Genomic DNA, 57,671 nt, shown 5'->3' with positions numbered 1-57,671 from the left:
TGAAATACACCTCAATCTACCGCGACGCGCAACAGGGGAAGGCGCAGTGGGAAGCCAAAGGCTGGCCATCCGAAATGCTGGAGGTCGTGACTCCCTATGTTCGGGGCTTACCTCCATCTCAACAGGATCGTTTGAACCCTTACAAACGTGTCTATGCGGCGTTGCAGCTCAAGAAACCCGTGCGAGGCGAGCTGTCGCGGGTTTACCTACGGGTCATGTACGAGTTGGCGAAACAACGAGGCGTCCGTTTTGCCCCCATCAACGAACAATCATCTCGTTACATCATTCCAGAAGAACTTAAAGCGCTTTGCGACCGTTTTGTGGCGGGCGACTACAGTACAACGCCCGCCGAAGAGCAACTGCTCAAGTTGAAGTACATTCACACTTCGGCCAGCTGGAACCCACCGACAATCCTGCAAGGTTCGACACCTCGAACCAGCGCAGGGTTACTCTACTTTAATGCCCCCACAGCAGACGGGATCCGCGTACAACATCCCCACGTACCCGACTAGGAGTCACGAATATGCGAACACTATGGATTTTGTTGGGGATTCTACTGGTGAACGGTTGCCAAGCCTCAGGTCAGTCCAGGGGGCGTTCAGACCACGATGCCGGGCCGTGGGCGTTGGGTTTTGTCACGCCTTATGCCATGGACGCTTGGGTTGAGGAGGCTGCGACAATTGACACCCTTGGGACTCTTTACCGCCGAATCGGCAGTGGCGTGGCGTCCGGCGGGCGGAAAAACGGCCTGCCAGGGGCCAACGGTTGGCTGGTGACCGGTGGCGGCACCGAGAGGGATGTAAGGGACGCCAAGCTTCCGGTTCGCATCTATGTTCGCTGGCAATCACTGGCCGAGCCGCAAACGTATCAGGGGTGGTTTGAAATTCCGGAAGATGCGAGGCAGGTCATGCGTAATGCGTTGACCAAGGAATGCAAAAGCGTTCCTGAAGCGGCTTTCTTAGACCCGTTAGCGTCTGTACAAATAGGAATTGCCCCGGGCGGTGTGGTGCAGGTGTGGGCATTGGATGAGTGCCGACGAGCAATCAAGGTTGCACACTACCAGGCCGAGATTGAACCTAAAGGACCTGACCTTGGGCTCTCCCATGGAAGTTATTTTCCTCTAGAAGAAGCCTCCAAACGTTATATCGAAAAGTACGGAATTCCTTACGGAAGCTGGTGAATAACCGGTTGTTCAGCCCGCTCAATGGCGGGCTTTTTTCTGTCCGCTGTCTCGTCCTGAATAAGGTTTACACCTTCTGGCTTTTTATCAGGAAGGTGCAATGGATACGGGCGCAAAACGTAGTCAGCGCGATTACACGCTGACTTTTAAATTGTCGGTTGTCGACCAAGTAGAAAAAGGCGAGTTGAGTTATAAAGAGGCTCAGCGGCGTTATGGGATTCAAGGTCGGTCGACGGTGTTGGTCTGGTTACGCAAGCATGGTCGACAAGATTGGAGCCAAGGCGCCTCCATTCGTACGCAGAGGACTCGACCGATGGACGAGCCAACTTTGCCTTTGACCCCCGAGCAGAGAATCAAAGAGCTTGAGGAGCAACTGGCACTAGCAAATCAGAAAGCCAAATTCTTTGAAGATGTGGTTGATGTCCTGAAGAATGACTACGGCGTATCCATTGTAAAAAAGCGGCCCGGCAAGTCGTTGCGCAAACCCAAACCCTGAGTGTCAGCAGGGCTTGCCAGTTTATGGGGATCAGTCGCCAAGCCTTTTACAAGCGTGATCGCGTCTATCGGGCGCGAGTCGATCAAGATCAGAAACTCATCAAGTTTGTGCAGGCAATCCGAGTGCGCCAACCCTGCATTGGCGCACGCAAGCTCCAGTCATTGATGCACGCGGAGCATGAGAAACCTGAGTTGCATGTTGGCCGGGATCGCTTGTTTGAAGTGCTGCGCGAGCACCGGCAGTTGGTTCGCAGGAAACGGGCGTATCACAAGACGACCGACAGCCATCATCACTTTCGCTGCCATCCCAATCTGCTAAAGCCAGGCCCGCAGCAAGTCGTTGCAACCGGTCCGGAACAGGTCTGGGTGGCCGATATTACTTACCTGTCCACCCAGCGTGACGATCCGGTCTACCTGAGCCTGGTCACAGATGCCTTCTCAAGAAAAATTGTCGGTTATCACGTGCATGGCAGCCTGCATGCCGACTCGGTGGCCCAAGCCTTACGCATGGCGTTAAAGACACGTCGAACACGTCAGAAACTGGTCCATCACTCGGATCGAGGAGTCCAGTACTGCTCGGCGCTGTATCAAAAGCTCCACGCCAAGCATGGCATCACGTGTTCGATGACGGATGGCTACGACTGCTACCAAAACGCCTTGGCAGAGCGGGTCAACGGCATCTTGAAAACAGAACTATTACTCCACCGGCCGACAGACTTGGCGCAAGCGGAGCAAATGGTGCGAGAAGCGATCCTGATCTACAACCAGGAACGCCCGCACCTGTCCTTAAAATACAAAACGCCCGATGCGGTGCATCGGGCGTTGGGGTGAAACAGGTGTAAACCTATTTCAGGACTAGACACGCTACATCAGGCCGTAGGCTCGATGCAGCTCAACTGAAGCGGCTTCAATATCGGAGTTATTCAGCGCTCGGTCGTACGCTCGGAGAAAGGCGTAGCCACCTACCAACCCTGCTGTGGCCAGTGCCGATCCTTGCCCCCCCAGAATATTCCGCCCGCTGAGAGACACACCGGTCGCGCCTTCGACGATGGGGCTGGTCCCAACTTTGATTTTTGAGGTTGCCCCGTCGAACACAGCGAGGATGACCGTCCATTCGGTCGATTTATCACCGCTTTCCAGTCGACTGGCCGCCGAGATACTTTCGTAGAAGCCATTCGCACCTGGTGCGAGGATCTGGGCGCCCGAAGCCAACAGCCGCGCCTGATTCGCCGCAAAGACAGAAGCCTTCACGACCATCGCGTAGGTCATCGATTGCGCAACAGCGACCGTACCCGGTCCGTTGCCGATTTGCTGTGTCCCGTCAAATAAAACGGCTGGGTTGCCACTTGGGCCACCGGTCAGCGAGAACTTCGGTTTCCCCCAGCCCGTGTACTGAAAGTTGAAGGTGCGGTTGACGATCGGCGCCGGTCCGTTTGCCAACCAGGTGTCTACGCCGGCACCGTCGGCCAGTGCGGCCAGGCTGGCGGCATCAAGCTCGTAGATGATATTGGACTGCACATCAGGGATGGTCGGCGTATCGGGCAGCGGGTTGGACAACACACCAGGTGCGCTAATCACGAGGGAAAACATTTGATGCTCCTTACTGCGTTCAGCGCAGCGCGGTGTAGAAAAACTCGGAAATCACTGGGGCACCCTTCGCCGGATCCGGATGGATTTTGTCATCACTGATCAGCGGGGTTTGGCCGGTGCTGGCGTACTTCGCCGGGTCACCCATGGCGGCGTATTGCATGTCCATAAAGGCAATGCCCTGCGTCCAGCACCAGGCGGCGGCGAGCTTGGTGTAAGCACTCATGGGGTACTGACTCGATCGTGTGGTGTCCCACCGCATGGCGACGATGAAGGACGCCCCGGGATGGACTTCCAGATGAGTCGCGACCACGCCCTGCAGGTTGGCGAGAAAGGTCGCCGGCGTAACCGACGCGCCCTGGTCATTGCCACCCAGCATCACCAGCACTGCGTCAGCAGGAATGAAGCCCGTGGCCGTCTTCTGCTGCGTTAACCAGGTCGCGTCGTTCTTGTACCAGTCACCCGACGCCGAACCGCTGGCCGCGCACTTGGAAACGACCACACCCGACGCATTGTTTTCGGTGTAGATGCCAAACAGCGTCGGTGTGCCGGTGACGACTTCCATTCGGAACTTCCAGTTACTACCGGCAGGCAGGACCGGGAAAGGCAATTGCTGGGGACCGACTCCGGCCAGTGACAGCGTGTTCCACTCCAAGGCATCCCCCCAGCGATAGCGCAGGGTTGAGTTCGTGCCATCGCCCAGGAACAGCAGCTTCGCGAGCGTCGCCGCTGTCGAGATACGGCTGCTTGCGGGCAATGTACAGCGTGCGTTCGCTACAGCCTGGGCAGACTCCCTTTTGGAAGTAGGTGCTGCCGATGTCCTTGAAATCCAGCTCGTGGTCATGCTCTAAAGCGGCGACCACTTCCAGGCGGTAGATGTCTTCGAATTGCATTTAACTGGCCCTCAGCGTTGCGAAACGCGTGCCGCTTGCTCGGCTGCTTCTATGGCTAGTGCCACCATGTTGACCAGAAGCAGTTCCTTCGAGCCTTCAGTCTTTGCCCGTACCAAAATTCGACCCCGTTCGATGTCATTCCGGATGGCTCGCTCGGATTGGCCGGAACGACGTGCCAGTTCGCGAACAGTTGTGTAAGGCGTGTCTATGGTGATCTGCATTTGCTAAGCTCCGTGTGTATATATGCCGAATAAAGTGGCATATGCACATATTGTGATGTGCGTACGCACATGTCAAGAGGAGGGTGCTCGATGGAATTAGGTCAAAAACTCAAGGAAGTGCGGCTGACTGAGCGTCTGACTCAGGCGGAAATCTGTGAGATCGCGGGGATCAAGCTCGAGACATGGAAGGGATACGAGTACGGACGGCGGGCGTCTGTGAGTTCTGTAGAGCTTCTGAAAATAACCAAACACCCTCGTTTTAAGCGCTATGCGCTGTGGTTGGTAACCGATGAAGTTGCGCCCGAAGTTGGTCAAATAAGTCCGGTTATCGCCATATGACGCTCGCTGACAAACAACGATCGAGTGACTGTTCAGATGATCACGGAGGCAGGGCCGAGCTGACCTGTGCAAGCCTGTGGCGATAAGGAAGCTAGGTGATGGGCGCTACGAAGTGGACTGTCGCCCTGATGGGCGATACGGCGTTCGTACGCGCAAGATATTTCCAACCAAAAATGAAGCTCAGAAATACCACAACCGTGTGATGGGGGAAGGTGCTACAGGCGCATTCGAGAAGGCGCCGAAGCACGATACGCGCAAGCTATTGGATCTTGCTGAGCGTTGGTATGTGGTGCATGGGCAAACGCTTAAAACCGGTGAGCAGCGTTTGGCATTGCTACGGAACATGATCGAGCGGATGGGCAATCCGAAGATTTCTACATTCAGTGCCGCTCACTTTGCCCAGTACCGCGCTGAGCGCGCAGAAGGGAAGCACTCGCGAAAAACACCAGGTAGAGGATTCACCGAGGAGGGTAAGGATACCAAACCAATCAGCGCCAATATGTTGAATCACGAGCTGGCTTATTTACGAGCTGTCTTCAACGAGTTGGGGCGTTTGGGGGAATGGGAGGGGGATAACCCATTAGCCAAGGTTCGGAAACTCAAGTTCGATGAAGCCGAAATGGTGTATTTGTTGGCCGAACAGATCAAAGAGTTGTTAGGTGATCTGTCCAGCCGTGAGTCTGATGCTGGTCTTATTGCACAGGTGTGTTTGGCAACTGGTGCCAGGTGGGGAGAGGCTGAGGGATTGCAGGCGCGCCAGGTACGCCATGGCTTGATTCACTACAGCAAGACTAAGTCGAGCAAGAATCGCTCTGTGCCAATTGCTGACGACCTTGAAAAACGACTTGAGGGGCGACTTCCATTTACGCCCGCTTACAACACATTTCGACGTTCGGTTGAAGCGATCGGGCTGGAGCTGCCCGAAGGGCAAATGACTCATGTCCTAAGACACACGTTCGCCAGTCATTACATGATGAATGGTGGGGATATCCTTACGCTCCAACGAGTATTGGGGCATGCAACATTGGCTATGACGCAGAAGTATGCGCACTTCAGTCCCGGGCATATGGTGAAAGTTTCAAGTCTGAACCCATTAGCGAAATTAGAGTTTAAATAACGAGGAGGCATTATGGCGGCGCAAGGAAGGTTGGCGGAAGCGTTGGAGCTCAGTGAGCGTCTATTAGATGAGCTTGAGATGAACTTGTCGCCGCTTACTCTGATTGCAATGAAAGCTAGTAGGCTCGCAAGGATCGTCGGGCAATTCGATGTACAGCAAATTTTACAATACGAAATTAGTGGTTATCCTAGAAATGAGGCAGGGGTTGAGGCTGAAGCTTGGAGGCTTGCAAGACTAGCGGGACGAACCTATAAAAAGGAAGTCGATGGTGTTGTAAGGGAGTTTGGTAAGCTTGAAATAATTGAAGAACTTGAAATCATAGTCCAAACAGCAAAATGTAGACCGTACAGTCCAAATCCTAATATGCAAGCGCAAAACGCTCAAGCGATTAAGCTCGCTATTGAGGCGCTGGCTAAGCGCAGGAATTATGTCTATAACTTTGTTTCTGGTGTGTACGTTGAGTTGAAGTTTTCTGCTGTCGCAAGTGATGTATTTGAGCGCACCCGAATAAAAGTGGATAGCAAGGTTGGTGATGTTATTCCAGGCGCTGTCAAAATGTTTACGGCGGTGTACGAAAATTTGTTGTCGGGAAATGATGAAGACTGGTCGAATGCTGTGCATAGTTGCCGAAGAATTTTAGAGAGCGCTGCTGATGTTTTATATCCCGCAAGAGCGGATAAAGTGATTGGTGAAGGGAAGCAGCAAAAAATTATTAAGCTTGGTGCTGGTAATTATGTAAACAGATTAATGGCCTATGTCCAGGAACATGCTACTTCGGAGCGCTTTACTGAGATAGTTGGTTCTCATCTAGGATATCTCGGTGAACGTTTGGACTCCATTTTTGAGGCGGCAAACAAAGGGACTCACAAGGTCATTTCTTCCAGGGAGGAGGCGGATCGGTATGTGATTTATACGTATCTGTTCATCGGTGACATTCTTCAACTCAAGTCCGAAGTCGACCAAGTGCAGGCCGCCACAGGAGCTTAAATTTTTAGTCTGTGGACGGTTTGTGGACGGAGCAGAAGAAATGAAAGGCTCATGCTCTAGGTGTGAATGTGCTTTGGATAAGCAAAAGCCCCGCAGTGCGGGGCTTTCAAGGTGGTGGGCCCACACGGATTTGAACCGTGGACCAAAGGATTATGAGTCCTCTGCTCTAACCAACTGAGCTATAGGCCCTCAGTAGGTCGCGGATTATAGCGATGGTTTCTCGGCTGTGCTATCCGAAAAATCCGATACGGCTATACGAAGAAACGCCTCGGCGAATTCGTCGGGGGGCAGAGGCAGGCTGACGATGTAGCCCTGGATCTGTTCGCAGCCTTCTTCGGCGAGGAATTGTTGCTGTGCCAGGGTCTCGACGCCCTCCGCAATGACGGTGAATTGCATGCTGCGACCCAGGGCGATAATGGCGCGAACAATGGCCGCATCGTGGGGATCGTCAGGCAGGCCGCGGACGAAGGACTGGTCGATCTTGAGGATGTCCAGCGGCAGACGCTTGAGGTAGCTCAGAGACGAGTAGCCGGTTCCGAAGTCGTCGATGGCCAATTGCACACCCAGGTGTTTGAGTTGGTGCAGCACCGCCAGCGCTTCTTCAGCCTGGCTCATGATGAAGTTTTCGGTAATTTCCAGTTGCAGAAAACCGGGCGCCAGGCCGTTATCCTTGAGCAGTTGTTCGATCCGCCCGAGCAGGTTCGGCTGGCGCAGTTGAGCGCCGGCGAGGTTGACCGAGAGTGGACCGAGGCACTCATAGACCTGATTCCACTCGTACATCTGCCGGCAGGCGGTCTCCAGTACCCAGTCGCCGATCTGCAGGATCATGCCGTTTTCTTCTGCCAAGGGAATGAAGTGTTCCGGCGGCACCGCACCGAAAGTCGGGTGATGCCAGCGAATGAGCGCTTCGGCGCCGACCAGTCGATGGTCGGCGAGGCTGATTTTCGGTTGGTAGTAGAGAAACAGCTCATTGCGCTCGATGGCGCGGCGCAGTTCATGTTCCAGCGCCACGCGCTCGCTGGCCTGTGCCGTGAGGTCGCGGGTGTAGCTTTCCACCCGGTTGCGGCCCTTGGCCTTGGAGCGATACATCGCCGCATCGGCGTTCTTGACCAGCGTGGCGACGTCGCAGCCGTCCTTGGGGTACAGGCTGGTGCCGATGCTGGCGCTGATGAAAAACTCGTGCTCGCCAGCCTGAAAAGGTGCGGCGAAACAATTGAGCAGCTTGGTGGCAATGTTGTCGGCGTCGCTGGATTGTTGCAGGCCGGGCAGCAGGATGATGAATTCGTCGCCACCGAGGCGCGCAACGGTATCGATGTCGCGCAGCTGCTCTTTGAGGCGCACGGCAATGCCTTTGAGCAGTAGGTCGCCCACCGGATGGCCAAGGCTGTCGTTGATGTGTTTGAAGCGATCCAGGTCGAGGAACAGCACCGCGCCCTGGCCACCGTTTTCCTGTTGGGTATTGAGTGCGGTGAGCAGTCGGCTTTCGAACAGCGTGCGGTTTGGCAAGCCGGTCAGCGGATCGTGGTGCGCCTGATAGTCGAGTTTGGCCTGCGCGTGCTTGAGGCTGGAAATGTCGGCGAACACCGCCACGAAGTGGGTGATGAACTTCTCCCGGTTACGCACGGCGCTGATGGTCAGCCAGCTCGGGTAGAGCTCGCCGTTCTTGCGTCGGTTGGAAATCTCGCCTTGCCAGTGACCTTCGTCCGTCAGTTGATGCCACATCGCCGCATAGAACGCGCTGTCGTGGAGGCCCGAGGCGAGCAGGCGAGGGGTGTGGCCCAGTGCTTCGCTCTCGCTGTAGCCGGTGATCTCGGTGAACGCTCGGTTGACCGCGCTGATGTGCTGTTGGGTGTCGGTGATCAACACGCCCTCGGCGGTGCTCTCGAACACCGTGGCGGCCTGTTGCAGTTTCTCCTGCATCAGGTGCCGTTCGGTGATGTCTCGTGCGATGGTCAACATGCAGTCTTCGTCGCCGATGGGCAGTGGACGGCTTGAAACCTCGCAGAGTCGGATCTGACCGTCACTGCGGCGGATGTGGCAACTGAAGTCGCGAACGAAGCCATCCCGGTGCAGCAAGTCGAGCATCTGTTTACGTTCGTTGAGATTGACCCATATCCCCAACTCCAGGACGGAACGATCCACGGACATCGCGCTGTTGAAGCCTGTGATGCGGCTGAAACCCTCGTTGACCTCCAGCAGCAACCCGTCGCTCTGTCGGGATAGCAGCAAGCCGTCGGGTGAGGCGTGGAAGGCCTTGGCGAATTTTTCTTCGGAGGTTTGCAGTTGTTGCTGGGTTTCCTTGAGCTGACTGATATCGCGCACGACGACGACCAGGGCAGGGGTCGTATCGAGGTCGAACGGCTCGGCGGAAATCAGGCCGGTAAACACTTGGCCATTTTTGCGGCGAAAGGGCATCTCCAGATTGCGGATGCTGCCGGCCTGCAGGCGCTGCAGCAAACCCGGACCTACGCCGGGGATGCCCCAGATGTTCAGGTCGGTGGCGGTCTGGCCAATGACTTCTTCGGCCTTGAGACCAATCTGTTCTTCGAACGCTTTGTTGACTTCCAGCAGGCAGCCGTCGGACAGCCGCGCGATCACCAGGATGTCTGGGCATTGTTGAAATACAGAGGCGAATTTTTGCTCGGAGAGACTCAACGCTTCTTCCGTGCGCTTGGCGTCGCTGATGTCAATCATCAACCCGCGCATCACCGGCTCATGCCCATGCTCGATCAGGCTGACGATATCGCGCACCCACAGGCAGCGGCCGTCGGCGGTGATAACCCGGTAATCGACGCTGTGATCGCGTCCGGCCAGCACTTCGTGGTCGCAGAATGTCTGCGCCCGGGTCAGGTCCGCAGGGTGGATGATGTTGCGCCAGAAGCCCGGAATCAGCCAATGGGACAGGGGATAGCCAAGGAGTTCTTCGGCATGCGGTGACACGTAGCTGTAGGTGAAATCACTGATCCGCGCTTCCCAGGCAATCGCGGAAAGGCTCTCCACCAGCCCGCGATAATGGTATTCGCTGCTGCGCAGCTCTTGTTCCAGGTCGACCCGACGGGCAATTTCCGAACTGAGTCGGCGGTTAATCCGGATGACGACTGCCAGCATTATCATCATAAGCAGCAGCCCGGGTAGGCCGTAAACCAGCAAATCGGACCAGAAGGTTCGATGATCCAGGACATTACCGACCCAGTGTTCCTGAATGGCGTTGATTTCACTTGAAGTCATGTCCGCCAGGACTTTGTCCAGAATCCCGACCAATATCTTGTTGTTGGGGGGCACGGCCATCGCCAATTGATAGCGATAGGGCGTTTCGCCACTGACGTACAGGCCGTCGAGCTTGAGCTGACGCAGGCTCCAGACGCTGGAGGCGAGATCGCCCACGACCGCATCCACTTCATCGGTGGCCAGCGCCTGCAAGGCCGAGCTGACATTGGGCATCGCCACCAGATTCAGGTCAGGGTGGTGCGTGCGCAACAGTTCATGGGGAGCATAGTTTTCCACAACAGCGATCTTCAGCCCGTAGAGCTCTTCGAGCTTGCGCGGCTGGGGGCCTCCGACATGGGCGAGGATGACAATCGGAAAGTCCAGGTAGGGACGAGTGAATGACAAATACGACTGGCGCTCCGGGGTCGACATGATTCCCGGCAAGACGTCCAGCTTGCCTTGCTTGGCCTGCTGCAGGACTTCGGTCCAGCTGATCGGTTCGATGGGCGTCAGTTTGACGGCCAGCCGTTGACGAATCACGTTGATGTAGTCCGCCGCGAGGCCCTGATAGCGACCCTGATCGTCACGAAATTCAAACGGCGGCCAGGACGCGTCGACACCCAGGCGCAAGTCCGGGTGAGCCGTCAGCCAGCTACGTTCTTCGTCGGTCAAAGTCAGCGCGCCAGCCGTTGCGGTCCAGGTCATCAGCGACAGCAAAAAAAGCACGGTCGGCAGTCTGGGCATAACGGTCTCGTTATGGCTCGGGGGAATGTTTCGAGTGTAGACGGGCAATTCGGCGGGGGGGAAATGCGGGGGATTTAATCTGCATAAAGCAAAACCCCCGGCCTGGGCCGGGGGTTTTGTGATCACTCGTCGAGGAAGGAGCGCAGATGCTCGCTTCTCGTCGGGTGGCGCAGCTTGCGCAGCGCCTTGGCTTCGATCTGACGAATCCGTTCACGGGTCACGTCGAACTGCTTACCAACCTCCTCAAGGGTGTGGTCGGTATTCATGTCGATACCGAAGCGCATGCGCAGAACCTTGGCTTCACGGGCAGTGAGGCCGGACAGTACTTCGCGAGTCGCTTCTTTAAGGCTCTCAACAGTGGCGACATCGATTGGCGACTGCATCGTCGAGTCTTCGATGAAGTCACCCAGGTGGGAGTCTTCGTCATCACCGATCGGGGTTTCCATGGAGATCGGCTCTTTAGCGATCTTCAATACCTTGCGGATCTTGTCCTCAGGCATTTCCATGCGTTCGCCCAGCTCTTCCGGGGTCGGTTCGCGACCCATTTCCTGCAACATCTGCCGGGAAATACGGTTGAGCTTGTTGATCGTCTCGATCATGTGCACCGGAATACGGATGGTGCGGGCCTGGTCGGCGATCGAGCGAGTGATCGCCTGACGGATCCACCAGGTGGCATAAGTCGAGAATTTGTAGCCGCGGCGATATTCGAACTTGTCTACCGCTTTCATCAACCCGATGTTGCCTTCCTGGATCAGATCGAGGAATTGCAGACCACGGTTGGTGTACTTCTTGGCGATGGAGATCACCAGACGCAAGTTTGCTTCAACCATCTCTTTCTTCGCGCGGCGGGCCTTGGCCTCACCGATCGACATGCGACGGTTGATGTCCTTGATCTCTGCGATCGTCAAACCGGTTTCGGTTTGCAGCGCGGTCAGCTTTTGCTGGCAACGAATGATGTCCGGTTGCAGGCGACCAATGGCTTCAGCGTATTTGCTTTTGCCTTTGGCCAGTGCATCGGTCCAGCTTTCGTCAACTTCGTTGCCCGGGAACTGGCGCAGGAAGTCGGCACGCGGCATGCGGGCATCACGAACGCAAAGTTGCATGATCGCGCGCTCTTGCTGACGCAGACGATCCAGGGCACTGCGAACACGCTCGACCAGGCCTTCGAATTGCTTCGGCACCAGTTTGATCGGCATGAACAGCTCAGCCAGAAGCACCAGCTCGGCGATTGCCAGCTTGTTGCCACGACCGTGCTTTTTCAGCGCCTTGCGGGTGATTTCCATCTGATCGGAGACAGCGCCAAAACGCTGTGCAGCGATGACCGGATCCGGACCGCTTTCGGCTTCTTCTTCGTCGTCGGTGCTGGCTTCAGCTTCCTCGTCGTCGGTATCGTCGTCCGCTTTCACGGCTTTCGGATCGACAGGCGGCGGCACTTCGGCTGCAGGCGGCGCAATGCCGTCGTCCGGGTCGATATAACCGCTCAGGACGTCGGACAGGCGGCCACCTTCGGTGGTGACGCGAGTGTACTCGGAGAGAATATGGTCAACCGTGCCAGGGAAGTGCGCAATTGCGCCCATCACTTCACGGATGCCCTCTTCAATACGTTTGGCGATTTCGATTTCGCCTTCACGTGTGAGGAGCTCTACCGTACCCATTTCACGCATGTACATGCGCACTGGGTCGGTGGTGCGACCAATGTCGGTCTCGACCGCTGCCAACGCTGCTGCTGCCTCTTCGGCCGCGGCTTCGTCGGTATCGGCGTCGGCCAGCATAAGGGAATCCTTATCTGGCGCAACCTCGAATACGTTGATCCCCATGTCGTTAATCATGCGGATGATGTCTTCCACCTGCTCTGGATCTGAAATATCCTCAGGCAGGTGGTCGTTGACCTCCGCGTAAGTCAGGTAGCCCTGCTCACGACCAAGTGTGATCAACTCTTTGATACGAGACTGCTGTTGCGCTTTTCCGGACATAACACCCTATCCACTGAAGGTCTTGGCGGGCAAAAAACAAGCCGAGGATTATACCTGAGCTATGACCTCACGCGCCAGTTGAGGTCGGGTCTGATACAGCCATATTGCGTTTTAATAGGTCGCGCATCTGATTTGCGATCTGATTTGCTTCCTCCGCAGTCAATCCTGGCTGCCTTGCTTTCCTTATAAGTACTTCCAGGCTATCCGTGTGTTGACTTGCCGATAACCTAGTAATGGTGTCTAAAAACTGTTGTTCAAGGTTGTCACCGTCAATCAGCCATTCCTTTTCCGCCAAAGCCTTGAGCAGACGCCCCTGTTCAGTCCCGTGCCAGCGGGCCATCAACTGAATGGAGTTTAGCTTAGGATTTTTCTGCACCGCCCCGATGAGGGCTACCAGCAGTTGCGCGTAAGTGTTGCTCTCATTCGCGAAGTGATCGGCAGTTTCTACCTTGCCCGCCAGTTCCGGGTGATGAATGAGGGTGCGCAGCGCTATCAGTGTTGGAGCTTCGACGGCGATCGGTGTGCGCGGGGCACTATGTTGATCGCGATCACCGCCCCGCTTGCCGTTTTTGTCCCAGGGTTTCTTGTCCCACTTCTTGCCGCCTGCGCCGGGTTTCTTCGGTGTCCATTCTTGCTGCGGCACATACATCTCTTGTGCTTGCGGCTGATGGTAGTCGCTGTAATCTGGCATGGCGTCGTAATCGATGCCCGGGTCGTAAGCCGGTGGCGCATCCTGAGGTGCGCTTTGCACCAGTTGGCTCACGGCTTCGCCGCTGAGCCCGGTAATCTCGGTCAGGCGCTGACGCATCAGAATGCGCAAGTTCGCGCCCGGGACCTTGTCGATCAGCGGCGCGGCAAGGGTGGCCATGTGGGCCTTGCCTTCGAGCGAGCGCGGGTCCGATTCCTCGGTCAGTTGCTGAAAGAAATAATCCGCTAATGGCTGGGCGTGCTGGTTGATTCGCGCGCGGAAGGCGTCAGTGCCTTCGGAGCGGACTAGCGTGTCCGGGTCTTCGCCTTCGGGCAGGAACAGAAAGCGCGCGCGCCGCCCGTCTTGCAGGCACGGCAGGGCAGCTTCCAGTGCGCGCCACGCAGCGTTGCGGCCGGCCTGGTCGCCGTCGAAGCAAAAAAGCACGTTGGGCACGACGCGAAACAGCCGCTTCAAGTGCTCTTCGCTGGTGGCAGTGCCCAGGGTCGCGACGGCATTGCGCAAGCCTTGTTGGGCGAGGGCAATGACGTCCATGTAGCCTTCGACGACGATGATTTCGTCGAGGTTGCGGTTGTTCTTGCGTGCTTCATAAAGGCCATAGAGTTCCTGGCCTTTATGGAATACCGGGGTTTCCGGTGAGTTCAGGTATTTCGGCTTGTCGTCGCCCAATACCCGGCCGCCGAAAGCAATGATGCGCCCGCGGCTGTCACGGATCGGGAACATCACGCGATCGCGAAAGCGGTCATAGCGTTTGCCGGTTTCGGCATTCTCGATCAGCAGGCCGGCGTCGACCATGGCTTTTTGTTGCAGGGTGTCGCTGCTCAAATGCTTGAACAGATTGTCCCAGCCGGGCGGCGCGAAGCCGAGGCCAAAGTCCCGGGCGATTTCGCCGGTCAGCCCGCGACCTTTCAAGTAATCCACCGCGGCTTTGCGCGATGGATGGCTTTTCAGGGCTTGACGGTAAAACTCGGCGGCCGCAGTCAGTAGCGGGTACAGCGGCGAATCAGTCGGTTGCCGCGGTTTGTGCGGACGACCGCTTTCTTCGCGGGGGATTTCCATGCCGGCGGCTTTGGCCAGTTCTTCGACCGCCTGGACGAAATCCAGGTTGTCGTGGTCCATCATGAAACCGAGGGCGTTACCGCCCGCGCCGCAGCCGAAGCAGTAATAGAACTGTTTGTCGGGGCTGACGCTGAAGGACGGGGTTTTCTCTTTATGAAAAGGGCAGCAGGCGGTGTAATTCTTGCCGGCCTTTTTCATTTGCAGGCGCGAGCTGACCACATCGACGATGTCGGTGCGGTTCAGAAGGTCGTCAATGAAGCTCTGGGGAATTAGCCCGGCCATGGCGTTCTCGTCATCTGCGCTGAAAGGGACCCAAAACGATGAGCGGCCGAACGCGGGTCGTTGTTTGAGGCGCGCAAAATGTGCGGCTCGACCGGTGTCGTCTGCGTAATCGCTGTCGGGAAGTGTATCTGCCGAAAATCCACTGACGTTAGTGCCAATCAGTATTCGACTATATGAAAGTATTTCGCTGAAATCCGCTGCGGCCAGTCGAGGGCCTCGGATAGCTCATAAGCGGGCACGCAAGAAGGTGCCTTGGGCTGATCGTCGTGAGAGGAATCAGTGGGTGTGCTCGTCAGTAGCCTTGGAAGGCTCGTCAGAAAAGACGTGCACCGCTGGCAAAAGAGCCAGGTCTGACGCTGTGAAGCAGGTTTGTCTCGGTCGCGTCTGCGGCTTTGACGGTGAAGCATCAAGCGTTTTCCGCAAATGCCATTAGCCCGGCTGAGGGCCGGGCTTGGCAGAAGCTTGCTACGAACGTCTGTGTATTAGTACAGACGAACGGCGCGGCGCTGTTCGCGCTGAACTTTCTTCGCGTGACGCTTAACAGCGGCTGCTGCTTTGCGCTTACGCTCAGAAGTAGGCTTCTCGTAGAATTCGCGGCTACGAACTTCAGCCAGTACACCGGCTTTTTCGCAGGAGCGCTTGAAACGACGCAGAGCTACGTCGAAGGGTTCGTTCTCTTTTACTTTGACGGCTGGCATCCAGAGCTACCTTCATTCATTACCGGGGTCAACATCCTCGTGGCAAAAGAGCACTTGAAGACGTCGGTTTTTAAGGGTTGCGGATGTTAACGCCTCATCGCTCGGAATGCAAAGCCTCTGATCGAAAACCGCTGGCCGGGGCATCACGTGGCGACTATTATGCGCGCCTTCGAATTCAGCCTAAACAAGGCGCAAACCCATGCTAGTACTGGGATTAGAAACCTCCTGCGACGAAACCGGTGTCGCATTATATGACAGTGAACGCGGCCTGCTGGCCGACGCACTGTTCAGCCAGATCGACCTGCACCGCGCCTATGGCGGTGTGGTGCCGGAGCTGGCCTCGCGCGACCACGTCAAACGCATGCTGCCCTTGATTCGTCAGGTGTTGGCCGAAGCTGACTGTGTGCCGACCGAGATCGACGCCATCGCCTATACCGCGGGTCCTGGCCTGGTCGGTGCCTTGCTGGTGGGCGCCTCTTGCGCTCAGGCGCTGGCCTTCGCCTGGGGTATTCCGGCGCTGGGTGTGCACCACATGGAAGGCCATTTGCTGGCGCCGATGCTGGAGCCGCAACCGCCGCAATTCCCGTTCGTCGCTTTGTTGGTGTCGGGTGGTCATACGCAGCTGGTTCAGGTCGACGGGATTGGCCATTACACGCTGTTGGGCGAGACACTCGACGATGCCGCCGGTGAAGCGTTCGACAAAACGGCGAAGATGATGGGCCTCAATTATCCGGGCGGTCCGGAAATCGCCAAGCTTGCAGAGCAGGGCGTTTCAGGGCGTTTCACTTTTCCGCGTCCCATGTGCGACCGCCCGGGCCTGGCATTCAGCTTCAGTGGCTTGAAAACCTTTGCCCTGAACACCTGGCAGCAGAGCGTCAGCGCCGGGGACGACAGCGAGCAAGCCCGTTGCGACATCTCGCTGGCGTTCCAGCAGGCCGTGGTGGAGACTTTGACCATCAAGTGCAAGCGCGCCCTGAAACAGGCGGGTATGAAGCGTCTGGTGATCGCTGGGGGCGTCAGCGCCAACAAGGCGCTGCGCACCTCTCTGGAAAAAATGCTCGGCGACATGAAAGGCGATGTGTTTTATGCCCGTCCGGAGTTCTGCACCGACAATGGCGCGATGATTGCGTTTGCCGGTTGCCAGCGCTTGCAGGCCGGTCAGCACGAAAGCCTGGCGATCAGCGTGCAGGCGCGCTGGCCGATGGAGCAACTGTCGGCTTTGTGATGAGCGGTGCTCATGTCCGGTATTTAAAAATGCCGTTCGCGCCCGGCAAACAGGTCGCGTAGATTTCCGCGATGACGCCAGACGATCAGTCCCGTGAGTGCGCTCATGGGCAGCAGTGCCGCCGGTTCCTGCCAGGCCAGCAGCGGCAGGGTCAGCGGTGTGGCGATCAGTGCGGCGAGTGAGCTGGTGCGGGTCAGGTAGAACGTCAGCACCCAGGTGCAGGCCGCCAGCAATGCAGCGGGCGGATACAGGCCCAGGAGCATTCCGGCTGCGGTGGCGACACCCTTGCCACCGCGAAAGCGGAAGTACAGCGGGAACAGGTGGCCGATGACGGCGCAGACGCCGATCCAGGCTTGTTCTTGGAGCGAAAGACCCGCAACACCGGCGATCAGCACTGGTAGCAAGCCTTTGCAGAGGTCGCCGATCAAGGTCAGGATGGCAAGCTTCTTGCCCGCCAGACGCAGCATGTTGGTGGCGCCAGCATTGCCCGAGCCACTCATTCGCGGATCGGGGTTACCGGTCAGGCGGCTGAGCAAAATGGCGAAGGACAGAGAGCCGAGCAGGTAGGCGAGGGTCGCCAGTAACCAAAACATGCTAACTATTCCGGGCGAGGACGCCCTGATTCTAACGGCGCATTGCGCCCTTGTCGTGCAGCGGAGAAAAGTGCTTGGACAGAGTGTTTATCGAGGGCCTGGAAGTCGACACCGTGATTGGTGCCTACGACTGGGAACGAGGCATCCGACAGTGCCTGCGACTTGATCTGAGCTTCGCCTGGGACAATCGCCCGGCAGCGGCAGGCGATGACCTGACCCTGGCGCTCGACTATGCCAGCGTTTCGTCACGTATCCAGGCCTTTGCCGAACAGGCACAGTTCCAGCTGGTCGAGACCTTCGCCGAGCGTCTGGTTGAGGTGTTGATGAGCGAATTCAAGATCACCTGGATGCGCCTCAAGCTGACCAAACCAGGCGCCGTCCCGGCGGCCATCGGTGGTGTGGGCGTGGAGATCGAGCGCGGATGTCGCTGACTCAGGTGTATCTCGGGCTCGGTAGCAATATCGAGCGCGAAACCCATTTGCAGGCCGGCCTGGAAGCCCTGGCGGGATTCCTGGTGGATATACGCTGCTCGGCGGTATTCGAAAGCCAGCCTGTGGGAATCAAGAGCGGGCCGTTCTTCAATTTTGTGGTGTCGGCTTACACCGATCTGCCGCTGATGGAGCTGGACCGTCGATTGAAGTTCATCGAGGCGGACAATGGCCGTTATGCGCCGGACCGCAAGGGTTTGCCGCTGGATATCGACGTGCTGCTGTTTGGCGATCTGGTCGGCAATTTCGACGGACTGATCCTGCCGCGGGCAGAGATTCTGAAAAATGCCTTCGTGCTGTGGCCGTTGTCGCTGATTGCGCCGGACAGAGTGCATCCGGGCGTAGGCAAAAGCTTTGCGACGTTGTGGCGTGAGGCGCAGATTGATCAGGTGTTGGCGCCGGTGGCGTTTGAGTGGCGCGGTGAGCAATTGACCCCTTCGAATTTATTGTGAGGTGGATGACGCCTTCGCGGGCAAGCCTCGCTCCTACAGTTCCGGGTTATTTTCCAATTGTGTGATCGGTCCGAACTTGTAGGAGCGAGGCTTGCCCGCGAAGCTTTTCAAGTAGACGCCGTCTCTTTGTAAATCTTCAACGCCTTGAGCCGTTCGCGCTTGATTGCCTCGCCCAATTCCGGCCCCTTGAATCCCTTCTCCAGCAATGGCTGTACCGCCACGCTCCGTGCCGCAGTCGACGCCCCGCGCAAATAATCCGCCTGTGGATAAATTCTCTGCTCCAGACCTTTGCGGCCACGGGCGTCCATCTCGCACGCCGCAATGAAATCTTCAAACCGCTGCGGTCGACGGTAAACGTCGAAACTCTGCAGCAGCTCCAGCAAAGTCGAGGCCTTCAGCTCCAGAGCGCGGTGGCCGTGGGTGTGATATTGGCCCACCAGCAATGCCAGTTCCTGACAGTCCTTCGGTGCCTTGAAGCGTTCGTTGACCGCTTTGATCAGCTTCAGGCCCGTGTGTTCATGGGCGATGTGACGCGGCCACTCTTCCTTAGGGGTCAATCCTTTGCCCAGATCATGCAGCAGGCACGCCCAACGCACGGTCAGCGGCTGTTTGTGCTGCGCCGCTTGCTCAAGCACGCTCAGGGTGTGCACCCCCGTGTCGATTTCCGGGTGGTGGGCTGCGGGTTGCGGTACGCCGAACAGAGCGTCGACTTCCGGTATCAACACCTTGAGCGCGCCGCATTCGCGCAGCACCTCGACGAAGACCTGTGGCTGATCTTCCATCAACGCACGGGAAATCTCTTTCCAACTGCGTTCGGCAGTCAGCGCCTCTAGCTCGCCTGACTCGCTGAGTTGACGCATCAGCTCAAGTGTTTCAGGCGCGACGGTGAAACCCAGTCCGGCATAACGAGCAGCGAAGCGGGCAACGCGCAGAACACGGAGCGGATCTTCGGCGAACGCGGGGGAAACGTGACGAAGCACTCGAGCTTCGAGATCGCGCTGGCCGTGGTAAGGATCGGTCAGATTCTGCTGATCGTCTTCGGCCATGGCGTTGATCGTCAGGTCGCGACGGATCAGGTCTTCTTCGAGGGTGACTTCGGGGCTGGCGTGAAAGGTGAAGCCGCCGTAACCACGTCCGCTTTTGCGTTCGGTACGGGCGAGGGCGTATTCCTCACCGCTCTTGGGGTGAAGAAATACCGGGAAGTCAGCGCCCACCGGGCGATAGCCCTTGGCGAGCATTTCTTCGGTGGTGGCCCCGACCACAACCCAGTCGATATCGGTGACAGGTTTGCCCAGCAGGCGATCGCGTACCGCGCCGCCGACTTTAAAAATCCGCATAAAAAACCTCCGTTAGCTCGACAGAATAACCTTTGCGTCGTACTTCCGGAGGCAGAAACAGGATCAAAGATGAATGACGGCCAAGTCCAGCCGGCCGTAATCCCCCTCGCTGTGCTCGCTTCTGGGCGGAACATGGTGAACTTTCATGACTTGGTCGCCTTGCAACGTTTCCAGGTGAATGTCGAAGCCCCACAACCGGTGCAGGTGCTTGAGCACTTCCTCTGTGGACTCGCCCAGCGGTTTGCGGTCGTGTTGCTGGTGACGCAAGGTCAGGGAGCGGTCGCCGCGCCGGTCGATGCTGTAGATCTGAATATTGGGCTCGCGATTACCAAGGTTGTACTGTGCGGCCAGGGTTTCGCGAATGGTGCGGTAGCCGCCTTCATCGTGAATGGCCGGGACCAGCAGATCGTCCTTTTGGTCGTCATCGAGAATACTGAACAACTTCAGGTCGCGGATCACCTGCGGTGACAGGTACTGCAGGATGAAGCTTTCATCCTTGAAGCTGCTCATGGCGAACTTGATGCTCGACAGCCAGTCGGTACCGGCAATCTCAGGGAACCAGCGGTAATCCTCTTCGGTAGGGTGTTCACACATGCGGCGGATGTCCCGGTACATGGCAAAACCCAGGGTGTAGGGGTTGATGCCGTTGTAGTAGGGGCTGTCGAAGCCGGGTTGGTAGACCACGCTGGTGTGTGACGTCAGAAACTCCATCATGAAGCCGTCGGTAACGAGGCCTTCGTCATACAGATCGTTCATCAGCGTGTAGTGCCAGAACGTGGCCCAGCCTTCGTTCATGACCTGGGTCTGGCGTTGCGGATAGAAATACTGGGCGATCTTGCGCACGATCCGCACGATTTCCCGCTGCCAGGGCTCCAGCAGCGGCGCGTGTTTTTCGATGAAGTACAGGATGTTTTCCTGGGGTTCGGCGGGGAAGCGTGCGTTGTCCTTGTCGCTGTACTTGTCGGCCCCTTTTGGAATGGTGCGCCACAGATCGTTGATCTGCTTCTGCAAATGCTCCTCCCGATCCTTCTGCCGGCGGCGTTCTTCTTCAGCCGAGATCGGATAGGGGCGTTTGTAGCGATCAACCCCGTAGTTCATCAACGCATGGCAGGAATCCAGCAGGTCCTCCACCGCATCGATGCCGTGGCGTTCTTCGCACTGCATGATGTACTGCTTGGCAAAGACCAGGTAATCGATGATCGAACTGGCGTCGGTCCAGGTGCGGAACAGGTAATTGCCCTTAAAGAAGCTGTTGTGGCCATAGCAGGCGTGAGCGACTACCAGGGCCTGCATGCAGATGGTGTTTTCTTCCATCAAATAGGCGATGCATGGGTCCGAATTGATCACAATCTCGTAGGCCAACCCCATCTGCCCACGGCTGTAGGACTTCTCGGTGCTGAGGAAGTGTTTGCCGTAGGACCAATGGTGATAACCCAGCGGCATGCCGACGGAGGCGTAGGCATCCATCATCTGCTCGGCGGTGATCACTTCGATCTGGTTGGGGTAGGTATCCAAGGCATAACGAGCCGCCAGGCGACTGATTTCTTTGTCGTAAGCCTGGATCAGCTCGAACGTCCATTCGGAGCCGGTGGAAATGGGTTGGCGCTTCTGCTCTTTGGCGGTCATGTCACTAACCTGCGCTGGAAGAGTTCACGGAAGACCGGGTAGATATCCCCGGCCGAGACCAGTTGCTGCTGGGCAAAAGTGTCAGAGAAGGCTTCGGCAATGCGTTCGTATTCGAACCACAAAGCCTGGTGTTCGCGAGGGGTAATCTCAACGTAAGTGTAGTACTGCACGAACGGCATGATCTGGTTGATCAGAATGTCGCGGCAGATCGGCGAGTCGTCGTTCCAGTTGTCGCCGTCGGACGCTTGGGCTGCGTAGATGTTCCACTCATTGCTCGGATAACGTTCGGCCATGATCTCTTGCATCAGTTTCAAGGCGCTGGAGACGATGGTGCCGCCGGTTTCCCTGGAGTAGAAGAATTCCTCCTCATCCACTTCGCGGGCGCTGGTGTGGTGGCGGATGAATACGACGTCAATCTTGTCGTAGTTACGCTTGAGAAACAGGTACAGCAGGATGAAGAAGCGCTTGGCGATGTCCTTGGTCGCCTGGGTCATGGAGCCGGACACGTCCATCAGACAGAACATCACCGCCTTGGAGCTGGGGTTCGGCTGCTTGATGAGCAGGTTGTACTTGAGGTCAAAGGTATCGAGAAAGGGAACGCGATGGATGCGCGCACTGAGTTTTTCGATTTCTGCTTCGATCTCCTGAATATCGCCGAAGTTATCCGGTTCATCCCGCTTGAGTCGCAGCAGTTCCTCTTTGGCTTCCCGTAACTTTGCCCGGCTGCTGCCAGACAGGGCGATTCGCCGGGCATGGGCCGAGCGCAGGGTTCGGATGATGTTGATTCGCGACGGGTTGCCTTCGTTGCTGATACCCGCGCGTACGGTCTTGAAAGTGTCGGTGCCGGTCAGGTTGCGTTTGACCAGGTTCGGCAACTCGAGGTCCTCGAACATGAACTCGAGAAACTCCTCCTGGGTGATCTGGAAGACAAATTCGTCCATCCCTTCACCTGAATTGCCGGCCTTGCCTGGGCCCCGTCCACCGCCACCTCCTGGTGGGCGTGCGATGTGTTCGCCGCTGGTGAATTCCTTGTTTCCGGGGTGCACGACCGTCTGCTTGCCACCGCGGCCATGGTGAAGCACCGGCTCGTCGATGTCGCGGCCGGGGATGCTGATCTGTTCGCCGTGCTCCATATCGGTAATGGAACGCCGGCTAACCGCCTCTTCGACGGCTTTCTTGATGTGGTCACGGTAACGCCGCAGAAACCGCTGGCGGTTCACCGTGCTCTTGTTCTTGCCATTGAGACGTCGGTCGATCACATAGCTCATGACTGCTCCTTAGAAGCTGTCCTGAAAGGGGCGAGCGGTTATGCAGCATCGTACCGAGTGCCAAGGGATGTTCACGCTCCCCCAAGCGCTTTGGATGCTGCCTGAACCTCGCTACCGACTTTCGAACACCTTCCAGAGGCCTGTGTAACAGAAAAAGCGCACACAGGTCTCTGGCTGACGACAACCGGTCTGACCGGCAGCGGGTTACTGTGATTTTCTGACCCGCAGATACCACTCGGACAGCAGTCGTACCTGTTTGTCGGTGTAGCCCCGCTCGACCATCCGTGTGACGAAGTCGTTGTGCTTCTGCTGGTCCTCTTTGCTGGCCTTGGCATTGAAGCTGATGACTGGCAGGAGGTCCTCGGTGTTGGAGAACATTTTCTTCTCGATGACCACCCGCAGTTTTTCGTAGCTGAGCCAGGTCGGGTTTTTGCCATTGTTGTTGGCCCGGGCGCGCAAGACGAAGTTGACGATTTCGTTGCGGAAATCCTTCGGATTGCTGATGCCGGCCGGTTTTTCGATTTTCTCAAGCTCTTCGTTCAGCGCGACGCGGTTGAGGATTTCGCCGGTTTCCGGATCTCGGTATTCCTGGTCCTGAATCCAGAAGTCGGCGTACAGCACGTAGCGATCGAAGATGTTCTGGCCGTATTCGCTGTAAGACTCGAGATAGGCAGTCTGGATCTCTTTGCCGATAAATTCGATATAACGCGGTGCCAGGTACTCCTTGAGGAAGCGCAGATAGCGTTCGCGGGTCTCGGCCTGGAATTGTTCCTGTTCGATCTGTTGTTCCAGCACATAGAGCAAATGCACCGGGTTGGCGGCGATTTCGTGCGGATCAAAGTTGAAGACCTTGGACAGGATCTTGAACGCAAACCGGGTCGATAGACCGTTCATGCCTTCGTCAACGCCGGCGTTATCGCGGTATTCCTGGATCGACTTGGCTTTTGGATCCGTGTCTTTGAGGTTCTCGCCGTCATACACGCGCATCTTGGAATAGATGTTGGAGTTTTCCGGCTCCTTGAGGCGTGAGAGCACGGTGAACTGGGCGAGCATTTTCAGAGTGTCGGGTGCGCAATGGGCCTTGGCCAGTGAGCTGTTGAACAGAAGCTTGTCGTAGATCTTCACCTCGTCGCTGACCCGCAGGCAGTACGGCACTTTGACGATATAGATCCGGTCGATGAAGGCTTCGTTGTTCTTGTTGTTGCGGAAGGTGTGCCATTCCGATTCGTTGGAGTGAGCCAGCAGGATCCCGGTAAACGGAATCGCACCGAGGCCTTCGGTACTGTTGTAGTTGCCTTCCTGAGTGGCGGTCAGCAATGGGTGCAGCACCTTGATTGGCGCCTTGAACATTTCGACGAATTCCATCAGGCCCTGGTTGGCCCGGCACAGAGCGCCTGAATAGCTGTAGGCATCGGCGTCGTTCTGTGGGTATTCCTCCAGTTTGCGGATATCGACCTTGCCCACCAGCGCCGAGATGTCCTGGTTGTTTTCATCGCCCGGTTCGGTTTTGGCCACCGCGATCTGGTTGAGAATCGACGGATAGAGTTTCACCACACGGAACTGACTGATGTCGCCGCCGAATTCGGCCAGGCGCTTGGTGGCCCATGGCGACATGATGGTGTTGAGGTAGCGCCGCGGAATGCCAAAGTCTTCTTCGAGGATCGCACCATCTTCAGTGGCGTTGAACAGACCCAGCGGCGACTCGAATACCGGCGAGCCCTTGATGGCGTAGAAAGGCACTTTCTCGATCAGCTGTTTCAGCTTCTCGGCCAGGGACGATTTACCGCCACCGACGGGGCCGAGCAGATAGAGGATTTGTTTCTTCTCTTCCAGGCCCTGAGCGGCATGGCGAAAATACGACACGATCTGGTCAATGCATTCTTCCATCCCGTGGAAGTCTTCAAAGGCCGGATAGCGGCGGATCACCTTGTTGGAGAAGATTCGCGACAGCCTCGAGTTGGCCGAGGTGTCGAGAAGCTCCGGTTCACCGATGGCCAGTAACAGACGCTCGGCGGCGGAGGCGTAGGCGCTGCGGTCGTTTTTGCACAGCTCCAGATACTCTTGCAGCGAGAGTTCTTCCTGGCGTGTTGACTCGAAGCGTTGTTGGAAGTGGCTAAAGATACTCATGACGTCACCTCGCTCGATACGTGGAGCCGACGCCGGATCATTCAGTCGATGCTGGCAGCAACCGGATATGCAGTTGCTGTTTACCCCCCAGAACTCTTTCGGAGCTGACTACCCCGAAAGCTACTCCCGATGATCCGCGCGCCGGTGTACCGGCTCTCCCCTGTTTTGGATGGCCTGGGCTTAAGGATAGTTGCTAATTCGGGAGGTAAAGGCGAGATACGTAATTAGTTGTGGCAGACCGTTCGTCTGCCACCGTGCGAGCCCGCGGGGGCCGGGGCTTGCACGTTACAAAAAAATTATTCGGAGGTGCCTTGCGCTGTTTCCGCAGGATAAGTCGTGCGCCACAGCTCAAAACCGCCATCCATGCTGTACACGTCGGAAAAGCCCTGGCTGATCAGGTAAGCGGCGGCACTCTGGCTGGAATTTCCGTGGTAGCAGACCACTACCGTAGGCGCATCAAGGTCGGCTGCACGGATGAAGTCCGAGATGGAAACGTTGTCCAGATGCTTCGAGCCGGCGATGTGCAGCGCGGCAAAGGTAGCAGGGTCACGGACATCGACCACCACTGCGCCTTGTTCGCGCAGGGCCTGTGCGTGTTCTGGTGGGATGCGTTTGAATTCGCTCATGGCGGGCTCCTGTAGCTCGGCTGAAAGCGCAGTCTAGCGCTGGGCGCTGGCTGACGTTTGTTCGGGAATGATGGGGGCAACTGGCGGTAGGGTGTGACCATGTTCGTCGCATTTGCACAGCAGGCGTTCACCGGTGTCGACGTTCATCAGGGTCATGGAGCCACCCCAGACACACCCGGTGTCGAGCGCGAAGACGTCTGCCTCGTCACACCGGCCTTCGAGCGCCGCCCAATGACCGAAGATGATCTTCACGCCCTTGGTCTTGCGCTCCTTGTGCTTGAACCACGGCGCATAGCCCGGTGGCGCGGTGTCGATGCCTTCTTTGCCCTTGAGGTCGAGTTTGCCCTCGCTGGTACAAAAACGCATGCGGGTGAAATAGTTGGTGATCACGCGCAGGCGGGTCACGCCTCTGAGGTCGCTGTCCCATTTCACCGGATCGTTGCCGTACATGCCGTCAAGGTAGGCCGGGAAGCGGTTGTCGTCGCGCAGGGCTTCTTCAACTTCTGCGGCGCATTTCAAGGCTTTGCGCAGCGACCACTGTGGCGGGATGCCGGCATGGACCAGGGCAATGTTGCGCTGTTCGTCGTAGTGCACGAGCTTTTGCTGGCGTACCCATTCCAGCAGTTCCAGACAATCGGGGGCGTCGAGAATTTCGCACAGGGTATCGGATTTCTTCAGGCGTTCGATGTTCTGCCCGGCCGCCAGCAAGTGCAGGTCATGGTTGCCGAGCACGCACACCAGCGATTCGCGAATGCTATAGAGGAAGCGCAAGGTTGCCAGCGACTGCGGGCCACGGTTGACCAGATCGCCCACCAGCCACAGACGATCCTTTGCAGGGTCGAAAGCGACTTGTTCGAGCAGGCATTGCAGCGGCTCAAGGCAGCCTTGAAGGTCGCCGACGGCATACGTTGCCATCAGTGCAGGGCTCCGGGCACCGCCAGGCGGAAGGGGGCGATGACGGCGTCGAAGTGTTTACCGTCGTCGGCCACCATCTCATAAGTACCTTGCATCGTGCCGACCCTGGTGGTCATGACGGTGCCGCTGCTGTAAGTGTGGTTTTCACCGGCCTGGATTAAAGGCTGCAAGCCCACGACACCTGCACCGCGAACCTCCTCGACATGCCCGTCGCCATCGGTGATGACCCAGTGCCGTGACAGCAGCTTGGCCGGTAACTCGCCGTTGTTCTGCACGGTGATGGTGTAGGCAAAAGCAAAGCGGTCGTGTTCGGGTTGCGATTGTTCTGCCAAATAGCGGGTGACGACGCTGACGTCGACCTGATAACGAGGATCGGACATGCAAGAGGCCTTAAAATCGAAGCGGGACGCGGGGCGTAGCTGATTGAACTCAGTCTAGGCCAAGTATCGAGTAGTAAACCAGACATGGGCGCTGGTGTCCTACCCGATAACGCTCGACGCCTGTCAGTCGACGGCGGGGGATGGCAGGGCTTGTTCGCTGAGCTTGTCGGCCAGGCGCACGAACGCGGCAAGGTCGAGCTGTTCAGGACGAAGGCTGCCGTCGACACCGGCAGCGGTAATTTCGTCGTTGCTCAGCAGCAGTTTGAGGGTATTGCGCAGGGTCTTGCGGCGCTGGTTGAAGGCTTCACGCACAACACGCTCCAGCAGCTTGTGATCCTTGGCCGGGTGCGGCAGCACCGTGTGAGGCACCAGGCGCACGATGGCCGAATCGACTTTCGGTGGCGGATTGAACGCGCCGGGGCCGACGTTGAACAGATGCTCAACCCGGCAATGATACTGAACCATGATCGACAGACGGCCCCAGTCACCGCCGCCAGGACCTGCCGCCATACGCTGGACCACTTCCTTTTGCAGCATGAAGTGCATGTCGCGAATCAGGCTGGCGTTATGCAGCAAGTGAAAAATCAGCGGCGTAGAGATGTTGTATGGCAGGTTGCCGACGACCCGAAGGCTGCCCGGAGCTGCGTTCAGGCTGTTGAAGTCGAACTTCAGCGCATCGCCCTGATGCAGGTTGAAGTTGCTCTTGCCGGCGAACTGCTGATTGAGGATCGGGATCAGGTCTTTGTCCAGCTCCACCACGTCCAGTTGTGCGCCGCTGCCCAGCAGGCCCTGGGTCAATGCACCCTGGCCTGGGCCGATTTCCAGCAGGCGGTCCTCAGGCTTGGCGTGGATGGAGCGCAGGATGCGGTCGATAACGCCGGCATCGTGCAGGAAGTTCTGGCCAAAACGCTTGCGCGCCCGGTGTTGGTAATGCTCGGTCATAAACGGGTCTCGGCCATCTGGTAGGCGGTTTCCAGGGCGACTTGCAGGCTGCCGGTGTCGATGTTGCCGCTGCCGGCCAGATCCAGGGCAGTGCCGTGGTCGACCGACGTGCGGATGATCGGCAAGCCCAGGGTCACGTTGACTGCCGCGCCGAAGCCTTTGTATTTCAGCACAGGCAGGCCCTGGTCGTGGTACATCGCCAGCACCGCGTCGCAGTGCTCCAGATATTTGGGGGTAAACAGAGTGTCGGCGGGCAGGGGGCCGCGAAGGTCCATGCCCTCGCCGCGCAGGCGCTCTAATGTAGGTTCGATGATGTCGATTTCTTCATGGCCCAGGTGTCCGCCTTCACCGGCGTGCGGGTTTAGCCCGCAGACCAGGATGCGTGGCTGGGCGATGCCGAACTTTTGTTGCAAGTCCGTGTGCAGAATGCGTGTGACCCGTTCCAGCCGCTCCGGCGTGATTGCATCGGCAATCTCCCGAAGGGGCAAGTGAGTGGTGACCAGCGCTACGCGCAAGCCGCGGGTGGCAAGCATCATCACCACTTGTGCGGTATGGGTCAGGTCAGCAAGAAACTCGGTGTGCCCGGAGAAGGCAATGCCGGATTCATTGATCACGCCCTTGTGCACAGGGGCGGTGATCATGCCGGCGAAATGTCCGTCGAGGCAGCCTTGGCCCGCACGGGTCAGGGTTTCCAGGACGAACGCCGCATTGGCCTTGTCCAGTTGCCCGGCGGTGACCGGTGCATTGAGCGGGGTATCCCAGACGTACAGGCTGTTGGCGGGTGCCGGAGCATCCGGCCAACTGTCTGGTGTTACCGGGAGCAAATCGACAACCACGCCCAGCTGCGCGGCCCGCTCAAGGAGCAGGTCGCGGCTGGTAATGGCAATCAGGGGGTGTGGCTGGGCTTGCGAGGCGAGTAGCAGGCACAGGTCGGGACCTATGCCGGCCGGTTCGCCGGGTGTCAGCGCGAAACGCTTGGGTTTCACTGCGCTGCCTGGTCTGCACCAGGGAGTTTGATCTCTACGTATGCTTCGTCACGGATCTGACGCAGCCAGGTTTGCAGCTCTTCGTCGTATTTGCGGTTACGCAGTACGGTCATCGCTTGCTGCTCACGGGCCTGGGTAGTGCTGTCGGTGGCGCGACGGCCAAGGACTTCCAGAACGTGCCAGCCATATTGGGTCTGGAACGGCTTGGACAGCTGACCTTGCGGGGTCTTGGCCATCACTTCGCGGAACTCAGGCACCAATGCATTTGGGTCGATCCAGTTCAGGTCGCCGCCGTTGAGAGCGGAACCCGGGTCTTCCGAGAAGCTTTTCGCCAGTTCGCCGAAATCTTCACCCGCTTCGATTCGGGTATAGAGCGATTCGGCCAGTGCCTTGGTTTTTGCTTCGTCGCGAATCGGGCTAGGTTTGACCAGGATATGACGCACGTGCACTTCGTCACGCGTCTGGGTTTCACCGCCACGCTTGTCGAGGATCTTAAGGATGATGAAGCCGCCCGGCGTGCGCATAGGCTGGGTAATGTCGCCAACCGTCATGGTACTCAGCATGCGATCGAACGGAGGTGGCAATTGACCGGCTTTACGCCAGCCCATGTCGCCGCCTTCCAGTGCGGTTTCGCTGGCGGATTTGGCGATTGCCAACTGACCGAAATCAGCGCCTTGCTTGAGTTGCTGGTAAACCGCGTCCGCTTGCTTGGCCGCATTCTGAATCGCATCGGAGTTGGCGCTTTCCGGTGTAGGAATCAGGATGTTGGCCAGGCGGAATTCTTCGGACAGCTGCATTTTGCCGAGGTCAGACGCGAGGAAGTTCTTCACTTCCTGTTCAGACACCTGGATACGTTCGGCCACACGGCGCTGACGCACACGGCTAATGATCATTTCGCGGCGGATCTGTTCCCGGGCGTCCTCGTAGGAGAGGCCATCGCGAGTCAGGGCAGCACGGAATTGATCAATCGACATGTTATTGCGCTGAGCAATGGTGCCGACAGCCTGGTTCAGTTCTTCATCGGTGATACGGATACCGGAACGCTCGCCGATCTGCAGTTGCAGGTTTTCGACGATCAAGCGCTCAAGCACCTGTTGATCCAGCACGCCGGCCGGAGGCACCGCAGCACCACGTTTGGCGATGGTTTGCTGAACCTCGTGAACGCGCTGGTCCAGTTGGCTCTGCATGACCACGTCGTTGTCGACAATGGCCACCACTTTATCGATGGACTGTACCGCGGCGTTCGCCGCAGTACCCAGGAACAGCGCGCCCAGCACTAGCGGGCGCAGACAATCAGAAAGCTTGGTCTTCACGTTCACGATAACCTTGGATGCCTTTGTCGAGGAAGCTCTCTACTTTGGCGCCGGTGAGGCCGCCGAGACCTTTCAGAACGATTTGTAGGAAGATGCCATGGTCGCCTTTTTCGTTTTCCGGGGCGTTCTGACTGAATTCGTCATACGAAACCCAGTAACGGTTGATCAGGCGCAGTTTCCAGCAGCAGTTGTCGTACTCGAAACCACCGAAGGCTTCCAGGGTACGGTTGCGGTTGTAGTCATACTGCCAGCGACTGATGACGTTCCATTGCGGCACGACCGGCCAGATCACCGAGAAGTCGTGCTGTTGGATTTTGTAGTAGTCCTTCACATAGCCAGGTTGGCCAGGGGTGCCGTAGTCACCGCCGCCTACCGACCATTTACCAGTGTTCTGGTCGTAACGAACCTGGTCGTTGCGATAGCGATAGCCGGCGTTGATGACCTTGTTAGGGTTGTCTTCAGGCTGGTAGTGGAACATCGCGCTACCCGAGCGAGGGCTGCGGCTGTCCGGGTCCCAGTTATAGTCGGCCGTGGTGCGCCAATCGCGGTTCCAGCGGTACTCGTATTCCAGCGCATAAGGCGACACGTTGGAGTGCGCGTCGTCGCGGGTTTTTGCATCGATACCCGGCAACTGGACTTCGCGGTCCTTGAAGTACAAGGCCTGGCCGACGCTGATGCGTTGACGCTCGAAACCGTTGTCTTCGATCCAGCGGTTGGTCACACCCAGCGACAGTTTGTTCTCGTCGCCGACGCGGTCGGAACCCGAGAACCGGTTGTCACGGAACAGCGACGCATAGTTGAAGGTGTATTCCCCGGTGTCGAAGACAGGAATGTCTTCCTGGTCCTTCTCCGGGACATAGAGGTAGTACAGGCGCGGCTCAAGCGTCTGGCGATAGTTCTTGCCGAACCATTGGGTGTTGCGATCAAAATACAGGCCGCTATCGATGCTTGCGATCGGCACGCCACGGCTCTGGTTGCTGCCGAAGGTACCGTTGAGTTTGTCTTGTTCTGCGGTCTGCGCGTCGACCTGGGATTTGCCGATACCGTCTAGGTCCAGTTGGTACTGGGTGTACTGGTATTTCAAGGATGGCTTCAGGAAACCATAGCTGGCATTCATCGGATAGCTGACAACCGGGGCGACATTCAGGCGATCACCGTTTGCGCGAGCCAGCCCGAAAACGTTTGTGTCCAGGCGTGGGGACACATTGCCGTCTTCATCGGTGAAGGAGCCGTTTTTCAGGTCACGATCAAACCGCACGATTTCAGTGTTGTAATTGAAATCCAGTCCGCCCGGGTGATACGGCAGCGCACCATCAAAGGTAATCTGCGGCAAACGGTCATACGGCGTGATGTTCGAAACGGTCGCCAGCTGAAAAGCCTGAGCGTTCACGCGAGCGGTATAGCTATCACCGCGGTACGTAACAGAGCCCTGCTGGTTAACGTAGTCAGCGCTTTTCACACCAATCTGGTCAGTCTGCAGATCCTGGAAGTAATACGGATCGCTGATCTTGGTGTAGTCAACCTGCGTGTAGACCCGCGAATCCAGACCACCCTTGTGCTGCCAGTTATACATGTAGCGGTTTTTCTGGTAATCGGTCTGCTTGCTGCGATCGGTGTCCTCGTCGTTGAGGTACGCGGCACCGAACTGACCTTCGCTGGACGGGGTCAGGTAGCGGAACTCGCCTTCCATCAACAGGCCGTGCTTGCTCATGTAGCGCGGATACAACGTGGCATCGTAGTTTGGCGCCAGGTTGAAGTAGTACGGTGTTACCAGCATGAAGCCGGTATCGCTGCCCGTGCCGATAGTCGGCGGCAGGAAGCCGGACTGGCGACGGTCATCGATCGGGAAATAGATGTACGGCGTGTACAGGACAGGAATGTCCTTGACCCGCAGTGTCACGTTGGTTGCGGTACCGAAGCCGGTCGCCGGGTTCAAGGTGATGTTGTTGCCCTTGAGCTGCCAGGCGTTGCTGTTCGGTTCGCACGTGGTGTACGTACCGTCCTTGAGGCGGATGATCGCGTTCTCTGCACGTTTGGCGTACAGCGCGTTACCGCGGATGCGCGACTTGTGCATCACGTATTCGGCGTTATCGACCTTGGCTTCACCAGTGTCGAGCTGCACATCGGCGTGGTCGCCCACGATCAGCGCGCCGTTGTCGCGAATGCGCACGTTGCCGCTCAGTTCGCCACGGCTCTCGGCCTGGTACAGGTTCGCTTCGTCGGCTTCGACCTGCATGCTGCCCTGACGCATGACGACGTCACCGGCCAGGGTCGCGACTTGTTCATCCTGCTTATAGCGAGAGGCCTTGGCGCCGATAAAGGTCGGGGCGTCACTTTTATCCGTCTTGTCATTCATGCCAGGACGAATCGGTTCGATATAGGAACCAGAGCAGTAAGGACCGGTCTCGGCCAGTTGCGCCGCCGTGAGGTTCTCGCGCGGAACCCAGTCGAGGTGACTGTAGTCTGCACTACGCGACTTCAGGCCGCGGCCTTTGGACTCGGTAACCAGCACAGGCTTGGCGCCGGTGTCTTCACTGGTGCCACTCTCGGTTGCAGGTTCGCCGGTGGCGGAAACTGCGCTGCCGTCATGGACGGGACGCGGAGGCAAAGCCGCCGCTGGCGCCTTTGGCGCACAGTCCCAGGCACCCGAAGCAGAGACTGAGCAGTCATACTGTTCCGCGGCGACCACGAAAGAAGTGGCTAGGGGTTGCAGGGCCAGCAGACTGCCGGTAACCAACAACGGAAATTTTTTACGAAACGCGGGGGATTTCAATGCCATCTTATTAGTCCGGGCTTCCTGCGTGCCATCTGCCCGCGGTGTGGGCCGCACGCCTCTCGATGGTCTGAAAAAGATGCTGGATAATAAAGCATGACCCGCTTGACGGCTAGCGCCGTCGGAGACCCTTGTAATGCCTGACCAAGATGTACGTTTGCAACACCTGAAAGTTTGGCTCGATGAGCAATTGGCAATCCTCTTTGCAGAACAAGGTTGGGGCGCCGTACCCCCGGCCACATTGACTGCGGCCAGTAGCGATGCGAGTTTTCGGCGCTATTTCCGATGGGAAGGCGAGGGCCGAAGTTTCGTCGTGATGGACGCGCCACCGCCCCAGGAAAACTGCAAACCCTTCGTGGATATCGCTTTTTTGCTGGCGAAATCCGGAATAAATGTGCCGAAAATTTATGCTGAAGATCTCGAACGCGGTTTTCTTTTGCTCAATGACCTGGGCAACAAGACTTATCTGGACGTGATCGACAGCGAAAACGCCGACGATTTGTTCAAGGATGCCCTGCAAGCATTGCTGGCTTTTCAGCAGTTGCCGATGGTTGCGCCGTTGCCGAGTTATGACGTGGCCTTGCTGCGTCGTGAGCTGGAACTGTTCCCCGAGTGGTACGTGAAACGCGAGTTGGGCATCGAGTTCGACCCGGCGCAGCAAATGCTCTGGCAGAACGTGACTGAGCTGCTGATCGACAGCGCCCTGGCCCAGCCCAAAGTGCTGGTGCATCGCGACTACATGCCACGCAACCTGATGCTCAGCAAGCCAAACCCTGGCGTGCTGGATTTCCAGGATGCGGTCTATGGCCCGGTAACCTATGACGTGACGTGCCTGTTCAAGGATGCGTTCCTCAGTTGGCCCGAGGAGCGTGTGCGCGCCTGGCTGGAAAATTACTGGCAGCAAGCGAGTGCGCTCGGCATTCCCGTGCAGCCTGATTTCGAAGACTTCCTGCGGGCCAGCGACCTGATGGGCGTGCAGCGTCACCTGAAAGTGATCGGCATTTTCGCCCGCATCTGTCATCGCGACGGCAAGCCGCGCTACCTGGCCGATGTGCCGCGCTTCTTTGCTTATATAGACGCGGTGATCGCACGCCGTCCTGAGCTGGCCGAGCTGGATGTGTTGCTACTGAGTCTGCGTGCTGGAGGCCCTGCATGAAGGCAATGATTCTGGCGGCCGGCAAAGGCGAGCGCATGCGCCCGCTGACCCTGACCACACCCAAGCCGCTGGTTCGTGCCGGCGGCGTGCCTCTGATTGAATATCACTTGAAAGCCCTGGCAATCGCCGGGTTTACCGAGATTGTGATCAACCACGCCTGGCTCGGTCAGCAGATCGAAAGCTACCTGGGTGACGGCTCGCAATACGGCCTGCGTATTCAGTATTCGCCGGAAGGTGAACCACTGGAGACCGGCGGCGGTATCTTCCGCGCGTTGCCTCTGCTCGGCGATGAAGCATTCCTGGTGGTCAATGGTGACATCTGGACTGACTACGACTTCAGCGTGCTGCATCAACCCATCGCCGGGTTGGCGCATCTGGTACTCGCGGATAACCCGGCCCATCACCCGACCGGCGATTTCACGCTGTTCGACGGGCAGGTGCGCGATGGTCAGCCGGACACCGCCACCCTGACCTACAGCGGCATTGCGGTGCTGCATCCGCAACTGTTTGACGGTTGCTCGGCTGGCGCTTTCAAACTGGCACCGTTGCTGCGCAAGGCCATGACCGATGGACAGGTTACCGGCGAACGCCTGAACGGACACTGGGTGGATGTTGGCACGCACGAGCGTCTGGCTGAAGTTGAAACCCTGATAGAAGCGAGACGCTGAGATGCTGTGGCCAGGGACTCTGATTGGAGCCGGAGCGGGCTTTGCCATAGCCAGCATTCCGGGGGCCATGCTCGGTGCTTTGTTGGGGCAGGCGCTGGATCGGCGCTTGCACCTGCAGAGCTGGGGGCATTTGCGTGAAAAGCTCGGCGGTCGTCCGATGCTGCGCAACGATGAACTGTTATTCGTGCTGCTGGGGCGGTTGGCCAAGAGCGATGGACGCGTGGTGGATGGCCACATCCAGCAGGCCCGTCAGGAAATGCGTTCGTTGGAAATGACCGAGTCGGCGCAGCGTCGTGCCATTGCCGCGTTCAATCGTGGCAAGTCGGGCCGTGACCGGTTGCGGGGGTATCTGCGGCGCTTGAGTGCTCAGCCTCATGCCGCCGAAGGCGTGTTGCGCGCCTGTTGGCGGATGGTCTGGGCCGATGGGCGTGCGGGGAACAATGAGCGCGAACTGCTGGCCCAGTGGGGCAAGTGGCTGGGCTGGACGCCGCAACAAGTACTGGCGCTGGCGGCCGACTACGATCAGCACAAGCGACCGCAGGTCAGCAGCACCCTGACTTATCAGGATGCCTTGCAGCTGTTGGGGGTATCGGCGACCAGCGAGCCTGCGCAGATCAAGCGTGCCTATCGACGCCTGCTCAGTCGCCATCACCCGGACAAGATTGCCGGCAGCGGTGCGACGGCGTTGCAGGTGCGTGAGGCGACTGACAAGACTCGCGAACTGCACACGGCCTACACGTTGATTCGTGAGCGGCGGGATTTTCGTTAGCAGGAAAGATTTTTGTCGCCTGGGAGGCCGTCTTCGCGGGCAAGCCTCGCTCCTACAGATTCCGCGTCATACGACACAGAATCTGTAGGAGCGAGGCTTGCCCGCGAATGGGGCGGCGTGGTCTATCAGTCCGCCGCCTTCTGCGGATTCAACCACCCGCGCACCCGGCGCACCAGTTGCTCTTGCTCTGCCTTGGCATTACCGGGCAACGCTTTGAGCGACACCTGACTGAACGCCGAAGACTTCAATCGCTTGCTAGCCTGCATTCGTGCCAGCGCTGCGTTGCGATCCAGCGGCTTATCCAAGTAGAAGATATCTGCCGTCGGCAGCTTCAGTGTCGGCGTCAGTTCGACCAGCTCGGGTTTCGCCGCGGCAGGTGTCTGTGCCGCGACCATCACAAACTTCTCCACTTGCGACGGCTGCTTCTCGCTCAAGTAACGCGCGGCCCAGTAAGCGCCGGTGCCATGGCCCAACACCACAATGCTGCGAGCGCTTTGCTGTTCGGCATAGGCAATGGCCGCATCAATGCGAGCAAAGATGCGTTCGGCGTCGGCCTTTGATTGTTCCTCGGTGGTTTCAGCGATGGCCTTATCGGCAACTTCCGCTTCACCCCCGGCGGCTTGCTCGATGGGGGCTGCCGTGGTCGAGTCCTTGCTGCCGGTTTCCGGTGCCTTGAGCGTTGGCGGCATTTCCACGACGCGTGGCGCAATGGAATCACTTTGCAGGTCGGGCAAGGTGATACTCAGGCTGCTCCACTTCGCGTCGGGCAATTTGTTGCGCAATGGGCTGATTGCTTGCGGCCAGTCAACGGTTTCACCTGCGCCAGGGATGATAATCACCGCACCTTTGGGCTCGGCGGTGTTGGCCGGTTTCCACAGCGCAAGAAAGGTGTCGGCGCCGGCTTGCAGTTGTTGCTGTTCCTGCGCAGGGATTTTTCGCTCAAGTGCTGTCGCTTCTTCCTGACTACGCTCAAGCAGTGGCTGGCGTTCGACCGGGTTTTCTTCTGCGGGTTTTTCCGCAGCGGCAGGTGCCGGATCGGCCGCCTCGACGGAAAAGGCGCAAGGCAGGATCAGCGACAGGCACAATGCTGGCAGTGCCAGGCGGTAGACAGGGGGCATCGGATATTCCAGGCCAGAAGTTATTCCGGCAGCCTAATGGGTTGGTCAGTATTTGTCAGTGTGTGAGACTTCAATGATGCGTTTTCGCTGCCTGTGGGTTATCGGCTGTTTGTGGTTTCCCTTGATGAGTTGGGCGGCTTCCGCGCCACCGACGCACGTCGCGCCCTTGTCGCTCCAGCAGCAACAGTGGCTGGCAGCGCACGGCGAATTGCGCGTGGGGCTGGTGCTGCAGGCGCCTTACGCGCAATACGATCGCCGCTTGCAGCGCCTGTCCGGGGTTAACGTCGAGTTGATGAAATGGCTGGCCAAAGCCCTCAAGGTCGAGCTGAGCTGGCGTAATTTCCCCGACCTTGCGCAACTGGAAGCCGCCGCGCGCGAGGGTGAAATCGACATCGCCCCCGGGCTGACGCAAACGCCCGCCGGCCTGCGGTTCTGGCAATTCTCCGACCCCTACATGCGGGTGCCGCAACTGGTGGTCAGCGACCAGAAAAGTACCGGCGCGGTGGAGCTGGAAAAACTCGACAGCCAAACCCGCGTCGCTGTGCGCATGCCCAGTGCGACGGCCGACTATCTGCGCGGCAACTATCCCCATCTGAACCTGCAAGGCGTACCGATCGAGCGCCAGGCATTGCAATTGTTGCTGAGTCAGCAGGCCGGTTATGCCGTGGTCGATGAAGCGCAATTGGGGCGGCTGTCCGTCGAACCTGAGTTCGCCGGGCTGGTCGTGGTGGGTGACATCGGCTTGCCGCAATTGCTGCGAGTGGCCACGCGGCGGGACCAACCGGAACTGGCCGGCATCGTCGAAAGCGCGCTGCGGGCGATCCCGGCCAAGGACCTGGAGCAACTGCACAACCAATGGCTGCAACCCAAGTACCCGCGTCTGACCGAATCCCGGGGATTCTGGCAAAACCTCTGCCTGCTGATGGCGGTATTGATGCTGAGCAGCATGGCCATCGTGTTCTGGCAGCGCCGCCAGCAACACAGTCTGGAGCAGCGTCTATTGGCAGCACGCGAGGACATTGCCCTGCGCGAGGCCAGCGAAGAGGCGTTGCGCCTCACGCAATTTTCCATCGATCAGAGCACCGTCGGCATCCTCTGGGTCAACTGGGACAGCCACGTGCGCTACGCCAACCGCGCGGCCGAAACCATGCTCGGGTATCCGGCCGGCGGCATTATGGATAGGCCGTTGATCGACTTCGAGCCGGGCCTGCATATGGACCGTTGGCTGAACCTGTGGAAGCGTGCCCGGGCCAGCGAAGAAGGGCCGCAAAGTTTCGAAACCAACTGTGTTCGAGCGGATGGCAGCATCCTGCCGACCGATGTTTCGTTGAGCTTTCTGCGCTTTCGCGGTGGTGAATACCTGGTGGTCTACCTCAACGACGTCACCGAACGTCGGCGCGCCTTGGCGGCGTTGCAGGAAAGTGAAGCGCGGTTGCAGGGGATTGCCGCCAACGTTCCGGGATTGGTCTTTCGCCTGGAACGGGCGCCAGTCACAGGGCAGATCGACTTTGCCTACATCAGTGAAGGCAGCGAGAGCCTGTCGGGTTATTCGCCGGCGACCCTGGCCCATCGCGACAAAGGCCTGCGCAGTCTGGTGCATCCGGACGACAAGGCCAGCTATCACCAGACTCAGGACCATGCGCTGGATACGGACAGCGACTGGTCGTGGCAGGGGCGGATCCTCACTCGTTCGGGCGAGCAGCGCTGGGCCGAGATCAAGGCCATCACCCGCCGGCTCGAAGACGGCGCCTATGTCTGGGACGGGATTGTCTGGGACATCAGCGAGAGCAAGCGCATCGAACTTGAACTGGCCAGTTCCCGCGAGCAACTGCGTGAACTGTCCGCTCACCTGGAGAGCGTGCGGGAAGAGGAAAAGGCCCGCATCGCCCGGGAGGTCCACGACGAGCTTGGTCAGATGTTGACCGTGCTCAAGCTGGAAACCTCCATGTGCGAATTGGCCTACGCCCAGCTCGACCCCGGTCTGAATGAGCGCTTGAACAGCATGAAACGCCTGATTGCGCAGCTGTTCCAACTGGTACGCGATGTGGCGACCGCGTTGCGACCGCCGATTCTCGATGCCGGGATCGCGTCCGCCATCGAATGGCAGGCCCGGCGTTTCGAGGCGCGCACGCAGATTCCGTGTCTGGTGCAGGTGCCGGAGAACCTGCCGATGCTCAGTGATGCCAAGGCCATAGGGCTGTTCCGAATCCTTCAGGAAGCGCTGACCAATGTCATGCGTCATGCCCAGGCGCATACTGTCGAACTGACGTTGGCGCTGGAAGGCGACGAGTTGTGTCTGACGGTCAGCGATGATGGCGTAGGATTTATTCCCGCCACGGGCAGGGCGACTTCCTTTGGTGTGGTCGGCATGCGCGAGCGGGTGTTGATCATGGGCGGGCAGTTGTCGCTTGAGAGTGAGCCGGGAGAGGGTACGACGTTGATTGTCCGTGTGCCGGTGGATGAAGTCTGAAGCCTGCCTGTTGTCTGTAGTGACGCCTTCGCGGGCAAGCCACGCTCCCACAGGGACAATGTGAACAACACAAACCCTGTGGGAACGTGGCTTGCCCGCGAATGATCTTGAACTTGGAGAAGAACGTGATCCGTGTACTGGTAGCCGAAGACCACACCATCGTCCGTGAAGGCATCAAGCAACTGATTGGCCTGGCCAAGGACTTGCTGGTGGTGGGGGAGGCGAGCAATGGTGAGCAGTTGCTCGAAACCTTGCGGCATGTGCCCTGCGAAGTGGTGTTGCTGGACATCTCCATGCCGGGCGTCAATGGTCTGGAGGCGATCCCACGGATTCGTGCGCTGAACAATCCGCCGGCCATCCTGGTGCTGTCGATGCACGACGAGGCACAAATGGCCGCCCGGGCGTTGAAGGTCGGCGCGGCGGGTTACGCGACCAAGGACAGCGATCCGGCGCTGCTGCTGACGGCGATCCGCAAAGTCGCGGCGGGCGGTCGTTACATCGACCCGGACCTGGCGGACCGCATGGTCTTCGAAGTCGGCCTGACCGATTCGCGGCCGCTGCACTCATTGCTCTCGGAGCGTGAATTCTCGGTGTTCGAACGCCTGGCCCAGGGCGCCAACGTCAACGACATCGCCCAGCAACTGGCCCTGAGCAGCAAAACCATCAGCACCCACAAGGCGCGGCTGATGCAGAAACTCAACATCACCTCCCTGGCGGAACTGGTGAAGTACGCCATGGAACACAAACTCCTCTAAGGCCCACCGCAGTCCCAATGTGGGAGCGGGCTTGCTCGCGAAGGGGCCGTGTCAGTCGACATCAATATTGCCTGACGCACCGCTTTCGCGAGCAAGCCCGCTCCCACAGGAATCTCGTCGTCATATCCATTTGCGACATTCCTCCAACATCGCTTTTGCCCGGTTTCGCGGGTCGCAGCTTGAACCTCGCCATTGCCCCTATCCATCCCCGTCATCCTTGTAGGGCAATCCCTACCCCCAACCTTCCATCCCGCTGAGGCGATTCTCTCCTGCACCCCGATTTGCGCGCTCCCCACCGTCCACTAGGCTTAGTCCACAGCAGTCATCAACAAAAAAGGTGTGGGTATGAGCCAGGTCGATTCAAGTGCAGGGGCCAATGACATTCTGGTCAGCTTTCGTGGAGTGCAAAAAAGCTACGACGGCGAGAACCTGATCGTCAAAGACCTCAACCTGGAGATTCGCAAAGGCGAGTTCCTCACCTTGCTCGGGCCGTCCGGCTCCGGCAAGACCACCAGCCTGATGATGCTCGCCGGTTTCGAAACCCCGACCGCAGGCGAAATCCTACTGGCCGGGCGCTCCATCAACAACGTGCCGCCGCACAAGCGCGACATCGGCATGGTGTTCCAGAACTACGCGTTGTTCCCGCACATGACGGTCGCCGAGAACCTGGCGTTCCCGCTGACCGTGCGCGGTTTGAACAAGAGCGACGTCAGCGACAAGGTCAAAAAAGTCCTGAGCATGGTCCAGCTCGACGCCTTCGCTCAACGCTATCCGGCACAACTGTCCGGCGGTCAGCAACAGCGTGTGGCCCTGGCCCGCGCCTTGGTGTTCGAACCGCAACTGGTGCTGATGGACGAACCCCTCGGCGCACTGGACAAACAACTGCGCGAACACATGCAGATGGAAATCAAACACCTGCACCAGCGCCTCGGCGTGACCGTGGTCTACGTGACTCATGACCAGGGTGAAGCCCTGACCATGTCCGACCGCGTGGCGGTGTTCCATCAGGGCGAGATCCAGCAGATCGCCGCGCCGCGCACCCTCTATGAAGAGCCAAAAAACACCTTCGTGGCCAATTTCATCGGCGAGAACAACCGCCTCAACGGCCGCTTGCACAGTCAGACCGGCGACCGTTGCATCGTCGAACTCGGTCGCGGTGAAAAGGTTGAAGCGCTGGCGGTCAACGTCGGCAAGACCGGCGAACCCGTCACGCTGTCGATTCGGCCTGAGCGCGTGAGCCTCAATGGCTCCAGCGAGTCCTGCGTCAACCGCTTCTCAGGGCGGGTGGCGGAGTTCATCTATCTGGGCGACCACGTCCGGGTTCGCCTGGAAGTCTGCGGCAAGACCGACTTCTTCGTTAAACAACCGATTGCCGAGCTCGATCCCGCGCTCGCTGTTGGGGATGTGGTACCGCTTGGCTGGCAGGTCGAACACGTTCGCGCGCTCGACCCGCTTCTAGAGGCGCATTGATCGCCCCCCTGCTTCAACAACACCAACCCTGCACGTGGAGAGAACAATAAATGTTGAGATCCCTGAAATTCACCGCTTTGGTCATGGGCATGATCGGTGCGGCACACGCGATGGCGGCGGGCCCGGATTTGACCGTGGTGTCCTTTGGCGGGGCGAACAAGGCAGCGCAGGTCAAAGCCTTCTACGCACCGTGGGAAGCGGCAGGCAACGGCAAGATCGTGGCGGGCGAATACAACGGTGAGATGGCCAAGGTCAAAGCCATGGTCGACACCAAGAGCGTGTCCTGGGACCTGGTGGAAGTTGAGTCGCCAGAACTGTCTCGCGGTTGCGACGAAGACATGTTCGAGCAACTTGATCCTGCGCTGTTCGGCAAATCCGAAGATTACGTCAAGGGCGCGATTCAGCCTTGCGGCGTAGGTTTCTTCGTGTGGTCGACCGTGTTGGCCTACAACGCCGACAAGCTGGCTTCCGCACCGACCAGTTGGGTGGATTTCTGGGACACCAAGAAATTCCCGGGCAAGCGCGGCCTGCGTAAAGGCGCCAAATACACCCTGGAATTCGCACTGATGGCCGACGGCGTTGCGCCGAAAGACGTCTACAAAGTGCTGGCCGGCAAAGACGGTCAGGATCGCGCATTCAAGAAACTTGATGAGCTCAAGCCAAGCATTCAGTGGTGGGAAGCCGGCGCACAGCCGCCGCAATACCTCGCGTCCGGTGACGTGGTCATGAGCTCGGCCTACAACGGCCGGATCGCCGCCGTGCAGAAAGAAAGCAATCTGAAAGTCGTGTGGAACGGCGGTATCTACGACTTCGACGCATGGGCCATTCCAAAAGGTCTGGATAAAGCACGCGCTGAAGCGGCGAAGAAATTCATCGCGTTCTCGGTGGCGCCGCAGCAGCAGAAGACCTACTCGGAAAACATCGCTTACGGCCCAGCCAACATTCAAGCCGTACCGTTGTTGGCCAAGGATGTCCTGAAAGACATGCCGACCACCCCGGAAAACATCGCCAACCAGGTGCAGATCGACGTCAGCTTCTGGGCTGACAACGGCGAGCAACTGGAACAGCGCTTCAACTCCTGGGCTGCGAAATAAGACCACCCCGTGGGCTTATCCTCTCCTGTAGGAGCGAGGCTTGCCCGCGAAGGCGTCGGTACATTCAACATCGATGTTGACTGACACGCCGTCTTCGCGGGCAAGCCTCGCTCCTACAGGGGGGATGTGTAGTTATCAAGAACAGAGGTGGCTTGCCTTCCTTTGTAACGATCAAAGATTTCCGGAGTACGCCATGGCCACCGCCATTCCCCTGAACGCGGGCACTGATCCCACCTTGAAGCAGCGGCTCAAGCACGCCGAGCGGATCAACCGCTGGAAGGCCCAGGCCTTGATCGCGCCCCTGGTGCTGTTTCTGTTGCTGGTGTTCCTGGTGCCGATCGTGGCGCTGCTCTACAAAAGCGTTGGTAACCCTGAAGTGGTCGGCGGCATGCCGCGCACTGTGGCGGCCATCGCCAGTTGGGACGGCCGCGGTCTGCCCGCAGAACCGGTGTACAAAGCGGCCAGCGAAGACCTCGCTGAAGCCCGTAAGAATCAGACCCTGGGCGACCTGTCCAAGCGCTTGAACATGGAATTGGCCGGCTACCGCAGCCTGCTGACCAAAACCGCCCGCGCCTTGCCGTTCGCCACTGAACCGGCTTCTTATAAAGAAGCGCTGGAAGGCCTCGACGAACGCTGGGGCGATCCGGCCTATTGGCAGGCAGTGCGCCGCAACACCAGCAATATCACACCGTACTACTTGCTGGCGGCTGTCGATCATCGCATCGACGACCTCGGCGAAATCGCCCCAGCCACCCCCGACCAGGCGATCTACCTCGACATCTTCGCCCGCACGTTCTGGATGGGCCTGGTTATCACCTCGATCTGTCTGTTGCTGGCGTATCCCTTGGCTTACTTGCTGGCGAACCTGCCGTCACGCCAAAGCAACCTGCTGATGATTCTGGTGTTGCTGCCGTTCTGGACCTCGATCCTGGTGCGGGTGGCCGCGTGGATTGTGTTGCTGCAATCGGGCGGACTGATCAACAGCGGCCTGATGGCGCTGGGCATCATCGATAAACCGCTGGAACTGGTGTTCAACCGCACAGGCGTCTACATCTCGATGGTGCACATCCTGCTGCCATTCATGATTCTGCCGATCTACAGCGTGATGAAAGGTATTTCGCCGACCTACATGCGCGCCGCGATTTCCCTCGGCTGCCACCCGTTCGCCAGTTTCTGGCGGGTGTACTTCCCGCAGACCTATGCCGGTGTCGGCGCCGGTTGCCTGTTGGTGTTCATCCTCGCCATCGGCTACTACATCACCCCGGCCTTGCTGGGCAGCCCGAACGATCAGATGGTCAGCTACTTCGTCGCCTTCTACACCAACACCAGCATCAACTGGGGCATGGCGACTGCACTCGGTGGGCTGCTGCTGTTGGCGACCGTGGTGCTTTATCTGATTTACAGCTGGCTGGTGGGCGCCAGTCGCCTGCGCCTGAGCTAAGGGGAGAATGAAATGCTGAGTCCTTATATGTCGCCCATTGAGCGGGTGTGGTTCTACAGCTTGCGGATTCTCTGCGGCTTGATTCTGTTGTTTCTGATTCTGCCGGTGCTGGTGATCATTCCGCTGTCGTTCAATTCGGGCAGTTTCCTGGTCTATCCGCTGCAAGGCTTCTCGCTGCACTGGTACCAGGACTTCTTCGCCTCGGCGGAATGGATGCGGGCATTGAAGAACAGCATCATCGTCGCTCCGGCGGCGACGGTGCTGGCGATGATCTTCGGGACGCTGGCGGCAATCGGCCTGACTCGGGGGGATTTCCCGGGCAAGGCGCTGGTCATGGCGCTGGTGATTTCGCCGATGGTGGTGCCGGTGGTGATCATCGGTGTGGCGAGCTACTTGTTCTTTGCTCCGCTGGGCCTGGGCAATAGCTTCTTCTCGCTGATCGTGGTGCATGCGGTGTTGGGCGTGCCGTTTGTGATCATTACCGTGTCGGCGACCTTGCAGGGGTTCAACCATAACCTGGTGCGCGCCGCTGCCAGTCTGGGGGCTTCGCCCCTGACGGCGTTCCGCCGGGTGACGTTGCCGCTGATTGCGCCGGGTGTGATCTCGGGTGCGCTGTTTGCCTTCGCGACGTCGTTCGATGAAGTGGTGGTGACGCTGTTCCTCGCCGGTCCCGAACAAGCGACCTTGCCTCGGCAGATGTTCAGCGGTATCCGCGAAAACCTCAGTCCTACGATTGCTGCGGCGGCGACCTTGCTGATTGCCTTCTCGGTGATCCTGTTGCTGACCCTGGAATGGCTGCGCGGCCGCAGCGAAAAACTGCGCACCGCCCAGGTCTGACTGGCTTTTGATTTTGTAGGAGCGAAGCTTGCTCGCGAAGAGGCCATAAAACTCAGCATCGATGTTGGCTGACATACCCCCTTCGCGAGCAAGCTTCGCTCCTACATTAGATTTGTATTGTTCCCATATTGGGTCATTCATAGGCTGAATAGCAGACAAACCCCAATCCCCAGCTACTATTGTGCCCAGCTCCCCTATTCATAAGAGGCTGCGCACGATGAGTCTTTCCTCTTTCAAAATTGCTCACAAACTGATCACCGGCGCAGGTGCCATCGAGCAGCTGGCCGCCGAACTCACCCGCCTGGATGTCGACAACCCGTTGATCGTCACCGACGCGGCGCTGGTCAAGTCCGGCACGGTCGAGCTGGCGCTGGCGCAGTTGGGTGATCGGACCTACGAGATCTTCGACCGTGTGCTGCCAGACCCGGAAATCGCCATCGTCGAAGACTGTATGCGGGTTTACCGCGAGGGCGGGCATGACGGTCTGATCGGCCTCGGCGGCGGCAGTGCCATCGACATCGCCAAAAGCGTCGCGGCCTACGCCGGTTACCACGGTGCGCTGGAGGATTTGTTCGGCGTCGACCAGGTGCCGCGCAAAGGCCCGCCGCTGATCGCCATCCCGACCACGGCCGGCACCGGTTCGGAGGTGACCAATGTGGCGATCCTCTCCGACAAGGTCGCGCAGCTGAAGAAGGGCATTGTCAGCGACTATCTATTGCCGGACGTGGCGCTGGTCAGCCCACAAATGACCCTGACCTGTCCGCGCAGTGTCACCGCCGCCAGTGGTGTCGATGCGCTGGTGCATGCCATCGAATCCTACCTGTCGGTCAACGCCTCTCCGATCACCGACGCCCTGGCCATTGGCGCCATCAAGCTGATCGCCAAAGCGCTGCCCAAGGCCTACGCCAATCCGTCCCACCTGCAAGCCCGCGAAGACATGGCCACCGCCAGCCTGATGGCCGGCATGGCCTTCGGTAATGCCGGGGTCGGCGCGGTGCATGCGCTGGCGTATCCGCTGGGCGGGCGTTTCAACATTGCTCATGGCGTCAGCAACGCCTTGCTGCTGCCGTATGTCATGACCTGGAACAAAATGGCCTGCGTCGAGCGCATGCAGGATATTGCCGAGGCCATGGGGGTGAAGACTGCCCACCTGAGCGCCAATGAAGCGGCAGACAAAGCCGTGGAGGCGATGACCGCATTGTGCGCGGCGGTAGAGATTCCGCCAGGGCTGCGCAGTTTCGGTGTTCCCGAGGATGCGATCCCGGCCATGGCCGTGGAAGCCGCGGGGATCGAGCGCCTGATGCGCAACAATCCACGCAAATTGAGCGCCGTCGATATCGAGAAGATCTACCGAGCGGCGTACTGATCATCGCGGCCACGTCGCGCGCGTCAAAGCATGAGGTATACAATGCGCGCCATCGTGATTCTGCTCAAAAAAGGTGCGTCATGCAGCCCTTCGTCATTGCTCCGTCGATTCTCTCCGCCGACTTCGCCCGCCTGGGTGAAGAAGTGGACAACGTCCTGGCCGCCGGCGCCGACTTCGTGCACTTCGATGTCATGGACAACCACTACGTGCCGAACCTGACCATCGGCCCGATGGTCTGCGCCGCGCTGCGCAAGTACGGCGTGACCGCGCCGATAGACGCTCACCTGATGGTCAGCCCGGTGGACCGCATCGTCGGTGACTTCATCGAGGCCGGTGCGACCTACATCACCTTCCACCCGGAAGCCACGCAGCACGTCGACCGTTCCTTGCAACTGATCCGCGAGGGCGGCTGCAAGTCCGGCCTGGTGTTCAACCCGGCAACGCCGCTGGACGTACTCAAGTACGTGATGGACAAGGTCGACATGATTCTGCTGATGAGCGTCAACCCGGGTTTCGGTGGGCAGAAGTTCATCCCCGGTACACTCGACAAGCTGCGTGAAGCGCGTGCGCTGATCGATGCCTCCGGCCGTGACATCCGCCTGGAAATCGACGGCGGCGTCAACGTGAACAACATTCGTGAAATCGCCGCTGCTGGCGCTGACACCTTCGTCGCCGGCTCGGCGATTTTCAATGCACCTAACTACCAAGAGGTGATTGAAAAGATGCGTTCCGAACTGGCGTTGGCCCGTCCATGAGTGGCTTTGAGCAGCTGTTCCCGGGGCGTCTGCCGCGGCTGGTGATGTTCGATCTGGATGGCACGCTGATCGATTCGGTCCCCGACCTCGCCCTGGCTGTGGACAACATGCTGCTCAAACTCGGGCGTGAGCCCGCCGGCCTCGAGTCGGTGCGTGAATGGGTCGGCAATGGCGCGCCGGTGCTGGTCCGCCGTGCGCTGGCCGGTGGCATTGACCATTCGACGGTCGACGATGGCGAAGCCGAAGGCGCGCTGGAGATTTTCATGGAGGCTTACAGCGAGAGCCATGATCTGACCGTGGTCTATCCCGGCGTGCGTGACACCTTGAAATGGCTGCACAAACAGGGCGTGGCGATGGCGTTGATCACCAACAAGCCGGAGCGCTTTGTCGCGCCGCTGCTGGATCAGATGAAAATCGGCCGTTACTTCAAATGGATCATCGGCGGCGACACCCTGCCGCAGCAGAAGCCCGACCCGGCCGCGCTGTTTTTTGTGATGAAAATGGCCAACATCCCGGCCTCGCAATCGCTGTTTGTCGGCGACTCACGCAGTGATGTGCTGGCGGCGAAAGCGGCAGGGGTCAAGTGCGTGGCCCTCAGCTACGGCTACAACCATGGCCGGCCGATTTCGGAAGAGTCGCCGGCGCTGGTGATCGACGATCTGCGCAAGCTAATTCCCGGTTGCCTGGATCCAGCCGCTGAGATAACGTTGCCCGACGCTGTTCAATCCCCTGCTGGAAATCCCATCGTGGTGGTCACTCGCAAACTCTGGATGAAAGTCATCAAGGCCCTGGCCCGCTGGCGTTGGCGCGCCTGACTTGTTCCTGGCCGGCCTGCCGGCGCGTTTGCATACCTGACTGTTAGACCCTCAAGCCACGAGGCTACCCCATGATCCGCGAAGAATTCCTGCGTTTGGCCGCTGCCGGCTACAACCGTATCCCGATGGCCTGTGAAACCCTGGCCGACTTCGACACGCCGCTGTCGATCTACCTGAAACTGGCCGACGAGCCCAACTCCTACCTGCTGGAGTCGGTGCAGGGCGGGGAGAAGTGGGGTCGTTATTCGATCATCGGCTTGCCGTGCCGCACCGTGCTGCGGGTTCACGACCACCATGTGAGCGTGACCCACGACGGCGTCGAGATCGAAAGCCATGAGGCGGAAGATCCGCTGGCCTTCGTCGAAGAATTCAAAGCCCGCTACAACGTACCGACCATCCCGGGCCTGCCGCGCTTCAATGGCGGTCTGGTGGGTTACTTCGGTTATGACTGCGTGCGCTATGTGGAGAAGCGTCTGGGCAAGTGCCCGAACCCGGATCCGCTGGGCGTGCCAGACATTCTGCTGATGGTTTCCGACGCGGTGGTGGTGTTCGACAACCTCGCCGGCAAGATGCACGCAATCGTTCTGGCCGACCCTGCGCAGGCCGACGCCTTCGAGCAAGGCCAGGCGCGCCTGGAAGAATTGCTGGAAAAACTTCGCCAACCGATTACTCCGCGCCGTGGCTTGGATTTCAGCAAGCAACAGTCGGCTGATCCGGTGTTCCGTTCGAGCTTCACCCAGGGCGATTACGAAAAAGCCGTCGATACCATCAAGGAGTACATCCTGGCCGGTGACTGCATGCAAGTCGTGCCGTCCCAGCGCATGTCGATCGACTTCAAGGCGGCGCCGATTGATCTGTACCGGGCGCTGCGTTGCTTCAACCCGACGCCTTATATGTACTTCTTCAACTTCGGCGACTTCCACGTCGTCGGCAGTTCGCCGGAAGTGCTGGTGCGGGTCGAGGACAACCTGATCACCGTGCGCCCGATTGCCGGCACTCGCCCACGCGGGGCCAACGAAGAGGCCGACCTGGCGCTGGAAAAAGACCTGCTGTCGGACGACAAGGAAATCGCCGAGCACTTGATGTTGATCGACCTCGGTCGCAACGACACGGGCCGGGTCTCGGAAATCGGTTCGGTGAAACTGACCGAGAAGATGGTCATCGAGCGTTATTCCAACGTGATGCACATCGTCTCCAACGTTACCGGCCAATTGAAGGCCGGGCTGACGGCGATGGACGCGCTGCGGGCGATTCTGCCGGCGGGCACGTTGTCGGGCGCGCCGAAGATTCGTGCGATGGAAATCATCGACGAACTGGAGCCGGTCAAGCGGGGCGTCTATGGCGGGGCGGTAGGCTACTTTGCCTGGAACGGCAACATGGACACCGCCATTGCGATCCGCACCGCGGTGATCAAGGACGGCGAGCTGCACGTGCAGGCCGGTGGCGGCATCGTCGCCGACTCTGTGCCAGCGCTGGAGTGGGAAGAAACCCTGAACAAGCGCCGTGCGATGTTCCGCGCCGTGGCCCTGGCCGAACAAACCCCGGACGCTTGAGTTCACACGAAAAACTGTGGGAGCGGGCCTTTGTGGCGAGGGAGCTTGCTCCCGCTGGCCTGCGAAGCAGGCCCAATCGACGACTGCTTCGCAGCCGAGCGCGAGCAAGCTCGCTCGCCACAATAAGTGTTCAGCATAAAAAAACGCGGCGCCTGTGAGGGCGCCGCGTTTTTTTTTGCCCGATGTTTAGAAGTCCAGCGCAACGCCTACGTTAATGCCCTGCTGGGTAAAGTCATCATCCTTGCGAATGTCATAACTCGCCCGTAAAGCCAGATCCTTGGTGAGGTTGTGGCTCACGCCCAGGTTCAAACGGTTCAGGTTGGTCTGCGGGGTGTAGCCGGCCAGGGTGTAGCGGTTGTTCGGCAGGCTGTTGAGGTTCATGGTCACATCCTGGGTATCGTCGTTGTACTCACGCTCGTGAGCCAGTTCGCCGAACACCTGGGTCTGCGAAGTGATCTGGTACTTGCCCTGGAAGCCAATGCCAAGACGTCGGGAAATGCGCGATTGGTCGTCGAATGTCAGCGCGGTGGAGTCGGCGCCGTTTTCCGAGTAACCGTCGACTTCTACTTTGGCGAAATCAGCGCTCACGAATGGCGACAGATGCCACGGGCTGCTCGCCAACGGCGCGATGTCGTACCCCACACGACCGCTGAAAGCCACCAGGTAACCGTCGGTGTCGCCTTTCTCCCCGCGTTCATTGACCCCCAGCTGGAATTTGCGTTTGAGGCTGTCGTAATCCAGATGCCCGGCGGTCACTGCCGCGTCACCCCACCAGCGATTCTGCTGGTACTGGGCGAACGCCGTACCCATGTACGTGTTCAGCTTGTAGTCCGAGTCGTTGTCGCCGGCTTCGAGCTTCTGGTTGTAGAAGCCCGCCGCCAGACCTACGCGCCATGCATCGTTGAGCCGGTAGCTGCCGCCGATGTTCAGGTTGGCGCCATTGCCGTCAGCACTGGCGCCACTGCGCTGGCTGTCGAAGTCCTGATGCTGGCCGCCACCGGCAACAATCGCCCGCCATTGACCCACGCCTTGCCAGTTTTCCCAATCGGCCAGCCATTGGTTGCGCAACTCATCCTGATGGGAACGCAAAGTACCTTGGGCCATTTGTGGCAACAGGGTTGCTTCCCATGGCGCGGCCAGCAGCGAGTAAGCGTAATCGGCAATAAGACGCTGTCCGGCTTCGGTCGGGTGCACCGAGTCGTTGTAGATCAGCTTGGTCGGGTCCGGCGTAGCGCTGTTGATGCCGTAACGGGCGTTTTCGGTGCAACTGTCGCCGCTGAAGCATGTGGCGCTCAGGTTCTGGTCGGTGGCCAGGCCGAACTGCGCCGGGTTGGCAAACGTCTCTTTGAGCAGCACCGGAATGTTCAGCGGGATGACGTTGGCATTGACATTTTGCAGTTGGCTCACCAGTTCGGTGTTGAACTGAGCACTGAGCTGAGACGTGAACGCTTGCAACGGAGTGCCGTTGAAGGCCGGGGTAAAGCCGATGTCCGGCAGCAACCAGACCATGATGTAGCGGGCACCGGCCTGTTGCAGGGTTTGCACGCTGCTGACCAGGCGATCGGCGGCGGCGCTGGCCTGGGGCAGACTGGTCACGCGACCTTGCAGGAAATCGTTGCCACCGCCCGACAGGTAATACAGCGCATTCGGGTCGGCGCGGAAGTTGTTCGACGGCAGGTAGCCTGCCCGGGTGCGATCGCCCGTGGCGGAGGTGCTGGTGATCGAATCGAGAATCTGGTCGGTACGATAACCGCCGACGGCCCAGTTGTTGCCATCGGGCTGGCCATTGCTGGCGCGTACAGCTGAGGACGATGAGGCTGTCTGATCCGCTGAGAACCCCAGTTTTCCCCCCAGGATCTGCGTGGAGTTGAGCGAGCGGACTTCACCGTTGCCATCCAGGTAAACCGGCCCCGTCCGGTTGGTAAAGCGCTCAGTCGAGCCAGCTGGCCCGCCTGTGTCGGCAAAGGTCCCGGCATCGTTGAGACTGTCGCCGAAGACGACGAAATTGGAGTAAGGATTAGGCGCGGCGATCGCCTGGGCGCAGGCCGCGGCGAGCAAGCATCCTGCGAGCGGTACAAACAACGTCTGTTTGATCATGAGCAAGTCCGTTTATTTATTGTTGTAGTGAACGAAACGACAGTACCAAAAACTTCCGGCCTTTTGCCATCGGTCGCGAACCCTTCGATTGTTTCGCGAGCAGTAGCCCCGGCCATATTGCACGCTCTGCCCAGCTAAGTTACTGTGCCGAGACGTATGAATGAGACCTTCCCCGTGTTGATCATCAGCAAACTTCTGGATCAAGTCATCAAGGCACACGCCCGCTGGCGTTGGCGCGCCTGAATTCTTTTGCCGGCCCCGCCGGACCTGTACCGCTTTGCCTTCTTTACCCGTATGACATACCGCTTTGCTGGCGCACCTGGCGACTGACAAAGCGCAGGGCGCTGCGGGTAATCATTCGAAGGCTGTATTAAAAGTCAGTGGATTCAAGAGGTTACAACCGCCATGTTGCTGATGATCGATAACTACGACTCTTTTACTTACAACGTTGTGCAATACCTCGGTGAGCTCGGCTCCCAGGTTAAAGTCGTGCGCAACGATGAACTCACCATTGCCGACATCGAAGCCCTCAACCCTGAGCGCATCGTCGTGTCCCCCGGTCCTTGCACTCCGACCGAAGCCGGCATCTCGCTTGATGTGATCAAGCATTTCGCCGGCAAACTGCCAATTCTAGGCGTCTGCCTCGGCCACCAGTCCATCGGCCAGGCTTTTGGCGGTGATGTGGTCCGCGCCCGGCAAGTGATGCACGGTAAGACTAGCCCGGTATTCCACGAGGACAAGGGCGTATTCGAAGGCCTGAATCGTCCGCTCACGGTGACGCGCTATCACTCGCTGATCGTCAAGCGCGAAACCCTGCCGGATTGCCTGGAACTGACCGCCTGGACCCAGCTCGAAGACGGCTCGGTCGACGAGATCATGGGCCTGCGCCACAAGACATTGAACATCGAGGGTGTACAGTTCCATCCCGAGTCTATCCTCACCGAGCAGGGCCACGAGCTGTTCGCAAATTTCCTCAAACAAACCGGCGGCACGCGCTAAGGACTTTTCATGAATATCAAGACAGCCCTGAGCCGTATCGTCGACCACCTCGACCTCAGCACCGATGAGATGCGCGATGTGATGCGCGAAATCATGACCGGGCAATGCACGGATGCGCAGATCGGCGCGTTCATGATGGCCATGCGCATGAAGAGCGAAAGCATTGATGAGATCGTCGGTGCGGTGTCGGTCATGCGCGAGCTGGCGGACAAGGTCGAACTCAAGACCCTCGACGGTGTAGTCGATGTGGTCGGCACCGGCGGTGATGGTGCGAACATCTTCAACGTCTCGACGGCTTCCTCCTTCGTGGTGGCAGCAGCCGGTTGCACCGTGGCCAAACACGGTAACCGTGCGGTATCGGGCAAAAGCGGCAGCGCGGACTTGCTGGAAGCGGCCGGTATCTACCTGAACCTGACCCCAGTGCAGGTGGCGCGCTGCATCGACAACGTCGGCATCGGTTTCATGTTTGCCCAGACCCATCACCGTGCCATGAAGTACGCTGCTGGCCCGCGCAAGGATCTTGGTCTGCGTACCCTGTTCAACATGCTCGGCCCGCTTACGAATCCGGCCGGCGTGAAACATCAGGTGGTGGGCGTGTTCAGTCAGGCGTTGTGCCGGCCATTGGCCGAAGTCTTGCAGCGCTTGGGTAGCAAGCACGTGCTGGTGGTGCACTCGAAGGATGGCCTGGACGAATTCAGTCTGGCGGCGCCGACTTACGTGGCAGAACTGAAGAATGACCAGATCACCGAATATTGGGTCGAGCCAGAAGACTTGGGCATGAAGAGCCAGAGCCTGCACGGCTTGGCAGTGGAAAGTCCGGCGGCGTCCCTCGAGCTGATTCGTGATGCCCTGGGCAAGCGCAAGACCGAATTCGGCCAGAAAGCCGCCGAGATGATCGTGCTCAATGCCGGTGCGGCGCTGTACGCCGCCGACCTGGCGACCAGTTTGAAAGAAGGCGTTGCCCTGGCGCACGATGCGCTGCACACCGGCCTCGCTCGGGAAAAACTTGAGGAGTTGGGTGCATTTACCGCGGTATTCAAAGTGGAGAATGAGGGATGAGTGTACCGACGGTTCTGGAAAACATTCTGGCCCGCAAAGTCCAGGAAGTTGCCGAGCGCAGCGCCCGTGTGAGTCTGGCGGAGCTGGAAAGTCTGGCCAAGGCGGCCGATGCACCCCGTGGTTTTGCCAAGGCATTGATTGCTCAGGCCAAGTTGAAACAGCCGGCCGTCATTGCTGAAATCAAGAAAGCTTCGCCGAGCAAAGGCGTGATCCGCGAGCACTTCGTTCCCGCTGACATCGCCAAAAGCTACGAGAAGGGCGGCGCGACGTGCTTGTCGGTGCTGACCGATATCGATTACTTCCAGGGCGCCGATGCTTATCTGCAACAGGCGCGGGCGGCGTGCAACCTGCCGGTGATCCGCAAGGATTTCATGATCGACCCGTACCAGATCGTCGAAGCCCGGGCCTTGGGCGCTGACTGCGTGCTGTTGATTGTCTCCGCGCTGGACGACGTGAAAATGGCCGAGCTGGCGGCCGTGGCCAAAAGCGTCGGTCTTGATGTGCTGGTGGAAGTTCACGATGGCGACGAGCTGGAGCGGGCCTTGAAAACCCTCGACACGCCGCTGGTCGGCGTGAACAACCGAAACCTGCACACCTTCGACGTCAGCCTGGAAACCACGCTCGACCTGCTGCCACGTATCCCGCGTGATCGCCTGGTGATTACTGAAAGCGGCATTCTCAACCGGGCGGATGTGGAACTGATGGAAATCAGCGACGTGTATGCGTTCCTGGTGGGCGAGGCATTCATGCGCGCGGAAAGCCCGGGCACCGAGTTGCAGCGTTTGTTCTTTCCTGAGCGTGGCGGCCCGGTCAGTGGTTCGACCCTCGACTGAGTGCAGGCAGTAAAACCGCGGTGCCCCCTTCGCGAGCAAGCCCGCTCCCACATTTAATCGGCGTTGTCTGGATGGACGCTGACTAATGTGGGAGCGGGCTTGCTCGCGAAGAGGCCCTCAAATTCCCCAAACACTTTATGCCTGGTGGAGTAGTCCATGACCCAGCCGACCAATCTGACCGTCGAAGCCGGCTTGCTCGCCGAACAGGATCTGCTGGCCCATGTGTGCACCGGCGATTCAGACTTCGGCTTGATGTTCTGGCAACCCAGTGACCGGGCTTTGGTCATGCCCCGACGCCTGAATCGTCTACCCGGCTTCGAAGCTGCCTGCGAAGTCTCAGCCGCCGCCGGTTGGCCGGTGCTGTTGCGTGAGACCGGCGGTGAGCCGGTGCCGCAATCGGCATCCACCATCAATATCGCCCTTGTCTACGCACCCCCGCGTAGCGAAGGCGATCAAAACCGGATCGAAACCGCTTACCGCCGACTCTGCGACCCGATCTGTCAGTTACTGGATGAGATGGGCGGCGTTTCGTCATTGGGCGAAGTCGACGGCGCATTCTGCGATGGCCGTTTTAACGTCAATCTCGACGGCCGCAAGATGGTCGGCACCGCTCAGCGCTGGCGCCAGAGCAAGGGCGGCACGCGTCCGGTCGGGTTGGTGCACGGTGCGTTGTTGCTGGATAACGAACGTGAATCGATGGTCGCCGCAGTCAATCGCTTCAATGAAGCCTGCGGCCTTGAGCAGCGAGTGCGCGCCGAAAGCCACATTGCCCTGCATGAGAAATTTGCCGCGCCCGATGTGTTGGAGCGGCTCGACACGCTTTATCGCCAGGTGCTGGCGGACATGCTCGGGGCTTGAGTTTTCGAGCTTAGCGCGTACCGAAGACCACCATGGTCTTGCCTTTGACGTCCACCAGGTTGCGTTCTTCCAGATCCTTGAGCACGCGACCGACCATCTCCCGTGAACAACCGACAATCCGCCCGATCTCCTGGCGGGTCACTTTGATCTGCATGCCGTCCGGGTGGGTCATGGCATCCGGCTGTTTACACAGTTCCAGCAGGCAGCGGGCGACGCGACCGGTTACGTCGAAGAAGGCCAGGTCGCCGACCTTGCGCGTGGTATTGCGCAGACGCTGTGCGATTTGTCCGCTGAGCACGTAAAGAATGTCTGGATCCTGCTGGGACAGTTCGCGGAATTTTGCGTAGCTGATTTCCGCCACTTCGCACTCGATCTTCGCGCGTACCCAAGCGCTACGCTCCTGCTCGAGTCCCGCTTGTTCAAACAGACCCAACTCACCGAAAAAGTCCCCGGAGTTCAGGTAGGCAATGATCATTTCACGGCCGTCATCATCCTCGATCAGGATCGTCACCGAGCCCTTGATGATGAAGAACAGCGTTTCCGAGCGATCACCGGCACAAATGATGTTGCTCTTGGCCGCATAACGACGGCGCTGGCAATGCATCAACAGCTTGTCGAGGTTTTTGATTTTTGGGGTTGGGGCAATAGCAACCATGGTTGTATCCCGAAAATGGCTTCACGGTGTGTTTGGTTTTTTTATGAGTCGCTGAGGGTTGCGGCAAAGGCTGGCCATGCGCCAGCGAATTGGCGCCAGCTTAACAGACACTTCCTGCAATATTCGAAAATTTCCTACGCTCTGGAAGGTTATGCCCTACAAATGCAGGGCGCTGTCAATCCGGGGCCCTGTGCTAAGCTGGCGACCCTTTTTTAAGCAGTGGAGTCTGGCGATGAAGGCACGCATCCAATGGGCTGGCGAAGCCATGTTCCTCGGTGAATCCGGCAGTGGTCACGTCGTGGTCATGGACGGTCCGCCCGATGCAGGCGGTCGCAACCTGGGTGTCCGGCCGATGGAAATGCTCCTGCTGGGTGTCGGCGGTTGCAGCAATTTCGACGTGGTCAGCATCCTTAAAAAGTCCCGTCAGGCCGTCGAAAGCTGTGAAGCTTTCCTCGAAGCCGAGCGCGCGACCGAGGATCCGAAAGTCTTCACCAAGATCCACATGCACTTCGTGGTCAAGGGCCGTGGGTTGAAAGAAGCCCAGGTCAAACGCGCAATCGAACTGTCCGCGGAGAAGTATTGCTCGGCTTCGATCATGCTGGGCGCGGCTGGCGTGGCCATTACCCACGACTACGAAATCATCGAACTCGGTTGAATCGACATTCAACTATCATAAAAGCAGTGCAGACTCTGGCGATCCCAAGCTGACGTCTGCATAATGCGCCACTTTTTTCAGGGTAGTGGCCCGTCATCGACAGGCTGCGAACCCGAACAGACAACCAAAATCGCCATCGCGAAGAGGTGTTAACCGTCCTACGCAGCTGCGTTGTTCGCATCTGACGGGCATGCTTGATCACGCGGCCCGGGCCGCAATACATAGAGAGTTTTTAACGGTGAAAAGCAAACTCAAGCTCCACGGGTTCAATAACCTGACAAAGACCTTGAGCTTCAACATCTATGACATCTGCTACGCGGAAACCCCGCAAGACCAACAGGCTTACGTCGAGTACATCAATAAAGAGTACAACGCGAAACGCCTGACGCAGATCCTCACGGAAGTTGTCGATATCATTGGTGCCAACATCCTGAACATTGCCAGTCAGGACTACGAACCCCAGGGCGCCAGCGTCACGATTCTGATCTCTGAAGAGCCGGTAACCCCGACCGACAGCCAGATCGAAGAATCGCCGGGCCCGTTGCCCGAAATTATCCTGGCCCACCTCGACAAGAGCCACATCACGGTGCACACCTACCCGGAGATCCATCCGGACGACGGCATTGCGACATTCCGTGTGGACATTGACGTGTCGACCTGTGGCGTCATTTCACCGCTTAAAGCGCTCAACTTCCTGATTCACCAGTTCGATTCGGACATCGTGACCGTGGATTATCGTGTGCGCGGCTTCACCCGTGACGTGGAAGGCAAAAAGCACTTCATCGACCACGAGATCAACTCGATCCAGAACTACCTGTCCGAAGATACCCGCGGCGCGTATCAGATGACCGACGTGAACGTGTACCAGGAAAACCTGTTCCACACCAAAATGTTGCTGAAGAACTTCGAACTGGATGACTACCTGTTCGGCGATGCCACCAGCAACCTGTCCTCCGAGCAGCGTGCGCAGGTGACTGACCGTGTGAAACACGAAATGCTGGAAATCTTCTACGCGCGCAACGTGCCGAACTAAGATTTTCGAACACAAAAAAGGCGACTACCTCACGGCAGTCGCCTTTTTTATGGCTGGAACAACGCGCCCTTGCTCGCGATGGCGTCCTTTCCGGCAGCGTATCCGTCAGATCCGATAAGTACTCTTGGTCATTACCTTGGCCAGCAAACTCATTCCGAACTTCACCGGCGCCGGAAAACGAAACCCACCGGCATCCAGCGCACTTTCGGCATGATGTTCTTCATCAATCCGCATCTGCTCAAGAATCGCCCGGGACTTCTCGTCCTCCGCCGGCAATTGCTCAAGGTGCTCGTTCAAGTGTTTGCACACCTGATGCTCGGTGGCGGCAACAAACCCCAGACTGACCTTGTCGCTGATCAATCCGGCCACTGCGCCAATTCCGAACGACATGCCGTAGAACAGCGGGTTGAGAATGCTGGTGTGGCTGCCCAGTTGCTGGATGCGTTGCTCGCACCAGACCAGGTGATCGATTTCTTCTTCGGCAGCATGTTCCATGGCGGCCCGCACGTGCGGCAGCTTGGCGGTCAGGGCCTGACCCTGATACAGCGCCTGGGCGCAGACTTCGCCGGTATGGTTGATGCGCATCAAACCGGCAACATGGCGGGTATCTTCGTCACTCATTTGCGCATCCGGCTGCACAATGGCCGGCGACGGACGGTATGGCTGGCCACTGAAA

General features: G+C 58.6%; 51 protein-coding genes and 1 tRNA gene (2 of these 52 cut by a window edge). 28 read left to right on the top strand and 24 right to left on the bottom strand.

The window, feature by feature from the left end:
- The 3 genes from ACA051_RS27020 to ACA051_RS27010 form a co-directional block, all read left to right on the top strand.
- Window positions 1-512: the 3' portion of a hypothetical protein gene (locus ACA051_RS27020; RefSeq protein ID WP_497372561.1), read on the top strand. It extends 310 nt beyond the left edge of the window; only the last 512 of its 822 coding nucleotides appear in the window; its start codon lies off the left edge, out of view; it ends in the stop codon at window positions 510-512.
- An 11-nt stretch (window positions 513-523) separates the two neighbouring features.
- Entirely contained in the window at window positions 524-1,180 is a 657-nt protein-coding gene (locus tag ACA051_RS27015; RefSeq protein WP_497372559.1) for a DUF2931 family protein, read from the top strand.
- Window positions 1,181-1,280: 100 nt separating this feature from the next.
- Window positions 1,281-2,506, top strand: a protein-coding gene (locus tag ACA051_RS27010) for an IS3 family transposase (protein ID WP_497303223.1) whose coding sequence is annotated in 2 segments (ribosomal slippage) — window positions 1,281-1,632 and window positions 1,632-2,506 — 1,227 coding nt in all. Because the reading frame shifts where the segments join, the coding sequence is not laid out codon by codon here.
- A gap of 33 nt (window positions 2,507-2,539) precedes the next feature.
- Here the strand turns inward: ACA051_RS27010 and ACA051_RS27005 are convergent.
- The 3 genes from ACA051_RS27005 to ACA051_RS26995 form a co-directional block, all read right to left on the bottom strand.
- Window positions 2,540-3,265 carry a hypothetical protein gene (locus ACA051_RS27005; RefSeq protein WP_497372557.1) on the bottom strand — a complete coding sequence of 242 codons (726 nt, stop codon included), beginning with the start codon at window positions 3,263-3,265 and terminating at the stop codon, window positions 2,540-2,542.
- Between the two features lie 19 nt (window positions 3,266-3,284).
- Entirely contained in the window at window positions 3,285-4,019 is a 735-nt protein-coding gene (locus ACA051_RS27000) for an SGNH/GDSL hydrolase family protein (RefSeq protein WP_497372555.1), read from the bottom strand.
- Between the two features lie 147 nt (window positions 4,020-4,166).
- Window positions 4,167-4,376, bottom strand: coding sequence for a hypothetical protein (locus ACA051_RS26995; RefSeq protein WP_497372553.1), 210 nt, complete (start codon window positions 4,374-4,376; stop codon window positions 4,167-4,169).
- 90 nt (window positions 4,377-4,466) lie between these two features.
- On the opposite strand from ACA051_RS26995, the gene ACA051_RS26990 reads away from it, so the two are divergent.
- From ACA051_RS26990 to ACA051_RS26980, 3 genes are all read left to right on the top strand, one after another.
- Entirely contained in the window at window positions 4,467-4,715 is a 249-nt protein-coding gene (locus ACA051_RS26990) for a helix-turn-helix domain-containing protein (RefSeq protein WP_095944850.1), read from the top strand.
- Window positions 4,716-4,791: 76 nt separating this feature from the next.
- Window positions 4,792-5,832 carry a phage integrase gene (locus tag ACA051_RS26985; protein WP_497372550.1) on the top strand — a complete coding sequence of 347 codons (1,041 nt, stop codon included), beginning with the start codon at window positions 4,792-4,794 and terminating at the stop codon, window positions 5,830-5,832.
- A gap of 12 nt (window positions 5,833-5,844) precedes the next feature.
- Complete coding sequence (locus ACA051_RS26980; RefSeq protein WP_497372548.1) at window positions 5,845-6,819, top strand: hypothetical protein; 975 nt, start codon at window positions 5,845-5,847, stop codon at window positions 6,817-6,819.
- Between the two features lie 112 nt (window positions 6,820-6,931).
- Here the strand turns inward: ACA051_RS26980 and ACA051_RS26975 are convergent.
- The 5 genes from ACA051_RS26975 to rpsU all read right to left on the bottom strand — a co-directional run bounded on the left by ACA051_RS26975 (window position 6,932) and on the right by rpsU (window position 15,488).
- A tRNA-Ile gene (locus ACA051_RS26975) sits at window positions 6,932-7,008 on the bottom strand.
- Between the two features lie 15 nt (window positions 7,009-7,023).
- Window positions 7,024-10,770, bottom strand: coding sequence for a bifunctional diguanylate cyclase/phosphodiesterase (locus tag ACA051_RS26970; RefSeq protein WP_497372546.1), 3,747 nt, complete (start codon window positions 10,768-10,770; stop codon window positions 7,024-7,026).
- A gap of 122 nt (window positions 10,771-10,892) precedes the next feature.
- Window positions 10,893-12,743: an RNA polymerase sigma factor RpoD gene (gene rpoD, locus ACA051_RS26965; protein WP_077747306.1), complete on the bottom strand. Its 1,851-nt coding sequence runs from the start codon at window positions 12,741-12,743 to the stop codon at window positions 10,893-10,895.
- Between the two features lie 67 nt (window positions 12,744-12,810).
- On the bottom strand, window positions 12,811-14,790 hold the full coding sequence (dnaG, locus tag ACA051_RS26960; protein WP_497305923.1) for a DNA primase: 1,980 nt from the start codon (window positions 14,788-14,790) through the stop codon (window positions 12,811-12,813).
- A 482-nt stretch (window positions 14,791-15,272) separates the two neighbouring features.
- Complete coding sequence (rpsU, locus tag ACA051_RS26955; RefSeq protein ID WP_002551877.1) at window positions 15,273-15,488, bottom strand: 30S ribosomal protein S21; 216 nt, start codon at window positions 15,486-15,488, stop codon at window positions 15,273-15,275.
- 199 nt (window positions 15,489-15,687) lie between these two features.
- On the opposite strand from rpsU, the gene tsaD reads away from it, so the two are divergent.
- Window positions 15,688-16,713, top strand: coding sequence for a tRNA (adenosine(37)-N6)-threonylcarbamoyltransferase complex transferase subunit TsaD (gene tsaD / locus ACA051_RS26950; RefSeq protein ID WP_304873619.1), 1,026 nt, complete (start codon window positions 15,688-15,690; stop codon window positions 16,711-16,713).
- 23 nt (window positions 16,714-16,736) lie between these two features.
- Here the strand turns inward: tsaD and plsY are convergent, their stop codons facing one another.
- Window positions 16,737-17,306: a glycerol-3-phosphate 1-O-acyltransferase PlsY gene (gene plsY / locus ACA051_RS26945; protein ID WP_497305922.1), complete on the bottom strand. Its 570-nt coding sequence runs from the start codon at window positions 17,304-17,306 to the stop codon at window positions 16,737-16,739.
- Between the two features lie 74 nt (window positions 17,307-17,380).
- Here plsY and folB point away from each other — a divergent pair, with 74 nt between their 5' ends.
- Both folB and folK read left to right on the top strand, forming a co-directional pair.
- Entirely contained in the window at window positions 17,381-17,737 is a 357-nt protein-coding gene (gene folB, locus ACA051_RS26940; RefSeq protein WP_056726637.1) for a dihydroneopterin aldolase, read from the top strand.
- Window positions 17,728-18,246 carry a 2-amino-4-hydroxy-6-hydroxymethyldihydropteridine diphosphokinase gene (folK, locus tag ACA051_RS26935; RefSeq protein ID WP_010467156.1) on the top strand — a complete coding sequence of 173 codons (519 nt, stop codon included), beginning with the start codon at window positions 17,728-17,730 and terminating at the stop codon, window positions 18,244-18,246. The genes folB and folK overlap by 10 nt, the downstream gene beginning before the upstream one ends.
- A gap of 107 nt (window positions 18,247-18,353) precedes the next feature.
- Here folK and ACA051_RS26930 read toward each other — a convergent pair whose 3' ends face one another.
- The 11 genes from ACA051_RS26930 to ACA051_RS26880 all read right to left on the bottom strand — a co-directional run bounded on the left by ACA051_RS26930 (window position 18,354) and on the right by ACA051_RS26880 (window position 32,545).
- Window positions 18,354-19,583, bottom strand: a complete 1,230-nt coding sequence (locus ACA051_RS26930) for a multifunctional CCA addition/repair protein (RefSeq protein ID WP_497372542.1) — start codon at window positions 19,581-19,583, stop codon at window positions 18,354-18,356.
- Window positions 19,584-19,646: 63 nt separating this feature from the next.
- Window positions 19,647-21,209, bottom strand: a complete 1,563-nt coding sequence (locus ACA051_RS26925; RefSeq protein ID WP_077747309.1) for a SpoVR family protein — start codon at window positions 21,207-21,209, stop codon at window positions 19,647-19,649.
- Window positions 21,206-22,477 carry a YeaH/YhbH family protein gene (locus tag ACA051_RS26920; RefSeq protein ID WP_010467159.1) on the bottom strand — a complete coding sequence of 424 codons (1,272 nt, stop codon included), beginning with the start codon at window positions 22,475-22,477 and terminating at the stop codon, window positions 21,206-21,208. The genes ACA051_RS26925 and ACA051_RS26920 overlap by 4 nt, the downstream gene beginning before the upstream one ends.
- Before the next feature lie 204 nt (window positions 22,478-22,681).
- Window positions 22,682-24,604 carry a PrkA family serine protein kinase gene (locus tag ACA051_RS26915; protein ID WP_497372540.1) on the bottom strand — a complete coding sequence of 641 codons (1,923 nt, stop codon included), beginning with the start codon at window positions 24,602-24,604 and terminating at the stop codon, window positions 22,682-22,684.
- Window positions 24,605-24,900: 296 nt separating this feature from the next.
- A complete protein-coding gene (gene glpE, locus ACA051_RS26910; protein ID WP_497372538.1) occupies window positions 24,901-25,230 on the bottom strand; it encodes a thiosulfate sulfurtransferase GlpE in 330 nt (109 codons plus the stop codon).
- Window positions 25,231-25,263: 33 nt separating this feature from the next.
- Window positions 25,264-26,145: a symmetrical bis(5'-nucleosyl)-tetraphosphatase gene (locus tag ACA051_RS26905; RefSeq protein ID WP_497305915.1), complete on the bottom strand. Its 882-nt coding sequence runs from the start codon at window positions 26,143-26,145 to the stop codon at window positions 25,264-25,266.
- Entirely contained in the window at window positions 26,145-26,525 is a 381-nt protein-coding gene (gene apaG / locus ACA051_RS26900) for a Co2+/Mg2+ efflux facilitator ApaG/CorD (RefSeq protein WP_497305913.1), read from the bottom strand. The genes ACA051_RS26905 and apaG overlap by 1 nt, the downstream gene beginning before the upstream one ends.
- A gap of 123 nt (window positions 26,526-26,648) precedes the next feature.
- A complete protein-coding gene (gene rsmA, locus ACA051_RS26895) occupies window positions 26,649-27,467 on the bottom strand; it encodes a 16S rRNA (adenine(1518)-N(6)/adenine(1519)-N(6))-dimethyltransferase RsmA (protein ID WP_497372536.1) in 819 nt (272 codons plus the stop codon).
- Entirely contained in the window at window positions 27,464-28,453 is a 990-nt protein-coding gene (pdxA, locus tag ACA051_RS26890; protein ID WP_497305909.1) for a 4-hydroxythreonine-4-phosphate dehydrogenase PdxA, read from the bottom strand. Before pdxA ends, rsmA begins: the two co-directional genes overlap by 4 nt.
- Complete coding sequence (gene surA / locus ACA051_RS26885) at window positions 28,450-29,766, bottom strand: peptidylprolyl isomerase SurA (protein ID WP_497305907.1); 1,317 nt, start codon at window positions 29,764-29,766, stop codon at window positions 28,450-28,452. Before surA ends, pdxA begins: the two co-directional genes overlap by 4 nt.
- On the bottom strand, window positions 29,747-32,545 hold the full coding sequence (locus ACA051_RS26880; RefSeq protein WP_497372534.1) for an LPS-assembly protein LptD: 2,799 nt from the start codon (window positions 32,543-32,545) through the stop codon (window positions 29,747-29,749). Before ACA051_RS26880 ends, surA begins: the two co-directional genes overlap by 20 nt.
- 130 nt (window positions 32,546-32,675) lie before the next feature.
- Between ACA051_RS26880 and ACA051_RS26875 the strand changes: the two genes are divergently transcribed.
- The 3 genes from ACA051_RS26875 to ACA051_RS26865 are packed head-to-tail and all read left to right on the top strand — an operon-like array spanning window position 32,676 to window position 35,132.
- Window positions 32,676-33,695 carry an aminoglycoside phosphotransferase family protein gene (locus ACA051_RS26875; protein WP_497305903.1) on the top strand — a complete coding sequence of 340 codons (1,020 nt, stop codon included), beginning with the start codon at window positions 32,676-32,678 and terminating at the stop codon, window positions 33,693-33,695.
- Window positions 33,692-34,363 (top strand): N-acetylmuramate alpha-1-phosphate uridylyltransferase MurU, encoded by a 672-nt coding sequence (murU, locus tag ACA051_RS26870; protein WP_497372532.1) that lies wholly within the window; start codon window positions 33,692-33,694, stop codon window positions 34,361-34,363. Before ACA051_RS26875 ends, murU begins: the two co-directional genes overlap by 4 nt.
- 1 nt (window position 34,364) lies before the next feature.
- A complete protein-coding gene (locus ACA051_RS26865; protein WP_497372530.1) occupies window positions 34,365-35,132 on the top strand; it encodes a TerB family tellurite resistance protein in 768 nt (255 codons plus the stop codon).
- A 125-nt stretch (window positions 35,133-35,257) separates the two neighbouring features.
- Here the strand turns inward: ACA051_RS26865 and ACA051_RS26860 are convergent, their stop codons facing one another.
- On the bottom strand, window positions 35,258-36,250 hold the full coding sequence (locus tag ACA051_RS26860) for an alpha/beta hydrolase family protein (protein WP_497305897.1): 993 nt from the start codon (window positions 36,248-36,250) through the stop codon (window positions 35,258-35,260).
- A gap of 73 nt (window positions 36,251-36,323) precedes the next feature.
- Here ACA051_RS26860 and ACA051_RS26855 point away from each other — a divergent pair, with 73 nt between their 5' ends.
- The 10 genes from ACA051_RS26855 to trpE all read left to right on the top strand — a co-directional run bounded on the left by ACA051_RS26855 (window position 36,324) and on the right by trpE (window position 48,806).
- Window positions 36,324-38,720 (top strand): PAS domain-containing sensor histidine kinase, encoded by a 2,397-nt coding sequence (locus ACA051_RS26855; protein ID WP_497372528.1) that lies wholly within the window; start codon window positions 36,324-36,326, stop codon window positions 38,718-38,720.
- 101 nt (window positions 38,721-38,821) lie between these two features.
- Window positions 38,822-39,475 (top strand): response regulator, encoded by a 654-nt coding sequence (locus ACA051_RS26850; RefSeq protein WP_178082239.1) that lies wholly within the window; start codon window positions 38,822-38,824, stop codon window positions 39,473-39,475.
- A 345-nt stretch (window positions 39,476-39,820) separates the two neighbouring features.
- Complete coding sequence (locus ACA051_RS26845; protein ID WP_497372526.1) at window positions 39,821-40,945, top strand: ABC transporter ATP-binding protein; 1,125 nt, start codon at window positions 39,821-39,823, stop codon at window positions 40,943-40,945.
- 50 nt (window positions 40,946-40,995) lie between these two features.
- A complete protein-coding gene (locus tag ACA051_RS26840; RefSeq protein ID WP_497296324.1) occupies window positions 40,996-42,039 on the top strand; it encodes an ABC transporter substrate-binding protein in 1,044 nt (347 codons plus the stop codon).
- Window positions 42,040-42,232: 193 nt separating this feature from the next.
- Window positions 42,233-43,480: an ABC transporter permease gene (locus ACA051_RS26835; RefSeq protein WP_497305890.1), complete on the top strand. Its 1,248-nt coding sequence runs from the start codon at window positions 42,233-42,235 to the stop codon at window positions 43,478-43,480.
- A gap of 12 nt (window positions 43,481-43,492) precedes the next feature.
- On the top strand, window positions 43,493-44,317 hold the full coding sequence (locus tag ACA051_RS26830) for an ABC transporter permease (protein WP_064119279.1): 825 nt from the start codon (window positions 43,493-43,495) through the stop codon (window positions 44,315-44,317).
- A 217-nt stretch (window positions 44,318-44,534) separates the two neighbouring features.
- A complete protein-coding gene (locus ACA051_RS26825; RefSeq protein WP_497372524.1) occupies window positions 44,535-45,683 on the top strand; it encodes an iron-containing alcohol dehydrogenase in 1,149 nt (382 codons plus the stop codon).
- Between the two features lie 80 nt (window positions 45,684-45,763).
- Window positions 45,764-46,438, top strand: a complete 675-nt coding sequence (gene rpe, locus ACA051_RS26820) for a ribulose-phosphate 3-epimerase (protein WP_008035979.1) — start codon at window positions 45,764-45,766, stop codon at window positions 46,436-46,438.
- Window positions 46,435-47,253: a phosphoglycolate phosphatase gene (locus tag ACA051_RS26815; RefSeq protein WP_497372522.1), complete on the top strand. Its 819-nt coding sequence runs from the start codon at window positions 46,435-46,437 to the stop codon at window positions 47,251-47,253. The genes rpe and ACA051_RS26815 overlap by 4 nt, the downstream gene beginning before the upstream one ends.
- A 71-nt stretch (window positions 47,254-47,324) precedes the next feature.
- Complete coding sequence (gene trpE, locus ACA051_RS26810; protein WP_497372520.1) at window positions 47,325-48,806, top strand: anthranilate synthase component I; 1,482 nt, start codon at window positions 47,325-47,327, stop codon at window positions 48,804-48,806.
- Between the two features lie 186 nt (window positions 48,807-48,992).
- Here trpE and estP read toward each other — a convergent pair whose 3' ends face one another.
- On the bottom strand, window positions 48,993-50,903 hold the full coding sequence (gene estP / locus ACA051_RS26805) for an esterase EstP (protein WP_497305882.1): 1,911 nt from the start codon (window positions 50,901-50,903) through the stop codon (window positions 48,993-48,995).
- A 405-nt stretch (window positions 50,904-51,308) separates the two neighbouring features.
- Between estP and ACA051_RS26800 the strand changes: the two genes are divergently transcribed.
- From ACA051_RS26800 to ACA051_RS26785, 4 genes are all read left to right on the top strand, one after another.
- Entirely contained in the window at window positions 51,309-51,902 is a 594-nt protein-coding gene (locus tag ACA051_RS26800; RefSeq protein WP_219096892.1) for an aminodeoxychorismate/anthranilate synthase component II, read from the top strand.
- A gap of 9 nt (window positions 51,903-51,911) precedes the next feature.
- Window positions 51,912-52,961, top strand: coding sequence for an anthranilate phosphoribosyltransferase (gene trpD, locus ACA051_RS26795; RefSeq protein WP_497305880.1), 1,050 nt, complete (start codon window positions 51,912-51,914; stop codon window positions 52,959-52,961).
- Window positions 52,958-53,794, top strand: coding sequence for an indole-3-glycerol phosphate synthase TrpC (trpC, locus tag ACA051_RS26790; protein ID WP_219096890.1), 837 nt, complete (start codon window positions 52,958-52,960; stop codon window positions 53,792-53,794). The genes trpD and trpC overlap by 4 nt, the downstream gene beginning before the upstream one ends.
- A gap of 156 nt (window positions 53,795-53,950) precedes the next feature.
- On the top strand, window positions 53,951-54,652 hold the full coding sequence (locus tag ACA051_RS26785; RefSeq protein WP_497372517.1) for a lipoate--protein ligase family protein: 702 nt from the start codon (window positions 53,951-53,953) through the stop codon (window positions 54,650-54,652).
- 10 nt (window positions 54,653-54,662) lie between these two features.
- Here ACA051_RS26785 and crp read toward each other — a convergent pair whose 3' ends face one another.
- Window positions 54,663-55,307, bottom strand: coding sequence for a cAMP-activated global transcriptional regulator CRP (gene crp, locus ACA051_RS26780; protein WP_008027103.1), 645 nt, complete (start codon window positions 55,305-55,307; stop codon window positions 54,663-54,665).
- A 232-nt stretch (window positions 55,308-55,539) separates the two neighbouring features.
- Between crp and ACA051_RS26775 the strand changes: the two genes are divergently transcribed.
- Entirely contained in the window at window positions 55,540-55,962 is a 423-nt protein-coding gene (locus ACA051_RS26775; RefSeq protein WP_007941657.1) for an OsmC family protein, read from the top strand.
- Window positions 55,963-56,200: 238 nt separating this feature from the next.
- The gene (speD, locus tag ACA051_RS26770; protein WP_094470371.1) at window positions 56,201-56,995 is read left to right on the top strand and encodes an adenosylmethionine decarboxylase; all 795 of its coding nucleotides are present in this window, start codon (window positions 56,201-56,203) and stop codon (window positions 56,993-56,995) included.
- 105 nt (window positions 56,996-57,100) lie between these two features.
- Here speD and coq7 read toward each other — a convergent pair whose 3' ends face one another.
- Window positions 57,101-57,671, bottom strand: the 3' portion of a protein-coding gene (gene coq7 / locus ACA051_RS26765) for a 2-polyprenyl-3-methyl-6-methoxy-1,4-benzoquinone monooxygenase (RefSeq protein ID WP_010467212.1). It continues 77 nt past the right edge of the window; only the last 571 of its 648 coding nucleotides appear in the window; its start codon lies beyond the right edge, outside the window; its stop codon occupies window positions 57,101-57,103.

The organism is Pseudomonas sp. LBUM1669, assembly GCF_059695705.1.
The sequence above is the reverse complement of the archived record's forward strand: the minus strand, read 5'-3'. Positions and strand labels throughout refer to the sequence as shown.

Coding starts and splice junctions, on each gene's coding strand:
- ACA051_RS27015 (WP_497372559.1), top strand. CDS start 524: ATGCGAACACTATGGATTTTGTTGGGGATTCTACTGGTGAACGGTTGC.
- ACA051_RS27005 (WP_497372557.1), bottom strand. CDS start 3,265: ATGTTTTCCCTCGTGATTAGCGCACCTGGTGTGTTGTCCAACCCGCTG.
- ACA051_RS26995 (WP_497372553.1), bottom strand. CDS start 4,376: ATGCAGATCACCATAGACACGCCTTACACAACTGTTCGCGAACTGGCA.
- ACA051_RS26990 (WP_095944850.1), top strand. CDS start 4,467: ATGGAATTAGGTCAAAAACTCAAGGAAGTGCGGCTGACTGAGCGTCTG.
- ACA051_RS26980 (WP_497372548.1), top strand. CDS start 5,845: ATGGCGGCGCAAGGAAGGTTGGCGGAAGCGTTGGAGCTCAGTGAGCGT.
- ACA051_RS26970 (WP_497372546.1), bottom strand. CDS start 10,770: ATGCCCAGACTGCCGACCGTGCTTTTTTTGCTGTCGCTGATGACCTGG.
- rpoD (WP_077747306.1), bottom strand. CDS start 12,743: ATGTCCGGAAAAGCGCAACAGCAGTCTCGTATCAAAGAGTTGATCACA.
- dnaG (WP_497305923.1), bottom strand. CDS start 14,790: ATGGCCGGGCTAATTCCCCAGAGCTTCATTGACGACCTTCTGAACCGC.
- rpsU (WP_002551877.1), bottom strand. CDS start 15,488: ATGCCAGCCGTCAAAGTAAAAGAGAACGAACCCTTCGACGTAGCTCTG.
- tsaD (WP_304873619.1), top strand. CDS start 15,688: ATGCTAGTACTGGGATTAGAAACCTCCTGCGACGAAACCGGTGTCGCA.
- plsY (WP_497305922.1), bottom strand. CDS start 17,306: ATGTTTTGGTTACTGGCGACCCTCGCCTACCTGCTCGGCTCTCTGTCC.
- folK (WP_010467156.1), top strand. CDS start 17,728: ATGTCGCTGACTCAGGTGTATCTCGGGCTCGGTAGCAATATCGAGCGC.
- ACA051_RS26930 (WP_497372542.1), bottom strand. CDS start 19,583: ATGCGGATTTTTAAAGTCGGCGGCGCGGTACGCGATCGCCTGCTGGGC.
- ACA051_RS26925 (WP_077747309.1), bottom strand. CDS start 21,209: ATGACCGCCAAAGAGCAGAAGCGCCAACCCATTTCCACCGGCTCCGAA.
- ACA051_RS26920 (WP_010467159.1), bottom strand. CDS start 22,477: ATGAGCTATGTGATCGACCGACGTCTCAATGGCAAGAACAAGAGCACG.
- ACA051_RS26915 (WP_497372540.1), bottom strand. CDS start 24,604: ATGAGTATCTTTAGCCACTTCCAACAACGCTTCGAGTCAACACGCCAG.
- glpE (WP_497372538.1), bottom strand. CDS start 25,230: ATGAGCGAATTCAAACGCATCCCACCAGAACACGCACAGGCCCTGCGC.
- ACA051_RS26905 (WP_497305915.1), bottom strand. CDS start 26,145: ATGGCAACGTATGCCGTCGGCGACCTTCAAGGCTGCCTTGAGCCGCTG.
- apaG (WP_497305913.1), bottom strand. CDS start 26,525: ATGTCCGATCCTCGTTATCAGGTCGACGTCAGCGTCGTCACCCGCTAT.
- rsmA (WP_497372536.1), bottom strand. CDS start 27,467: ATGACCGAGCATTACCAACACCGGGCGCGCAAGCGTTTTGGCCAGAAC.
- ACA051_RS26880 (WP_497372534.1), bottom strand. CDS start 32,545: ATGGCATTGAAATCCCCCGCGTTTCGTAAAAAATTTCCGTTGTTGGTT.
- ACA051_RS26875 (WP_497305903.1), top strand. CDS start 32,676: ATGCCTGACCAAGATGTACGTTTGCAACACCTGAAAGTTTGGCTCGAT.
- murU (WP_497372532.1), top strand. CDS start 33,692: ATGAAGGCAATGATTCTGGCGGCCGGCAAAGGCGAGCGCATGCGCCCG.
- ACA051_RS26865 (WP_497372530.1), top strand. CDS start 34,365: ATGCTGTGGCCAGGGACTCTGATTGGAGCCGGAGCGGGCTTTGCCATA.
- ACA051_RS26860 (WP_497305897.1), bottom strand. CDS start 36,250: ATGCCCCCTGTCTACCGCCTGGCACTGCCAGCATTGTGCCTGTCGCTG.
- ACA051_RS26855 (WP_497372528.1), top strand. CDS start 36,324: ATGATGCGTTTTCGCTGCCTGTGGGTTATCGGCTGTTTGTGGTTTCCC.
- ACA051_RS26850 (WP_178082239.1), top strand. CDS start 38,822: ATGATCTTGAACTTGGAGAAGAACGTGATCCGTGTACTGGTAGCCGAA.
- ACA051_RS26845 (WP_497372526.1), top strand. CDS start 39,821: ATGAGCCAGGTCGATTCAAGTGCAGGGGCCAATGACATTCTGGTCAGC.
- ACA051_RS26840 (WP_497296324.1), top strand. CDS start 40,996: ATGTTGAGATCCCTGAAATTCACCGCTTTGGTCATGGGCATGATCGGT.
- ACA051_RS26835 (WP_497305890.1), top strand. CDS start 42,233: ATGGCCACCGCCATTCCCCTGAACGCGGGCACTGATCCCACCTTGAAG.
- ACA051_RS26830 (WP_064119279.1), top strand. CDS start 43,493: ATGCTGAGTCCTTATATGTCGCCCATTGAGCGGGTGTGGTTCTACAGC.
- ACA051_RS26825 (WP_497372524.1), top strand. CDS start 44,535: ATGAGTCTTTCCTCTTTCAAAATTGCTCACAAACTGATCACCGGCGCA.
- rpe (WP_008035979.1), top strand. CDS start 45,764: ATGCAGCCCTTCGTCATTGCTCCGTCGATTCTCTCCGCCGACTTCGCC.
- ACA051_RS26815 (WP_497372522.1), top strand. CDS start 46,435: ATGAGTGGCTTTGAGCAGCTGTTCCCGGGGCGTCTGCCGCGGCTGGTG.
- trpE (WP_497372520.1), top strand. CDS start 47,325: ATGATCCGCGAAGAATTCCTGCGTTTGGCCGCTGCCGGCTACAACCGT.
- estP (WP_497305882.1), bottom strand. CDS start 50,903: ATGATCAAACAGACGTTGTTTGTACCGCTCGCAGGATGCTTGCTCGCC.
- ACA051_RS26800 (WP_219096892.1), top strand. CDS start 51,309: ATGTTGCTGATGATCGATAACTACGACTCTTTTACTTACAACGTTGTG.
- trpD (WP_497305880.1), top strand. CDS start 51,912: ATGAATATCAAGACAGCCCTGAGCCGTATCGTCGACCACCTCGACCTC.
- trpC (WP_219096890.1), top strand. CDS start 52,958: ATGAGTGTACCGACGGTTCTGGAAAACATTCTGGCCCGCAAAGTCCAG.
- ACA051_RS26785 (WP_497372517.1), top strand. CDS start 53,951: ATGACCCAGCCGACCAATCTGACCGTCGAAGCCGGCTTGCTCGCCGAA.
- crp (WP_008027103.1), bottom strand. CDS start 55,307: ATGGTTGCTATTGCCCCAACCCCAAAAATCAAAAACCTCGACAAGCTG.
- ACA051_RS26775 (WP_007941657.1), top strand. CDS start 55,540: ATGAAGGCACGCATCCAATGGGCTGGCGAAGCCATGTTCCTCGGTGAA.